Raw genomic sequence first — 57,671 nt, 5'->3', positions numbered from 1 at the left:
TCCGATAACGGGTCATCCGGGTCCAAGACAAATTGGTGCATCCCCGTGATAAATGCCCGCCCTTTGATACAGGGGACCACCCCTTGATAGGATGCGATGGGTTGGGTTCGGGACACCATCCCTTGCAACTGGGTGCCGATCATGCTCTCATGAATCAACTTTTCTCCCTGCTTGATTCGCTCCCTTTGAAACAAGGTCGCCAAAAGAGCGCATGTCCCCCCTTCCCCAGGTGAACGGAGAACCTGTCCGTTGGATTGGATCGTAACACTGTACAGATGGGCATCTTTCTCATGCGGCTCATCGGAAATCACGACTCCGCATATCCGGCTTGTTTCTTTTTGCAAAGGATGGCGAATGGTCATCTCGTCTTCAATCTGCGCTCGGATTCGCCGGCCCCACTCCTGAAGTGATGGTAACTGATTGATTTCAACCTTCACCCCAAGGTCCCGTGCCTTCACCAACGCATAAAAGGCCCCTCCATAGGCGATGTCCACGGTAACGGTGCGATGGTCCAAAGTTATGGGGACATCTGATGCCCATACAAAAGCGACATCATTTTCAAAGGATACGGATTCCACTTCCACTCCCCGGCAACGAGCATGAGCAACGATTTTCCCCATAGGACTATCGATCACGATCCGAGGGATTTCGCCTGTGACCGGAAAAAGCCCGGTCTCAAGCACGGTGGTAACCATAGCGATGATACCATGAACATCCGTGTCCTGCACCTCTTCATGATCGATGAAACAAACGCTGAAATCGGAATCCGCGCTTGTTGCCTGTTTGATAACACACCCCCGCATACCATGATGCCCCCGTGGTTCCATCAGGAGTAATTTCCGTGCGATATCGATGGTATCCCTATTAAACTCCTGGAATCCCCCTGTAATCAACCGGAGAGGCTCCCCCGCTGCATGGGCATCGATGGTGGTAAGAAGACGTTGGAATTGCATCGGTTTCACCCACTTCTCGTTTTAATCGATCCATTTGGTACGGGCCGTCCCCTCATTCATGATCGTCAGCGGGAGGGATGAGAAGATAGCCGCTTCCCAGTTCGTCCTCCGGATGGTGGAAAAACCGGTGAAACCCCATCACCCATGCCGAGCCGCTTATTTCCGAGACGATTGCAGGCAATCCTCCCACCGCCTTTTCTTTGAGGACTTTCCCTTTAAACAACGTCCCCACGATACTTTCATGAACAAAGGGCTCACCGAGGCCAATCTGCTTTTTTGCATACAGGACGGCCAATTTTGCCGAGGTTCCCGTACCACATGGGGAACGGTCGATCCCCCCAGGAGGTATAACGACGGTGTTTTTCACATCCGCATGGGGATGAGTCGGGTCCGTAAAAAATTCCACGTGGGTTAACCCTTTGATAAAAGGGGCCTCCGGATGAACCACATCCGTTATTTGGTTGATCGCTTTTCGGATGCGTACAGCTGTATCGATGATCTTGGAGGAATTAGAAGGAACCAGATCAAGATTCAACGCTGTCGCGTCCACAATGGCATAAAAATTGCCGCCGTAAGCGATATCGCATGAAAGAATCTCCGCCTTCTCCAACTCCACCTGCACGCTTTGGCTGTAAAATGCCGGTACGTTGCAAAAAGAGACTTCTTTGGCTTTTCCGTTTTCCACTTGAATGGTTGCCGTCACCAAACCGGCAGGGGTGTCCAACGTTAAAGTGGTAATCGGTTCCGTAACCTCGACCATGCCCATTTCGATCAACGCGGTGCAAAACCCAATCGTATCGTGCCCACACATGGGTAAGTACCCGCCGGTTTCAATGAAGATCACACCCACATCAGCATCCGGGTGACACGGTTCAACCAGGAGGGCGCCTGACATCACATCGTGCCCCCTCGGTTCAAACATGAGCAACTTTCGGATCCAATCGTACTCCTCTTTCATATGAAGCATTTTTTCGGACATGGTCCTTCCCTGCAATGAGGGCAGACCGCTGATCACCGTTCTTGTCGGGTTTCCTCCCGTATGGGTGTCAACGGTGGAAAACATTCGACTCGCTCTCATCAAACATGCGTCCTTTCTTTAAACCGATCGTATCGGAGCGGTTCGATCGGGATGGCTGTTTGTGATTCTTCTCTGAGCAGTTGGTCCATCACTTTTCCCGTAATCGCTGCCAAACTGATCCCGTCCCCTTCATGCCCGGCAGCAATATAAAAGCCCGGCACTTCATCCACATGGGAAACGATAGGGAGGTGATCTTTCGTCCACGGCCGAAGGCCTGCATAGGTACGGATCACCATCATATCCGCCATCTTGGGATAAAATCGGACTGCTCTTTTGGCCATGCAGCGGATCACATGAGTATCCACACGTGTGTCGAATCCGACAAACTGGCGGCTACTGCCGATTAAAAAATTTTGGCTTTCCGTGGGCTCAAATACGAGGGCTACTCCCCATCGTTCCGTCTCGGAATCCACTTTGCGTTGTCCGCCAAACTTTGAAATCAGGTAACCAAACTCCATCACCTTCCTCAACCCGACTGGAACCTGCCTGGAAGCCACAAGGATATGGCCCTTTCGTGGTTGGATCGAAACCTCCACCCCCACCATCTTTCCGATCATCGGAGCCCAGACACCAGCCGCATTGACCACTTTTTTCGCTGTAAAGTCCCCTTGAGAGGTGAAAATGCGAAATAGGCCCGTCTTTTCCCTTTTAATCCCTTTCACTTCCGTATGGACATGGATTTTCGCCCCGTACTTGCCTGCTTCGTGAAACAGGGCGTAGGTAAACTGATAGGGATTGACGGTCGAATCCGTTTCACATTCCAATCCGCCGTACAAGTTTTCTGCAAAATAGGAGGATTCTTGCCGGAGATCCCCCCGATCAAGCATACGAAAAGGTAAGCCCGCTTCCTTTTGGCGAGCAACCCATTGTTGGGCGGCGATCATTTCCTCCTCTGTCTCACAAACCAAAATGCTCCCGGGCGCCCGATATTCAAAGGGCATTTCCAGCTCTTTGTTTAATTCCTCCACTAGTTGTTGGCTTTTCAACGACATTTGACTGTCAAATCCGGGGTCTTTATCGATGGCGAGGATATTCCCGTCACATCTCGAAGAAGTTCCACATGCTAATTCCCCTTTTTCGACAACGGTCACCTCGAATCCCGACTTTGAAGCGTAATAGGCAATCGCACCGCCGATGATCCCCCCGCCAATCACCAGCACCTCGGAATGATGAACAACTCCCATGTTTGATCTCCCTTCAAAGAAGGTGATGGTGAAACCTGTTCCATCGCAAGATCTATGCCATGATCAACTAGAGAGGAAATCCATTTCAATATTCCCTATTTTCCAAATTAATGGTGTATAATTCTTTATGATGTGTCTATTTTCATAAACATGATTGTCAGGAGGGAGCTTCATGCATCACAAACTTCCCGCCGTCCATGACATGATCCAATCCGGATTTACCGTTATAGACAAGACCTCGATCAACGACTCCTCTTTATGGAATCGGCACTGCTTTACGGATACGGTCATTTTCCTACAGGGAGAGGAGGGATTGTTCTATCTTCATCCCTCGTGGATTTCTACGAAAGCGGACCTCTCCTTTCCGTCTCTACCTTGGTTAGAGAGCACCCGGGTCCATCGCGATCAACCGATGACCGAGATCATCCCCCTACTCTTGCAGTATGAGTTTGTCTTAGTCCACGATGACACGGAAAAAGAAATTGGCTATTTGCATGGGATGGACTTCTTCCGCCAACTCTATCAGTCTTATCGCTATTTGGAAGCTTACTTTGAAACGGTCATACAAACGATGGACGCCTCCGTGACGGTAATCGACGAACATGAACGGGTTGTCGTATGGACCAAAGGGGCTGAAGAGATCTTTTCTGTCAAGCATGAAGAAATATTCGGCAGCCCCATCACCAATTTTTTTGATCCCGGCATGTTGGAAATCTTAGAAACTCTGAAAGACGGAAAATCCCTGTATCGACATCAGCACCGTCCCCGTTCCGATTTATTCGTATTGATCAATACAAAACCCATCCGTTTAAATGGCGAGATTATCGGCGCTGTAGCTTCCGAAACGGATATAACCAGCCAGGTGCGACTCAACCAGGAACTGTTTAACGCCTCCTCCAAGATGCATCACCTGGAACGGGAGGTCGCAAAACTAAAGCCTTCCCCGGATCCGTTTGATGCCATTAAGGGAACCAGCCCCGCTATCCAAAAGGCAAAAGAGCGAGTTGAAAAAATCGGTTCCACCGGCGCGACCGTTTTAATCACGGGGGAAAGCGGGGTGGGAAAAGAATTGTTTGCCAAGGCTGTTCACGACGTAAGAGAGTCGCCGACATCCCCGTTCATCCCCATCAACTGCGGGGCCATTCCCCCTTCTTTATTTGAAAGTGAGTTGTTCGGTTATGAAAAAGGAGCCTTTTCCGGCGCTGACCAAAAAGGCAAAAAAGGTAAAATCGAACTGGCCCAAGGTGGAACCCTGTTTTTGGACGAGATCGGGGAGATGCCTTACGATATGCAGGTCAAATTGTTAAGAGTGCTTCAGGAAAAGAAATATTTCCGTGTGGGAGGCACCCGGCAAATTGACGCAGATTTCCGTGTCGTGGCAGCCACCAATAAACACCTAGAGTCTCTTGTGAAAGAAGGGAAGTTCAGAGAGGACTTATACTACCGACTCAATGTAATCACATTGAGAATCCCGCCCCTGAGGGAAAGGCGAGAAGATATCATCATGCTGATCCATTATTTCCTAAATGAATTTTCCCTTCGCCATAACCGGCCGCTCTACGGGATTTCCCCCCATATCATGCAAGAGCTTATCCAATATGAATGGCCGGGAAATATCCGGGAGCTACGGAATGTGATCGAGAGGCTGGTTATCTTTGCTACAGACGGCAATATCAAAAGAGAAGATCTCCCTTTCACTTCCCTCCCCCATGAAAGCGAAGAACCTTCCGTGTTTCTCTCCGAAAGCTCCATGACTCTTCGGGAAGAACTGGAGAGACACGAGAGAAAAGTGATTTTGAACACATTGAAACAGGAAAAGGGCAATAAACAATCCTCCGCCAAAAAATTGGGCATCTCACGGGCAACCCTGTATAACCGTATTCGCAAACTAGGGCTGCCTACCTCTTGAACCCTGATCCCTCCCCTTGGCTTGCTTCTTGCATCATGCTTGTAGAAAGAGCTTAGGAAGGGAGAGGTCATGGATGAATTACGATTCCATCATCGTTTGTCGATGTGAAGAAGTCACCTTAGGAAAAATCATGGAAACCCTTCATTCTCACCCATGTTCCTCGCGAGAATTGAAGCTACGTACTCGAGCGGGCATGGGTTTTTGCGGCGGGCGTACTTGCAGAACGCTGGTGGATGCTCTGGCACCGGAAAGCACCGGACAAAACACCCACCAACCTCCCCTAAAACACCAACCGCCTGTGCGTCCCGTCACGTTTGGTGATTGGGGGAATCCCGAGTGAAAGCCAGACGGATTTACCATCACCCCATACTGGGTTTTATCGGGGATAGAAAACCAGTCACCTTCACCTTTGATAACCAGCTGATCGAAGCCTACGAAGGGGAGACAATCGCCGCCTCCCTCCTGGCCCACGGGATTCGAACGCTCCGATTTCACGAGGAAAGCGGAGAACCGAAAGGGATTTACTGTAATATGGGCCACTGCTTCGAATGCCGTGTTCGCGTAAACGGTCAGGAAGGAATTCGTTCCTGCCTCACCCTTGTGGAAGAAGGGTTGGTGGTCCACTCCGGTCAGGCGTTACCCCTTCCTTTGCGGAAAGGGGAGCGAGAGGGATGACCGATGTATTGATTATCGGCGCCGGTCCAGCCGGTTTGACCGCCGCGATCGCCTGTGCGGAACATCGACTCAACGTGCGGGTTCTGGATGAATTCATCAAACCCGGTGGCCGCCTGCTTGGCCAGCTTCATGAAGAACCCGACGGCACCTGGTGGAACGGGATGAAAGAAGCCCAGCAATTATATGAAAAAGCAACCTCTCTGGGAGTTCGGTTCGATTGCAGTATCCCGGTAGCCCACTTGGAACGGATCAACGAAGGATGGAGGGTTCATACCCAAAAATACAGCATCGATGTCCCAAGGGTCCTTTTGGCAACAGGGGCAGCGGAATCTCCCGTCCCCATACCAGGATGGACGTTGCCGGGAGTGATGTCCATCGGGGCTGCCCAGGTGATGACCAATGTCCACCGGGTTCCAGTCGGAGAACGGGGATTGATTGTCGGCATCAATGTGCTATCCGTTGCCATCGCCAGGGAGTTGACATTGGCAGGCATCGGCCTCACCGGCATGTTTCTCCCGGGTATCAACCCCGCCGTCAAAGATGCCGGTAATCCGCGATTCATCATGCAATCGCTCCTCCGCGTTTCCCACTTATCTCCTTCCCGCTGGATCCGCTGGGGAAGGTACCTGATGAACAATGAACCCATGCAATCCCTGGGACTCCGTTTGTATCCAAAATCGGGCGTGAAGATGTGGGGAATCCCTATCCATCTTCGCAAAGCCGTTTTGGAAATCGTGGGAGACCAGCAGGTTCAAGGAGTCAACATTGCCGATGTATCGCCGGATGGTACCCCCATACCCGGTACGGAAAAAACCCTTCCTGTAGATTTTGTTTGTATCGCCGGAAGTCTTTATCCCCTGGTGGAGCTGGCTGCTGTAGCCGGTTGCCCCTTCCATTATGCTTCGGAGCTTGGAGGCCATGTTCCGGTTCACAACCGCAAGATGGAAACCCCGCTAAAGGGGTTGTATGTAGCGGGAAGTATCACTGGCGTTGAAGGGGCCAAAGTTGCAATGGCACAGGGAACGGTGGCGGGATTATCCATTGTTGATCAGGTCAACCCCCATGAAACGCTCGTCAAGGAGCAGCTGGAACGGTCTCTGCAACGAGTCGAAGAGGAGCGGGACCGGGCCCTGATTCAATTCCGCCCCCATATTAAAAAAGCACGACGTGGGTTGGAACATACCTGGAACAACACCCCTCTCCACATGTAAGGAGAGGGTATTTTTTATGATCGATTGCTGTCGGACTGAACCTCACCGCTCGATGTATAAGGATGGAGACAAGAAAGCGCTAATAATGTATAAGATTATAGAATATGTCTCGAATATTAGACATGAATCCCATGTACTGATTGACCAACGTGCCTGTGGAGAGAATGAAAAACCGGCTTATCTTGAGATAAGCCGGTGGAGTCTCTCTTTTCATGTATATTGGATGGCACAGGTTTTGATTTGGGTGTAAAAGTCCAAGGCCGCCTGCCCTTGTTCCCGTGTATGGGAACTAGAAGCCTTCAATCCTCCGAAGGGAGCTTGATATTCCACTCCGGCTGTCTCCTGATTGACCCGTACCATTCCTGCCTCCGCTTGCTCTAAAAATCGGTGTGCTTGGGACAAATCCCTTGTAAATAAGGAGGCGCTTAATCCGTAGACCGTTTGATTGCATAGTTCCACAGCCTCATCAAAATCCGCCGCTTCGAAGAGAACAGCCAACGGCCCGAATATTTCCTCCTGGGCCAACGGATGCTGGATATCGAAGCCTGAAACGGCAAGCGGATGAATGTAGAATCCCTCCTGATCGAGCCGGCTGTGGTTATCCCCCACGATCTGTCCCTGACGCCCGGCTATCTCGATGTAATGGGATACTTTTTCATACTGTTCTCGGGATGCGACCGGTCCCAGATACCCTGCAGGCTCCAGAGCTGGTGCCACGGTGATTCGTGAAATCTCTTCGCTGAGGGCTTTTTTCAAGGCAGCGGCTATTTCTTTTTCTACGAAAATTCGGCTCGTAGCGGTACATTTTTGCCCCGCAGAGCGGAACGCCCCACTTAAGAGAGCCGGAACGGTTTTTTCCAAATCGGCATCCTTGAGAACGACAGCAGCGTTTTTTCCGCCCATCTCTGTTTGATACTTGATGTTCCTTTTGGCACAAATGACCGCGATCTGACTGCCGGTCTCCGAAGATCCTGTAAAGCTGACCGCATCCAGTTTTACCTCTTCCAGCAGAGGGGCACCGATTTCCTTTCCTTTCCCGATCAGCAGATTGATCACACCCGGTGGAAGCTCAGTAGTTGCAAAAATTTCCGCTAACCGGGTGGCCGTGAGAGAAGCCGTTTCGGCAGGTTTCCAGATCACCGTATTTCCACAGATCAAAGCGGGAGCGATTTTCCAGATCGGGATCGCCACCGGAAAATTCCAAGGGGTAATTACAGCAACAACCCCCAAGGGAATCCGCTTGGTGTATTGATGAACATGGGAGATGGAAGCCGGAATGACCTCCCCAGTCGGACGAACTCCTTCTGCCGCATAATAGCGCAGAAGATGGATTCCCCTCGTCACTTCTCCCCGCATTTCCCCGATGGGCTTCCCCATTTCCGTGCTCGCCAGAACCGCCAGTTCCTCCCGCTTCTCCTCCAAGGCATTCGCCATTTGATACAGGATTTCTCCCCGTGCGGCACCGGTCATCCCAGACCATGGAACCGATGCTTGCCTCGCTGCTTTCTCCGCTTCGAATGCATGCGAAGAATCGGATAAATGAACCACGCCCACCTCTTCGGTCAGGTTGGAAGGGTTCATTACGGTTTGTTCCCGACCCTGGGGAGTGATCCACTCGCCGCCAATCCAGTTTTTACTTTCCAGCATGAGATTCCTCCCTTTTGCCAACCGCCCGTTCAAAGGCCGATTGGATTTCCTGGTACTTTTCTTCCGGCAAAGGCAACCGGGGAGGACGCGTCTCCCCGACCGGTTGTCCGGCCAATTTCATCATCCATTTGATCGCTTGGACGAGTTGTGGGCTAGCATCATAATGGAATAGCGGAAGCAGACGCCGGTAGAGCGGCAAAGCCTCGGCTATGTTTCCCTCTCGGGCCAGACGAAATAACTCCACACAGGGCCGGGGAAGCGCATTCGGAACTCCTGCGATCCAACCGGTCGCCCCTGCCACAGGCCCTTCCAAGGCGAGGTTATCGACTCCGATCATCACTTCTAAATCGGTCTGATCCAAGATGTCATGGACCCGGCGGATATCGCCGGAAAATTCTTTTACCGCCACCACATTCTCCAGTCGGGACAACTGGATCAATACATCCGGCGTTAGGTCCGTTGGATAGTCGTGGGGATTGTTGTAAGCGACGATCGGTAACCCAACGCTGGAGAGCGCTTCGTAATGGGCAATGATTTCCTTTTCCAGGGGGGCATAGTTGACCGGCGGAAGAGCCATGATCCCGGCAGCCCCCACCTCCTTGGCATGATGGGCCCAATCCGTCGCTTGCCGGGTGGAGGGGGCGCCTGAGCCAACTAGGACCGGGACTCTTCCTTTCGCCGCCGCCACGACGGTTTCCACCACTTTTCTCCGCTCTTCCCAGGTCAGCGTTGCATATTCCCCAAGGGAACCCGCAGGCACCAGACCTTGGACGCCCTCATCGATCAACCACTTGGAAATTTCATCAAGCCGTTGACTATCAACTTGCCCACTCTCCTTAAAGGGCGTTACAACAGCCACATATACTCCCTCAAATCTCGCCATCTCCCCATCTCCTTCCCTATATTCTACGGATTACCGAGCTTACCGGCATCCGGTTCAAAGACCCCACCCCCATCTATTAGCAAGACCGATGCCGAAAAGGTCTCCCCTTTCAAAAAACCAAAAAAAAGCGGCTGATTAACAGCCGCAATGGGAGAAGAGCTTTACATTTTACTTTGCCTCATCGATAGCCTGAATGAGTGTCGCTTCGACGTCCTTCGCAATCCCCTGAAGGCGGTCATCTTCCGTCATAGCCAGAAGAGCGGTTGGGCGGATCAGGCCGATATGCGTTCGCAGGGTCTCTTCACTACGATAAACAACGATTTTACAGGGAAGAAAGTAACCACCCTTCTGGTTATGGATCAACATTTTTTTCGCCACGTCGGGATTATCTACTTCGAGAACCCGGAAATCCTGTTCCAGAGCGATCCCGGCTTCCATCAGTTTGGTTGGGATATCCAATTTCCATAGAATGCTGAACTTGTAATCGGCCAGGGTCCTATCCAGGGATTTGATCGCCTCATCGACGGATTTGTTCGTCTCTACGGTGTACTCAAACATAGCCAAACGCCTCCTTTTCAAACCATTCACGCATCTATTGTACCTTAATTTCTTCGGAGAAAGGAATGAAACCGGACCCTCAGACCGACCCGTATAATAATGCCCATCTATCCTTATCCCCCAACTGGGCTCCAGGTAAACGGAAAAAACAAAACAAGCCCTGTGAAGGGCTTGACCCACTCAACCGGAGATCTGGGCGGACAGTTGCTGATAGTACGTTTCCATCCGCTCCCGATCCCGCTCCAGGATCGGCTTCAGGAACCGGCCAGTGTGGGAGCCGTCCGTTTCCACCACTTCTTCCGGGGTGCCGGTAGCAACGATCGTCCCCCCGCCGTTTCCCCCTTCAGGGCCGAGGTCGATCAAGTAGTCGGCGGTCTTGATAACATCTAGGTTGTGCTCGATCACCAAGACGGAATCTCCGTTATCCACCAGACGTTGCAACACCTTGAGGAGGCGGGAGATATCGTCCACATGCAGGCCTGTCGTCGGCTCGTCCAGGATATAAAGCGTCCGCCCCTTAGATCGCTTGTACAACTCCGAGGCTAATTTTACCCGCTGGGCCTCTCCTCCGGACAAGGTGGTGGCCGGCTGCCCCAGCTTGACGTACCCGAGCCCGACATCGTAGAGAGTCTGCAGCTTGCGTTGAATGCGGGGGATATTTTTGAAAAACTCCAGGGCTTCTTCCACTCGCATCTCCAAAACATCGGAGATGTTTTTCCCTTTGTACTTCACTTCCAAGGTATCCCGGTTATACCGTTTCCCTTTGCACTGCTCGCATGGGACATAGACATCCGGTAAAAAGTGCATCTCGATTTTGATAATCCCATCACCCCGGCAGGCTTCACAACGACCGCCTTTCACGTTAAAGGAGAAACGGCCTTTCTTGTACCCCCGTACTTTGGCCTCCTGGGTGGAGGCAAAAACGTCCCGGACATCATCAAACACACTGGTGTAGGTCGCAGGGTTGGAACGAGGAGTACGGCCAATCGGGGACTGGTCGATATTAATCACCTTGTCTAGATGGGACAGGCCACGGATCTCCTCGTGAGCCCCAGGGATCCACTTGGAGCGGTTCAGCTCCCGGGCCAGCGCCTTGAGCAGGATTTCATTAACCAGGGTGCTCTTGCCGGAACCAGATACGCCCGTCACGCAGGTGAAGACGCCCAGGGGAACCTTCACATCGACGTTTTGCAGGTTGTTCTCCCTGGCTCCCTTGATCTCGATCCACTTGCCGTTGGGCTCCCGGCGCTCCTCAGGAAGCGGGATAAACTTCTTGCCCGAAAGGTACTGGCCGGTCAGGGATTGGTCCATCTCCATCACTTCATCGGGTGACCCCTGAGCGATAATCTCTCCCCCATGGGCCCCCGCGCCCGGCCCGATATCGATGATATGGTCCGAGGCCAGCATCGTATCCTCGTCGTGCTCCACGACGATCAGCGTATTGCCGAGATCCCGCATCTGTTCCAGGGTACGGATCAACCGATTGTTGTCTCGTTGGTGAAGGCCGATGCTGGGCTCGTCCAGGATATAGAGGACGCCCATCAATTTCGATCCGATCTGAGTGGCGAGACGAATCCGTTGTGCTTCGCCTCCGGACAGGGTTCCCGCAGCGCGGTTCAAGGTCAGATAGTTAAGCCCCACATTGACCAAGAATCCGAGGCGGCTGTTGATCTCCTTCAAGATCTGCCGGGCGATGGCCATCTCTTTTTCGTTGAGCGTCAATCCCTCAAAGAAATCCATCGCCTCCCGGATGGATAGACCGGTGACATAAGCGATATTTTTGCCGCCAACGAAGACGGAAAGCGTTTCTTTTTTCAGACGTGCCCCGTCACAGGTGGGACAGGGCTTGTTACTCATGTAGTTTTCGATCTGCTCTCGGATGGTGTCAGACCCCGTCTCCCGGAAGCGACGTTCCAGGTTTTTCAGTACGCCCTCAAAACGGAGCTGAATCTGTTTCACCTGTCCCATATCGGTCTCGTAGCGAAAAGGGATCCGCTCCCCTGTCCCCTGCATGAGGATATCCATCGACTTTTTCGGGAGATCTTTCACAGGCACATCCATATCGATGCCATAGTAAAGACAAGCGGATTCCAGCAGTTGAGGATAGTAGGTGCTGGACTTTCCCACCCAGGGTTCAATCGCCCCTTCACGCAGGGTCTTGCTCTTATCGGGAATGACAAGGCCCCGATCCACTTCCATGCGGCTGCCCAGTCCGTCACAGGTGGGGCAGGCACCGAAGGGGCTGTTGAAGGAGAACATCCGCGGAGAGAGTTCATCCATGGAAAATCCACACTCAGGACAGGCCAGGTTTTGGCTGAACAACATCTCTTCCCCATCAATCACATCGACGATCACCTTGCCGCCGGAAAGGTGGAGAGCTGTCTCCAAGGAGTCGGTCAACCGGGTCTCGATCCCCGGTTTGACCACGACCCGATCCACCACCACTTCGATGGAATGCTTTTTGTTCTTCTCCAGCTTGATCTCCTCAGAGAGATCCATGATCTCTCCATCGACCCGGACCCGGACAAACCCTTGTTTGCCGATCTCCTCCAAGAGCTTGACGTGTTCCCCTTTTCTCCCGCTCACCATCGGGGCGAGGATTTGGATACGGCTCCGTTCCGACAATTCCAGAACGCGGTCTGCCATTTGTTGTACCGTCTGGGAGGCGATCTCGATCCCGTGTTCAGGACAAAAGGCACGCCCCACCCGAGCAAAGAGGAGCCGCAGGTAGTCGTAGATCTCCGTTACCGTCCCCACGGTGGACCGGGGGTTACGGCTGGTCGTCTTTTGATCGATGGAAATAGCCGGGGAGAGTCCATCGATGGAGTCGACATCCGGTTTGTCCATCTGTCCGAGGAACTGGCGAGCATAGGCGGAGAGGGACTCCACATAGCGACGCTGTCCCTCAGCATAGATGGTATCAAAGGCCAGCGAGGATTTTCCGGAGCCTGACAGCCCCGTCAGAACAACGAATTGGTCACGGGGAATCGTGACGTCCACCTCCTTCAGGTTGTGGACGCGCGCCCCGCGGATCACGATGTTTTCCTGGGTCAACGGTTAAGCCCCCTCCGCTTTCAACTCGAGGATCATATCACGCAGCTCGGCGGCCTTCTCGAAGTCCAGATCCTTGGCCGCCGCTTTCATTTCCTTCTCCATCCGCTCGATCATCCGCTGCCGGTCTTTCTTATTCATTGTAGCCGTGTCGGGTATCGCTTGATACGTCTCGGTGTCCTCAGCTACCTTCGTAGCTTCGATAACCGCCCGAACCGCTTTCTTGATTGTCTGCGGCCGAATACCGTGCTTCTCATTATGTGCCAGCTGCTTCTCGCGACGCCGGTCCGTCTCGTCGATGGCTTTCCGCATCGAATCGGTCATCTTGTCGGCGTACATGATAACCTCACCGTTCGCATTACGGGCGGCGCGACCGATGGTCTGGATCAAGGAACGCTCCGCACGCAGGAAACCTTCTTTGTCCGCATCCAGGATGGCGACGAGGGAGACTTCCGGCAGATCCAGCCCCTCCCGGAGCAGGTTGATCCCTACCAGAACGTCAAACTCACCCAAGCGCAAGTTCCGGAGGATCTGCATCCGCTCAATCGTCTTGATATCTGAGTGAAGGTACTGGACCTTGATCCCCACTTCCTTCAGGTAGTCAGTCAGGTCTTCGGCCATTTTTTTGGTGAGCGTGGTCACTAGTACCCGTTCGTTCCGTTCCAGCCGTTTGTTTACTTCGCTGATCAGGTCGTCGATCTGACCCCGGATCGGACGTACGTGGATGCGGGGGTCGAGAAGCCCTGTCGGGCGGATAATCTGCTCCACCACTTCTGGGGTATGCTCCAGCTCATAGGGACCGGGGGTGGCGGAAACATAGATCACCTGGTTCACCCGTTTTTCAAACTCGTCGAATTTCAAGGGCCGGTTGTCCATCGCCGACGGGAGACGAAAGCCGTGGTTGACCAGCATCTCTTTCCTGGCACGGTCCCCCTTGTACATGCCGCCGATCTGGGGAACGGTGACATGAGATTCATCGATGATCATCAGGAAATCCTCGGGAAAGTAATCAAGGAGAGTATAAGGAGCCTCCCCTGCTTTCTTCCCCACCAAGTGGCGCGAGTAGTTTTCAATACCGGAACAGAAGCCCACTTCCCGCATCATTTCCATATCATAGCGGGTTCGCTGTTCCAGACGCTGTGCCTCCAGCAGTTTATCCTGGGACTTTAGCTCCTCCAGCCGCTCTTCCAGTTCTTCTTCGATATCCTTCAATGCACGGCGCAGGACCACTTCTCGGGTGACATAGTGGGAGGCAGGGAAAATCGAGATATGTTCCCGGTCGCCCAGAATCTCCCCGGTCAGTACGTCAATTTCCCGGATCCGGTCGATCTCGTCCCCGAAAAACTCCACCCGCACCGCATGTTCACTCCGGGAAGCGGGAAAGACCTCCAGCACATCCCCTCTCACGCGGAACGTACCGCGAACAAAGTTCATGTCGTTGCGTTCATACTGGATATCCACCAGGTCCCGCAATACCGCGTTCCGGTCTCTCTCCATGCCGACACGCAAGGGAACGACCTGCTCCCGGTATTCTTCCGGCGAACCGAGGCCGTAGATACAGGAGACACTGGCTACGATAATGACATCTTTCCGCTCAAACAGAGCGGATGTTGCTGAGTGGCGCAACTTGTCGATTTCGTCATTGATCGAGGCGTCCTTCTCAATATACGTATCCGTCTGCGGTACGTAAGCCTCGGGCTGGTAGTAGTCATAGTAGCTGACGAAGTATTCCACAGCATTCTCCGGGAAGAATTCCTTCAGTTCCCCGCACAGCTGGGCCGCCAGGGTCTTGTTCGGAGCGATCACCAGGGTCGGTTTGCCCGCCCTAACGATGGTATGGGCAATGGTGAAGGTTTTTCCGGTCCCCGTCGCCCCCAGCAGGGTCTGGTGCTTTTTGCCCGACTGCACCCCCGCCACCAACTTCTCGATGGCCACCGGTTGGTCACCCTGGGGTTTATATTCCGATACCATGCGAAAGATCTCTTCGGCCATGGCCACATCACCTCGAATCTGTCATCCTTCCCATTATACCACAAGCAGAAAGAAAAACAGGAACATTCGTTCTCGATATATGGTTGATACGTGTCGTCGAAAGTCCGATTTCTGTCTCCGTTCCCCTTTCCCGCAACCACAAAAACGCCCCACCGTGGGATAAATCAATCCTTCTGCCTCCGCTTTTTGATCTCCCACCTAACCCTTAGTACCAACACAACGGCTAAGTTTATATACAGATAAGACAAGTACCATATATTATTGTCGTCTAATACTAAACCGGCAAAAAAAGATGTTGAGGCAAAAAATAATAGGACATTAATATATTTATCACGAAATTCCAAAAGGCCCTACAACCCCTTTTTCAGAGTAAAAACACCGGACATAGCCCGGTGTGCAAAACCACTAACCCTCACCTTTTCCCTTCTGAAGCCGATGAGAGATCCGAGGATAGGCGATCTGGGCGGCCCGGAGAAGGTGCCTCCACGATACCGAGGTGATCCGGGTCTCCTTCATAGACAGGGCGGTGGGCAAGCTTAGGATCGCCGTTTTCGTCGGTTAGTTCTAGCTTGCAAAATGCTGGGGAACGGGTCAGCGCTTCCCTTAACCCGGCAAGGTCGGAAACGGGTTCTCCGTTTACCCTATGTAAGATGTCCCCGGGGCAAATACCCATATCCTCTGCCGGACTGCCCGGCCAAACGGCCAGTACCCGGATTCCCCCGGACACCGCTGCAAAGAAAGACAGGCGCCGCCGCTCCCGGTACCGCCCCAGTTGGTAAATTCCCTCATGACCGGCGATGCAAAAAAGAGAGGCTACCCATAACATGGGGGGCCAGACTTTGGCGATCCCAGCTAACCCCGCGAGCAAAAAAGCATAGAGCAGAATCAAAGAGGAGGAGCGTCGCTTTTGCTGTTCCGGCGGGCGGGAAAGATTGATTCGGGCAAAGCTCGCTACCAACGGAAGCGGCAACCAGCCAGCAGGTGTCACCAATACCAGCGGAAGCGGCCAGATTTTTTGCAAGAGATAGCCTCCGACGGGCTGATTGTCACCGTCTCTCTCGACAACCGGTGTACTCCCCGCTTCCCCATCCAGACGAACCAGCGCCCATTCCAACCCATGAAGGCCGCTCACCAGGAACAGCCACTCTACGACGGAAAATTTCCAGAGTACAGCTGTCCACTCCCCCCCTATTCCCGTTTGCAACCCGGCTTCAGCCGCTCCCATGGAAATGAGGGCAAGCAGGCCGACTGCATAGGCGGGGCAAGCAAAGCGAAGGCGGATACAGGTGAGTAAGAGGAGGATCCCCCATACCCAGACAGCCTCCGCGGGACGAATACCTGCCGTGATGAAAGAAGCCGTCATGGAAAACACAACCCCTCCTCCCAATCCAACCAGCACCGTACGGAGAAAGAGGGGAGTCGGGGGATGGAGACGGCGTCCAAAACAACGCTGTTCCCGGATTCCTTTCCATGCATACTGCCAAGCTGCTAGGAGAAGAGCCGCTATCCACAACGGATGAATCCATATCTCCTGCCACGCTGTCCACCCTGTCTGTATCGGAAAAAAAACGGACTCCAAGTGAATCCCTCCTGTAGGCAAAACGGAAAACAATCCCATGACCGAGGGGTCGTGGGATTGTTTTCGATACGGGAAAGCGATTCCCTTCCCTTATTTCATTTTTTTCTTTAACGTTTCCACACCCACCCGGAGTTGCAGGTCAGAATCCGGCTTACGGAGCATCTTGATAAACTCCTCCTGCAGCTTCAATGCCGTCTTCTTATCGACTTCGCCGGTCATCTTCAACTTGTGGGTTTTTTGGAAGGCTTTCACAGCCGTCGCTGTCTGTTCACTGAAATAACCATCGGTTCGGTCGGGACGATACCCCAATCCTTCCAGCACCAATTGCAAATTCTTCACATGGTGAGAGGACTGATCCCGTTTCAGCAGTTTATCCGGTTGGGGTGGAGCCGCCCTGTAATAATCGGGAAGCTTCGCCTTTACATCAGGCTTGATCCCCTTTTTATGAATCCATTTCCCTTCGGGTGTCAGCCATTTGGCCATCGTCAGCTTCAGGTTGCTACCATCGGAAAAATCTTCTGCCGTCTGAACAGTCCCTTTGCCGAAAGTGGTCTGTCCAACCGTCGGATAGCCAGCGGATTTCATCGCTCCGGCTAGGATCTCCGAAGCGCTGGCGGATCCTTTGTCTGTTAGAACGATAATCGGGTATTTCTTTTTCTTCCCTTCTTCAGCACGGTACTCGACTTTATTGCCGGATTTATCCTCCGTCATCATCAGCATTTTCCCTTCGGGAAGGAGCTTCTCAAGGATTTCCAGCACGGAAGGCAGTAACCCGCCGGGGTTGCCCCGGACATCGATCACGAGCCCTTTCATACCCTTTTCTTCGAGCTTATCCAATTGTTTAGTAACTTCTTTGGAAGTATCTTCGGAAAACTGGGTGATCTCAATCTTTCCTATTTTGTCCTCTAACATCCGAGAGTGAACCGTCTCAATCGGGATCTCATCCCGCACGACAGTCACTTTCATCAGCTCGTCCTGACCCGGACGGAGGACTTCCAGCCGGGCCTTGGAGCCCTTCGGCCCCTTGATCTTGGCAACAGCCTCGTTCAGATCCATTCCTTCCAAGCTGATATCATTGACCTTGACGATCTGATCTTCCGGGCGCAGCCCCGCTTTTTCCGCGGGAGACCCTTTAAAAGGGGAAACGATTGTTACTCGCCCCTTTTTCATGGTCACTTCCGCACCGATTCCCTGGAAAGAGGACTCCATCGAGGAGTGGAACTGCTTGGCCGTCTTTTTGTCCATATAGGCGGAGTAGGGATCATCCAAGGATTCCACCATCCCCCGAATGGCCCCATCGATCAGTTTTTGGTCATCCACATCATGGATGTATCGAGACTTGATGGTCCCATATGCTTCTTTCAACTTGTTCAGGTTATCCTCTAGACCTTCCACGTCCTTGCCGGAAACGGGGGCTTTATTCCCCGACAGGAAGGAAGAGCCCGTTACCTGCGACAACAAACTGCCGTCGCCTGCCACCGCGGCCGTAGCAAGACTGGAAAACAGCACAGCGAAGACAAGGAGCAAGGCAACGGTACGCCCGCGAAAGTACATCCCAACACCACCTTTACCATCTCTTGGAGACATCCGGCAGGATGAAACCAAGGGGCCCCCAAATCCCGACGTCCAATAACCGTACCTTCCCGCCGGTTGGAGAGGGGTTGTTTCAATCATATGACAGGCAGGAAGGAGTTAGTATTCAGATCCACTCTAGCATATAAAGTGCGCCGTATACAAGAATGGGTCCGATGGTTGCGACTCCTGCAATCATGGGAAACCGGCCTTCCTAATAAGAAGGCCGGTCGACAGTCCCGGTTATTGATAGCCGAACGGCTAGCCGAGCGGCCGAGCCGCCCTTCTCTGTTTATTTTAAGTACGACATCGGATTCACCTGGTCTCCGTTCTTCAGCACTTCAAAATGTAAGTGCGGACCGGTCGACCACCCGTTATTTCCAATCTCCGCGATCACCTGTCCCTTGGAGACGGAATCTCCGCTCTGAACCCTGACACCCTGAGCATACATATGGGCATAGAGTGTGGACAGACCGTTACCGTGATCGATGATAACGATGTACCCATATCCTGTGGCAGGACGGGATTCAATCACCTTGCCGCCTGCGGCAGCATGGATCGGTGTCCCCAGGGAACCGGCAAAATCCACTCCGGTGTGCATTTTGTATCGTTTTCGTACCGGGTGAAAACGCATCCCGTAGGTGGAAGTGATCCGAGAACCCTTCACCGGCCATCCAAATTTGCCCCCGGTGTATGAATCGGACCCGTCGTCATCTTCTGTAGCCTGCTCACGTTGCCGCTTGCGAATCAGGTCCCGGATCCGCTTTTTCTCTTTCTCGTTGATCTCTTCTAGATTCTCTTGCTTAGAGCCCAGCTTTTTCACTTGTTTTTCGATTTTCTTATAATCACCGGTAAGGTCGGCGTGAAGCCCTTTGGCTTTCTCCGCTTTCTCCTTTCGCTCGGCGAGGAGGTCTTCCATTTGTTTCTTTTCCTTCACGAGTTCTCGACGGTCCGTCTTGTAACCGTTGATCAGCTCCTGATCCCGCTTGGCGACCAGACGTACAAATTCGAGGCGTTTCAGGAAGTCATCCAGGTTTTTTGCATTCATCAGCGACCGAACGTAAAACATCTTCCCCTGTCGATAAACGATACGAATCCGTTCGTTGTATACCTTTTTCTGTTCCTCGATCTGCTTTTCCTTCTCGGCGACCCGCTTCTTACTCTTCTCCAGTTTCTGCTCCGTCTCGTAGACATCCTGATTGAGTTCGTTTAGTTCTCGCTTCCGCTGTTCCAGTTCCTTAAGAACCGACTCCAGGTCTTTTTTCGTCTGTTTCTTTTCCTTTTCGATCCGTTGAATCTCTTTATCCCGATCTTTGATGTCTTCTTTCTTGTCATCGATGTTGTCGGCGAAGGAGATTCCCGGAGACAGGAGCGAACATGCCAACACGAAGCCCGTCAACCCCGCCACCAGCTGCTTTTTCACTGCATCTCCTCCCAAGTGGTCACGCCGCCACGCCATCCGGATCAGACCTTCAGGAAGCGGCTGATGGAAATCAAACTTCCCCACACCCCGATGATGACACCGAGGATGATGGTTATCCCGGCAACATAGAGGGCAAGCGGCCACATGGGTAACATCTTAAAAAAGCTGTAGGCCTTCCCTGCATCCAGGATGTTGAGCACGGCATTGTATCCGACGAGGCTGATGGCCACAGGCACGATCGCCCCCATTACACCGATCATCCCCCCTTCAATGAAGAAAGGCCAACGAATGAACCAGTTACTTGCCCCGACAAGGCGCATGATTTCGATCTCGCGGCGACGAGCGAAGATCGTCAATTTGATCGTGTTCGAAATCAGGAACGCGGCTAACACTGCCAAGCCAAACCCGAAAAGGAACACGGTGTTTCGGATCCAGGCCGACAGGTCGAGAAGGTTGTCGGTTACCCCTTCGCCGTAGTCCACACCGGATACTTGGTTAAATTTCTTGATTTTGTTGGCCAATGGCTCGGTCTGCTGCGGATCCTTAGCCTGAATCACCAACGCATCAGGCAAGGGGTTGCCCTCTTCCAACCCCTCCAAAAACCGCTTATCATCGCCCCACTGTTGCTTCAACTCCCGCAGGCCGTCTTCTTTTGGAACGATTTTCACCGATTTAATCGCGGGGTCTTTTTCCAATTGGGCTTTGGTTTGATCAATATCATCATCGGAGGCTGTTACCTCCATAAAAGCTCGGATGGAAACCTGCTTGTCCAATTCTCCCGCCATATAGCTGATATTAAAGGCGAAGACGAGAAAAATACCGAAGATCAGGAGCGTCACACCCACCGCACTGACGGCGGCGAATGTCATCCAGGTGTTTCGCTTCAGGCTTCGGAAAGACTCCCGAATATGCCGGAAAAACGTATCAATCTTCATAGCCGTATTCCCCCTGCTGTTCGTCACGGACGATGACGCCTTGCTCGACAGCGATCACCCGCTTGCGCATGGTGTTCACAATCTCTTTGTTGTGGGTGGCCATCACGACCGTGGTCCCACGGGAATTGATCTCTTCAAGCAAGTACATGATATCCCAGGAGTTCTCGGGGTCCAGGTTCCCGGTCGGTTCGTCCGCAATCAGGAAACCGGGGTTATTCACCATCGCCCGGGCGATGGAAACCCGTTGTTGTTCACCCCCGGATAACTGGGAGGGGAGGGCGTTCATTCGGTCGTAAAGCCCTACGAGTTCCAACATCTCCTGCACTCGCCGGCGAATCTTCCGATTAGGGGCTTCCACCGCTTCCATGGCAAAAGCCACATTCTCATAAGCAGTCATGTTGGGCAAAAGTTTGTAATCCTGGAACACGACCCCGATGTTCCGGCGCAGGTACGGGATCTTCCAATCCCGTACCCGCTTGACGTTTACACCGTTGATCAGGATGACGCCGTGGGAGGGTTTCTCCTCCCGATACATCAGCTTGATGAACGTACTTTTACCCGCACCACTGGGGCCCACGACATAGACGAATTCGCCCTGATCAATTTTCACATTGATCCCGTTCAGGGCTTTGACGCCGTTGCCGTACACTTTGTACACATCATGCATCTCGATCACACTATCACCTTCATCTGCCTGGGGTAGACCCTGGATTTTCAGAACAGAACGGTTTTTATGAAAGGAGGAAACAAACGCTCAGGAAAAATATTCAAAAATCAGTACCGATACCTCTCCCATTATATCATTGATCCGTCCTTTTCCCAGGGGGATCTTACCGATTATCGGACGGAAATAAAAACCTGATCATCATACTGATGCAACGACATCCCTAACGATTCACCCCACCCTGTTTATAGTAAACGATGAGGGGCCGGCTGAAAGTTTCATCTTTTTTGGCTTAGTACCGTTTTGATGAGCTAAAGTGTCTATTGGCGGTTTCTGGCCATGTATGGTGCGATATAAGCACACAAGTGAAAAGAATCCATTCCATTCGTACACAGGAATTAGCCATATCGAAAATGGCATTGATTACATGAACGAGGTTGGAAAAATTTTCATTAAAGGCCTTTGCTACATTATTGTGCCATCAACCCTCTCCTGACTTCAAAGCTTTCGTGCATTGAACAAGTAGATGGATGAGCCAATGCTCTGGATGAACATGACGATCATGACAAAGAAAACAAAATATTCTGGTTTAAGTACTTCTAAGATCGCAACCAAGATTACCCCTGCGGTAATTCCATAGGATAAAATTGTGTAGGAGAGAGCTTTTGATTTATAGATGAGCAAATGCCCACGCTCATCTTTTGATTCTTGTTTACTTTCAAACCTTCCCTTGTATAATTCACTCACAATAACTCCGGCCACCAATAATAAAATAGACCATTTAAGTATTTCCATCGTTTGTCTCCTCCTCATATTGAAAGACTGATGTGAGGGGTTTGTTAAAAGCATGGGAGATCTTGAATGCCAAGATTAAAGAGGGATTGTACTTATTCTTCTCGATCGCCACGATTGTTTGACGACTAACACCGACTTCATCCGCTAGTTTTTGTTGTGTCCATCTTTTTTCTGCCCTACAGATTGCGATTCGATTGGATAACATGAAATGCACCCCACATGCAACGTAACATATACACGACATAATGTAAAGTATACATGACAAAAATACATAAAATAACAGCAACCTTGGGATAGGAGTCCCCTTAGCAGGATGATCTAAAACGGCAATAGGTCCTCCAGATCCGAACCAGTTCCCCGGAAATGACTTAGGTAAGGAGAATGGTGAAATCCTCGTTCTAAAAGGGAAAGCGGCGAATAAGATGATCATCGGAAAGGAGGCAGAGTGCAAAAAAGCAAAACAGAAGGCTTTTGGAAAAACTGCAAAACCGGTATCCAGGAAAGGGGAGAATCGTGATGGCTTGGCAGATCGGTCCTCAATCACTCAGCCCCGGAGCCAGTGTCCGCTGGTGGTTTCATTGGTCGGGATATCCCGGTTTCGAAGTAATCGGGGTGAAACCCGCCACTCCCGGCAGCGAACTCCGGTATTCAGAACCCGGAGTCCAGATGAACAATGACGGCTCCACTACCTACTATATGACGGTAAAAAACGTAGGTCCTTTCTCCGTCCAATACTATTGGGTCGGAAATACGATATAACCAAAGCGGGAGGAGTGCGTAATGAAGGCGATCTGCGTATCTGATCAACAAGGCCGGATTCTCTCTGTCAACTTACTGAAAGAGATGGGAAAGGAACCGTCCGGGATGGCCGGGGCGGGAATCCTTCCCGATGACGATCAGAAAGTGAGCCATATCGATTTGCCGCCGGATCTGGAAAAACGTTCGTTATTGGATATACAACAAGAATTTCGGGTGGAATTCCGTGGGGAGAGCGCCCATTTGGTCAAAGCTGAAAACTTCACGGAGCCCTTCCGAGAAAAAAAGTGATAGATTCACCTGTCCTGTAGGCAAAAAGACCGGCAGATGCCGGTCTTTTAATTTTATCTGAAAAGACTTGTTCCCAATAAATGCATAACATATAATAAAAAATAAACCGATTTATATATACATGAATTTTAGAACTCCCACAAACCCGTAGAACTACCCGCTAGGGCGCCTTGAACAAATATGATTAAAATACCTATCAGGCATCCTTTGAAACAGGATGCCTGATAGGTATTTTTAAAAAAAGGGTGACCATCCATGTACTTGTTAAAATCAGAATTTATCCGGGCTTTTACTGCCAAGTCTTTTTATTTCTCCCTCGTTTTTGGCTTGATCCTGTGTTTCATCGGATTTATCGATTATGGATTGCCAGGCCCTTGGCTCATCCCTACCGTCTTACTCAATACGGACGCATACTCCGCTTTCGAATATGCATATGGAAATTCTATCTTTGCCCTTTTCGCCCCATTGCTAGCTACGCTTCCCTTCGCCGGCTCTCTCGCATCGGATCGTGAAAGCAATTATTTGAAATACGTGTTGTTGCGAACTTCAAAAAAGGTATACATCCAGTCTAAGACCATCGCCAATGCACTGGTTGGCGGAGGAACCATCGCCGGTGTGTTGCTTGTATCATTGCTGGCCTCGCTCGTGTTGTATCCCGTTACCCCGACAGTTCCGCCACCCGCAGTCGGTGCCTTTGCCGATCTGCGTGTGGACTTCCCGCTCCTCTATTGTTTAATCATTTGCGGGCTGGGTTTTCTGTTTGGAGCCACCTACGCTACCTTGGGACTAGCTTGTTCCACGTTTCTAAAAAAACGATACACCACCGTAATCGCCCCCTTTCTCCTCTATATCCTCCTTTTGTTTGTGGCGGATAATCTAGCGCAAATCACGGGGGTCGACTGGCTCACCTCGCTCCAGCCTATTGCCAGCTTGGTTCCCTTCAGCAGTACATCCAATACCGCTTGGCTGGTGCTGAGCCCCATGGTTGCTTTATTAGGCGTAAGCCTCCTCATTCTCCACAATTGGACACTAAAGGATCGGGATCATGCATCTTAACGGGAAATGGATGCGATTGATCCGTTTGGATGTCCGGCACACCTTTTTCCGGATGAAATGGCTATGGGCAATTCCCATCTACCTGGTGGTTATCTGGTTTGAATGGGATCGAACCTTCATCGTCCCCCATACTGGAACGATGTATCACGCAGGCGATATCCTCGTCAGGAGTCTGACTAATTTTTATGCGATCGTCTTTTGCTTTTCACCCCTCTTTCTTCATCTGGTCCACGATGGGATTCAGAACCCTGGTTGGTTGGGAAGCATCTTTCTCCGCTCCGGGGAGATAAGGATTTGGTGGCTGGCGAAAGCCGTCTCTGTCGTAACGACGGCTGCCTTGGTCACCTTGTCTGGGACTGTCAGCAGTACTCTTTTCGCCTGTGTCGCCCTGCCCTGCACCAATACCTGGGGGACGGCAACCCGATACCCGCCTGAAGGGGATATCTTCGGCTTCAACCCGGCGATCCTTCATTTATCTCCTTTGGAAGCCGCTCTTTTTGCCAACCTCTTGTTGTTATTGGGTTGGTTCGGGATCGGCCTGGTTTCCGTTCTCGTTTCTGTGGTCTATCAAAGCCGGGTGGCAGGGTTCACCGTGGCTTTTATCATCTTGATGAGCGGGCTGGCTGCTTTCCATGCCCCCTCCTCCCCTTGGCAACAGCTGTTCATCAACGTACATATGGACCTCAACACCCATCGTTTCGGCCAGGCCGCTTCCAAGTGGCCTTCCATGATGGAATCGATCCTTTACTGGGCGTTGTGGATCGGGATCGTCCTCTTTCTCGGATTGCATAAGCTGAGGCGAACCGATTGGTTCATGGGAGGATCCCGTTCATGAATCGCTTGCTTCCTTTTCATCTATGTACAATTTGGACCCAGCGACATCTCCTCCTGATGACGGCTTTTTTTATCGGCTTCGCTTTACTCAACCTGTTACACTTCTATTCGGAAAACCAAGTCACCCTCGGCCCTGATGCGATGACCCGGCTTTTGCCCTTCACCTTCGGCGGGCCTGGGATCGGCAACTACCTGTTGCTGGATTGGATTCGCTGGATTTTACCCTATGGGATCCTCCATCTGATCATCGGCCCCACTCCCTATGAAGGCCGTACGGGCTCCTTCACAATGTACCTGTTACGTGCCCGGTCAGGCCGCCGCTGGTGGCAGGCGAAGACCCTGGCCCTCTCCTTGTCCTGTGCCTTTTTTTTTCTGACGGGGGATGTTCTCTTGATCCTGATTGCCTCGATCATGGACCCATCCGCTTTCTCTTTGAGTCAGGCGATGATGGTCACCCTCGGCCAGCTATTCCTGTTGCAATGGAGTACGTCATGGGCTTGGACCCTGATCCACTCTCTGTTACCGCCCCAAAAATTTGTATACGGCTATCTCCTCATTTTGGTGGTGTTTCTGCTCTCGCTGTTGCCGAGCGCTGATTGGGCTCCCTGGTTGCCAGGAAACCAAGGGATCTGGATGCGACATGGGATCCATCATGCCCTCGCCATCCCCTTTGATTGGCTTTGGTCGTTGACCTACAACGCTCTATTGACTGGTATTGCATTCCTGATAGGATTGCAGCGTTTTTCCGTTATGGATTTGACTCAGCACTTGAAGGAGGCATGACAACGTGATGAGAGAGGTACCTGCTGCCATTGAAGTAAACCAAGTCACCAAAGTCTTCGATAAACAAACCATCCTGGATCACATTGACTTAACAGTCCCAAAAGGTGAGATTCATGGCTTGATCGGGCGCAATGGTTCCGGAAAAACCATGCTGCTCCAAGTCATCTGCGGCTTGATCAAGCCTACGGAAGGAGCGGTTACGGTGATGGGCGAGCCGCTCCAAAAAGGCTCCTTCCCTAAACAGCTGGGAGCCCTTATTGAACAACCCGGTTTTCTCCCTGGTTTCAGCGGCAAAAAAAACCTGGAACTGCTCGCTTCGATCCAAGGAACCATCGGTAACGACGAAATCGAGGCCACCCTTCGCTCCGTCGGCCTCGATCCAGCCCTGAAGGCTCCTGTCCGTAAATACTCCATGGGCATGCGCCAACGCCTCGGCATCGCCCAGGCCATCATGGAAAAACCCCGGGTCCTGCTGTTGGACGAGCCGACCAACGCCCTGGATGAGGAAGGACTGCGGGACGTGCACCAATTGCTCCTCAACTTGCGGGACCAAGGGGTCACCATTCTCATCGCGAGCCATAACCGGGAAGAGATCGACGGACTGTGTGACCACGTGCACCGTATGGAAAAAGGAAAGCTCACCTCATGAAAAAGAGACCGGCAGTCGCCGGTCTCCTTTTTTTGATCAAATTTGAGCCGTTTGGATCCAATGATAGGCTTTGTCGATGTCATCCTTTTTCTTAAGGATAGTCGCTTCCACCCGGACGCGGGCGGTGCCGCAGCCGGCACTGCGGGCATCGGTGACGTTTTCCACCTGCAATCGGTCGAAGACATCCCCTTGGATGGCCGGGTGAGCTTCCCGGTATTGCTCCAGGGTCAGGTCCAGGAGGGATTGGCCCCGGCTGAGGCAGTGGAGGACGAGACGACCTACCACTTCATGGGCCTCCCGGAAAGGTACGCCCTTGGTCACTAGGTAATCAGCGAGGTCCGTGGCGTTGGTGAAGCCTTTTTCCGCATTCTGCCGCATACGCTCCTCCTTCACCGTCATCCCTTCGATCATCGGTGCCGTCAGCGCCAAAGCGCCCGTGAGGGTATCGACGGTATCGAAGACCCCCTCCTTGTCTTCTTGCATGTCCTTGTTGTAGGTGAGGGGGAGGGCTTTCAGCGTGGTCATCAAGGAGACCCAGTGCCCCATCACCCGCCCGGTCTTGCCCCGGATCAACTCGGGCACGTCGGGGTTCTTCTTCTGGGGCATCATGCTGGAGCCGGTACAGAAGGCGTCATCCAGTTCCACATAACCGAACTCTTCACTGGACCAGAGGATCAGCTCCTCAGACAGGCGAGAAAGGTGAACCATGATCAAGGAGGCGGCGGATAGGAATTCCACCAGGTAATCCCGGTCGCTCACCGCATCCATGCTGTTGTCGTATAGACGATCGAAGCCCAGCTCTTCGGCCACTTGTTCCCGTTGAATGGGAAATGTGGTACCGGCGATGGCTCCAGCACCTAGGGGCATGGTGTTGACCCGTTTATAGCTGTCCATTAGCCGTTCCACATCCCGTCCGAACATATCCACATAGGCGAGGAGATGATGAGCAAAACGCACCGGTTGGGCACGCTGAAGATGCGTGTATCCAGGGAGGATGGCGTCGATGTGCTTTTCCGCTTTGGCCGTCAGGGCTTGGCGTAAGTCAGTCAGCCCTTTGACGAAATCGACGGTGCGTGCCCGGACATAGAGGTGCATATCCAGGGCTACCTGATCGTTTCGGCTCCGTCCGGTATGGAGCTTCCCCCCCACGGGGCCCACTTCCTCGATCAGCAACTTCTCAATGTTCATATGGATGTCTTCATGAGCGACGGAAAATTCCACGTCTCCTGCTCTTACCTTGTCCCGGATCTTTTCGAGCCCTTTGGCGATGGCTTCTACTTCCTCCGCTGGCAGGATACCGGACTCGCCCAGCATACGGACATGGGCGAGGCTCCCGCGGATATCCTCCTCGACCAGTCGTTGGTCAAAGGAAATGGATGCGGTGTATTCTTCAACGAGTTGGTTAGTTGGCTTGGTAAAGCGCCCGCCCCAAAGTTTCATCGAATGTCGCATCCTCCTTCTCGGCGTTCACCTTGGCATGGACTTCCGTCGGCAGGCCCCACAGCTGAATGAAGCCGACAGCCGCCTGGTGGTTGAAGGTATCGTCGGAGGTATAGGTAGCCAGTTCTTCGCTGTACAGGGAGTAAGCGGATTGGCGTCCCGTTACCACCGCTTGCCCTTTGAACAACGAAACCCGCACCGTGCCGGTTACCGTCGCCTGGGTCTGGTTGACGAAAGCGTCCAGGGCCGTTTTCAGGGGGGAGAACCAGAGGCCGTCATAGACCATTTGGGCCCACTTCTGTTCCACCGAAGGTTTGAACTGGGTCACTTCCCGGGTGTGGGTGAGGAATTCCAGTTCCTTGTGGGCGGTAATCAGGGTGATCGCCGCCGGGCATTCATATACTTCCCGGGACTTGATCCCCACCAGCCGGTTTTCCACATGGTCGATCCGTCCGACGCCATGCTTGCCAGCCAATTGATTCAGCTTGGAGAGCAACTGATAAAAGGGCAGTTTTTCCCCGTTTAAGGCGACAGGCGTTCCCTGTTCAAAGGTAATCTCCACTTCTTCGGGCTGATCCGGTGTTTCAGCGACCGGAACCGTCCATTCATAGGCTCCCGCAGGTGGGGCGGCCCATGGATCTTCCAACACGCCACACTCACAGCTTCTGCCCCATAAATTTTGGTCGATGCTGTAGGGGTTATCCAAAGCCACCGGTACCGGGATGCCGTGGTTCTGGGCATAAGCAATCTCCTCTTCCCGGCTCATTGCCCATTCCCGCACGGGGGCAATCACTTCCAACCCGGGGTTGAGCGCCTTGACCGCGAGCTCGAACCGAACCTGATCGTTCCCTTTACCCGTGCAGCCATGGGCGACCGCTACAGCTCCCTCCTGCTCCGCCACTTTGACCAACACCTGGGAGATCAATGGCCGCGACAGGGCGGAAACCAAAGGATACTTCCCTTCATAAAGGGCGTTGGCTTTCAGGGCCGGCAACAGGAAATGCTCAGCAAACCACTCCTTGGTGTCCACGACCAGGGACTTGACCGCCCCTACCTTCAGAGCCTTCTCTTTAACGAAATCGAGATCTTTTCCCTCGCCCACATCGAGGGCAACCGCCACCACATCGTATCCGTAATTGTCTTTCAGCCATTGAATCGCCACGGATGTATCCAACCCGCCCGAGTAGGCCAGGATCACTTTCCCCTTCGTCCCCATATCCGAACACCTCTTTATAAAAATTCATCGTTTCGTATTATTATACGGTCGGCTGAATAAAAAGTCCACCCCCGATTTCGGAAAAAGAGGTGGATCAGCGAAGATTTTTGGTGTCTCGGAAAGCCGTTGTTATGCCGGGACTTTTCGGCTCTCGGTAATGGTCTTCAGCCCCTTCAGACGGGAGAAGAGGGTGCGACGGAACTGCCAGGCAGTCATGCGGGATCGGAGGAAGCCCGTGCCTTCTGGTACGCCGATCTCGCAGTCGCAGCTGAGGAGAACAGCATTCCCTTCTTCCTCCAGATCCAAGAAGAGATCGACGATCGCATGGGTAAGGAAGAGGCGGACACCGAAGAGTTCAGGGTTACGGTAGGCAATGATTTCACCCCGGATTTCCCGGTCCGTCCTCCCGGAACGGAGCTTGAGAGTGAAAGGAGTGCCTTTTTTCTCATCACTCTCTGGGGAGGATTCCAGTGCTATCTCCTTCAGGCCGCCAATCCATTGCTTCAGTCCTTCTTCTGTCTCCAGGTACGCAAACAGCGTTTCCCTCGAGGTGGCAATTTTCAATTCCATGTTTATAGACATGCGATTTCCCTGCCTTTTGCCGGTATGATCCTACCAAGAATATCGCCTTATTATTAACGCATTCGGCTTGACTTGTAAACTCCCTCTTCTTAACAGAAAACGAAATTTACAGAAACGCGATTTCTACCCTTCCTTTGCCATAGTAGACTTCCACCTTAGCCAAGGCCCCATTGACAAGGGTCAGCTGGGGAGGGAGATGACCGAGATCGGTATCGAAGACGACAGGGATCTGAAGCGGCGAGAATACGGCTTCCAAGGCGTCGATGTAGGGTAAATCCCGGGTGCCTTCAGTATGTGCCAGGCGACCAAAGAGCAGGCCGCGGGTGTTCTGGAACCAACCGTTTTCCCGCATCTGCCACAGGGCACGATACATCTCCGAAGCGGAGAGTTGGGCGCACTCCAAATACCAGACCAATCCTTCTTCCTGTTCCGAGCCCATTCAGCCACGGGAGCGTAACACGTCCCGGCTAACATCCGCAGGGTATCGAGACAACCGCCCAGCAGGCGACCGGAAAAGCGAGCTTCCTTTCCATTCAGTACCTTCCACTCCGTCGAAGTGTCCAGTACCATACAGGCATCGGATCGGCGGTAACATCCTATACGCCTCCTTCTAGCATAAAAACTCTAAAAACAGTAGACGCGGCCCGGACGCATGGTTTTCTGTCGGAACGGGTAGATTGTGAGGGTCGGGGGGCATCGCCCCGAGTCTGACTGACAGCGAGGTGGAAAACCATCGAACCCGTCTATGCCAACCAATCCCGTACCGTCAAAACCGCCCACGTCCTCCCTCCGGATACAAACCACCACGGAACGATGTTCGGCGGGAAAGTGAGCGCCTATATCGATGAGGTTGCCGCCATTGCCGCCGCTCGCCACTGCAAACAAGCTGTAGTGACCGCTTCCATGGACTCTATCGATTTTCTGATCCCCATTAAAATGGGGGATGCCATTACCGTAGAAGGCGTCGTCACCTGGTGTGGACGAACCTCCATGGAGGTGTTTGTCAAAGTGACCTCAGAAAACCTCTCCAGCGGCAAGAGAGAACTGGCCACCGTGTCTTTCCTCACCATGGTCGCGCTGGATGAAGAGAGAAAACCCAGTCCGATCCCCCAGGTGATCCCTGAAACCGAGGAGGAAAAATACCTACACGAGACCGCCTTGGAACGACGAGAGGAGCGGACCGAACGAAAAAAACAACTATCCGCCCTGCAACGAGCCAACCGCTACCTCCCCGAAAACTGGAGATTGTAAAAAAACCGCCGGATCATCCGGCGATTTTTCTGTTTTCATTTAATAGCTAATCAAAGACGCCATCAGGAGGCCCGTCGCGATGCTGAGGAATGCGGCGAAGATACCGACGGAGACGTTTCCTTTCGGAATCTCAGCTACCACCTTGAAGGGCGTAAGCAGTTCGAAAAGATAAAAAACCGCTACTTGGAAGATCGCCCCGATCAGGCCCCACACCACCAGATCCACCAGACCGGCAGAGTGGAAGACGGCGGACGCGAGGACCAGACTGAGTCCGAGGATCTTACCGCCCAGATCGTAGGAGGCCGCTTTGGCCGCAGCTACCTTTCGGGGATCGTCGGTGTCCGCCCCCTCTTTGATCAGCTGGTACTCTCGGTAAGGAGTGGTAAAGAGGAAAAGCAAGATGCCGACAATCATCAACGGGATGGTCACCCCGAGATAGGCAAGAAAATTCACGATATAAGGCCACTGTTCCAATATGGATCCTCCTTTTTGCTTTACAAGCATACACAAAACATCCGGCACCCATTGCTTCACAATGCGCTACTCATCCAGAAAGGCCGGAAGATAGTAAGCCAAATTCCCTGTTATCGGACCGTCCAGGCGGGCTAAAATGGCGGAGGGTCTCCCTCCAATCAAGAAGGAACCCCACAGACGGCGGCCGCGGAAAGAACCGGTTAGCGTCTCCGCCTCTACTTCCTCCATCTCTACCCGTTCCTGATAAATCATCGGCTGATCCCAGTAAGCTTTTTCTCCATCCCGACACCGGATGATGCCGTCGGCGTCACAAAGAAGGACGGCTCCACCCTCCCGACCGAAGATCGGCTTTACCACATGGGGAGAACGGCCGAGAAAACGGTTTTCCAGGTAGGTAGGCAACATATACCGGCCGATGGTTTCCCGCTCTTCTCGTGTAAAAAAGATTTCTTCTTCGTACAAGCTCCAGATCAGGGCCTGGAGAGCTTTGGTTTGGGCCAGGAAAGCCGATGGAGGGTTGATGAGGTGGAGTTTCCCCTGGGCAACCAAGTCAAGAACGCGAGCACCGGTGGGATATCCGTCCCTATCGGTCTCTTCCGCCAACACTTCCAGGGCATGAAGCCGGTATAGCACATCGACGGGGCGCATCCCCCCCTCGTAGGGAGCTATAAGTCTCTCTCCCTCCACCCGCAGGGACTCCAGGGGAACGAAACGGGCGTCCAAGCCGGATTGTTCCATCAGATAGCGAGTCGTGCCCGCATCCTCTTCGTGCCAACCGAGGGCGCTAAACACCACCTCGCCGACGGACTCCCCATTTTCCCTCCACGGTTGGAGATAACGCTGAAAAGCCTCCTGGATGTCGACAGCCTTTCCCTCGTTCGGATCTCTCTGTCCGTAAGCCTCACATACCTGTCCGTTAACGTAAAAGGCTTCCACCACCCCGGTGGGCGTGTCACTATTGAATTCCAGCATCTTCAATCCATCGGGGGTGAGGGCGAAGTCGAAACGACCCACGACAGTAGGGACGGATGGATTCGCTTCCAGGCGAACCGCCCCCCAGGCCGCCTTCGGGATGCCCAATTCCTCCATCAGAGACGCGTCCCCCCGGCGAACAACTCCAATGACACGGCTAAAAATCCGACCGAGCGCTTCCGTGGCTTCAGCCATTTGTCGGTGGAGGTAGGGTGAGAGCGGGAGAGACGAGGCGAGCGCGTATTCCCGACCATAACACCAATCCCAGGTGAAGATTCCCTCCTTGCGAACCGGGCCGTAAATCAATTGCCGTCTTTCTTCATAAGGCCTATCTTCAAAACGGGTCATCCCCCGCTGAACCACCCTCCGGATCGGCTGCCAGAACTGCCGATGCCCCCTTTGGAGCCGGAAGAGATGCCGGAAATCTTCTTATAAATCTTTTTCCCTCCTTTATAGTAATAGCTGCTTCCTGTTTGTCCACTGCCATCGTCACAGTAGCCGTCTTGATCCTCATCCACACAGGTCTCCTCGTCGCAATAACCGTCCTCATCCTGGTCGTTGCAATCCTCCGCGGCACGGTCGTTTGAACATCCCGGTACGGCGGTCAAGGCTGCCGCCGCGAAAAGCGCCGTCAACCGCTTGGTTCGACTGACCGTTTCTTCCTGTCTCTTTTCCATCGGAAGCCCCCTTCTTCATTGCGTGGGTTGGGCGTAGAGGACGAAAACCCGCCGGTTCTCATCGATTTCCGCCGATAACTTCTTCCATTCGCGTTCTTGGAGATAAAAACAATCACACTGGAGATAAAGACGGAGGTCTGCCGAGCAGTCGAAATGGAGAATCTCCACCACCCGGTAATAGACAGCCCCTTCCACATACTCCCGCACTTCCAGACGCAACCCCTCCCAGACAGGGCGGGTGAGGCGCTCCCGGCTAATCACTTCCTCCTCCTCTGCCTCTTTCACGAATAGAATACATTCCGTTGGGGAGACAGCCGTCGCTACCTTTTCAAATACACGATCCTCTTTGACAAACCAGTCACAGACCAGGCGATTGGAGATTTCCTCGCTATCGATATCGTCATAGATGAAAAGGAGCGGGAATGACCGGGATGAGTCGTGAAGGCGATATTCCAGACGAGTCACAGGGAACCTCCTTTCACACCTGCCACCAGATTACCCGTCCTCCCCCCGCCTGTAAAGGTAAAGAGCATGAAAAAACTTGGCCTGGTTACGTTATCAGAGGAATTGGTGGTATCATTTTACAGGTAAATGATTAGAAAGAAATATATTTCCATTTGATAGACGAAAAACCCGGTTCCCTGCGCAGGGAACCGGGTTTAATTTTTGTACATGTCCCCCAACAGGAGAAGCTAAGCGTTCGTTCCAACCTTCAGTCACCTAACAACATCACCAACAATGCCTTCTGGGCGTGAAGCCGGTTTTCCGCCTGCCGGAAGACAGCGGATTGGGGGCCGTCGATCACTTCGGCGGCTACCTCCAGACCGCGGTAGGCAGGGAGACAGTGAAGGAAGAGGGCATCCGACTTCGCCTTCGCCATCATGATTGGGTCGACTTGGTAGCCGACAAAGTCCTTCATCCGTTTCTCCTTCTCTTCTTCCTGGCCCATGCTTGCCCAAACATCCGTGTAGACAGCGTCAGCTCCCGCCACCGCCTCAGCCGGATCATGAGTCCATGTGACCATTCCCCCCGTTTTTTGGGCGATCAATTCCGCTTGTTGAACAATCGACTCATCCGGTTCATAGCCGGGAGGGAATGCGGCAGCTACATGCATCCCAGTGAGAGCTCCCGCCTCCAATAGGGAGTGAAGCACATTGTTTCCATCCCCGACATAAGCCAACTTCAGACCGGCTAGCTTCCCTTTCGTCTCTTTGAGCGTCAACAGGTCGGCCAAAGCCTGACAAGGGTGGTGGAGGTCCGTTAGACCGTTGATAACGGGAATCGAAGCATAAGAAGCTAATTCCTTCACATCACTGTGCCAGTGGGTACGAATCAAGATCGCGTCCACAAACCCGGACAGAATCTGGGCTGTATCCGCCGTCGACTCTCCTCGGCCCAATTGCAGCTCCTGCCGGTTGAGGGCAAGGGGATGCCCACCGAGTTGGGCCATCCCCGCTTCAAAGGAGACCCGAGTGCGGGTAGACGGTTTATCAAAGATCATCGCCAGTGTCTTCCCGGAGAGGGGGTGCCAAGCTTCTCCCTTCTTTAGCTTCTCTTTTCCTTCCAGAGCGAGTGCAAGCAGCGATTCCACCTCGCCGGGGGTATAATCCGATAATGCCAGACAATCCCGCCCCTTCAGGGACGGAGGAGCCGCCATAACCATTTGGGTGGTCTTCATCCGATCATCGTCTCCTTTTTCCCTGTTGTCTCAAGGGGGGCGACTGTCCAAAAAGCGGAATCCCGCCACCCCTGGGTTTGAAGCAGCCACCGGAATGTATCCGGAGAAGTGAAACAAGGCACCTGCCACTCCAGCGCCATCTGCCGTAGCCGGAAGCCCTCCCGGGTGTTGTCTTCACCCCGTGTCGGCAGGTTTAGGACCGCTTTCGGCCTGTCGCTGGAGAGCCAATCGGCACAATTTTCTATCGTGAGGATATGGGCTTCTAGACCGAACTGTTCTCGGATAAAGCGGGCAGTCCCAGGGGTGGCGAAGAGTTCCACACCTTGGCGGGCCAGGTCGGGTACCCAATCTCCCAGCTCTTTTTTTAGCCCATCAGCGACAGAGAGGAGAAGATCGCTCCCCGCTTCCATGTTGGGGAGCGGGGCACCTATCGTCCAGGGCAGGACTTTGGCGATCGCCTCTTCCAACGTGTCACCGAGACCCAGCACTTCACCGGTGGATTTCATCTCCGGACCCAATGCCGGATCGACTCCGGGCAGCTTCGGTCCAGAAAAGACGGACCCTTTCACCGCCCACCGTTCGGGGGACTCTAACCGACCGAGGGGAGCCAAAGAGGCGAGGGGTTCACCTAGCTGAACACGGGTCGCCCAGTCCACCATCGGCACCCCGGCCACCTTGCTGATGACGGGAACGGTCCGGGAAGCACGGGGGTTCACTTCCAACACATACACCTGGGATGGAGTGACAACGAACTGGATGTTCATGAGACCCGCGTGGGGTAGAGCCTGGGTGATCCTCCGGGTGTAGTCGACCACTGTCGCCTTCTGCTCCTCCGACAAATCGGGTGCCGCTAGGATCGCTAGGCTGTCCCCGGAATGTACCCCCGCTCGTTCTACATGCTGGGTGAGCACAGGAATGACGAAATCTTTCCCGTCGGTGACCGCGTCCACCTCCACCTCGATCCCTTCCATAAACCGATCCAACAGGAGCGGGTATGCCTCCTCCGGCAAGCCGCATTCTCCGGAGCGACCCATGACAGAAGCCAGTTCAGCGGCGTCTCTAACCACCTGCATACCCTGTCCGCCGATTACATAGGAGGGGCGGAGAAGGATCGGATAACCCAGGTCTTTTGCAAGGGCGTGAACCTCTGCCGGTGTCGCCGCCGTCCGCCCGGGAATGTGGGGGATATCCAGATCCCGAAGCAACTCGTAAAACCTCTCCCTGTCCTCCACCCGGTCGATGGCCTCAGCGGATGTGCCCAGCACAGGGACTCCCGCTTCCTCCAAGCCCCGAATGAGTCGGATGGCCGTCTGGCCTCCATACTGAACCAGTACGCCATCCACCTGTTCTTTCTCCACCACATGGAGAACATCTTCCACAGTCAGAGGCTCGAAGTATAGGCGGTCGGCCGTCGCATAGTCGGTACTTACCGTCTCCGGGTTATTGTTGATGACGACAGATAAGATCCCTTGCTTTTTCAAGGATTTAGCTGCGTGTACCGAGCAGTAGTCAAACTCAATCCCCTGTCCGATTCGGATCGGACCGGACCCCACTACCAGCACCCGTCTCGTCGCACCGGAAGGCTGCACTTCATCCTCTCCCTGCCAGGAGGAATAATAGTACGGGGTGTCCGCGGTAAATTCCCCGGCACAGGTGTCCACCCACTTATAGGAAGGAGACCAGCCCTTTTCTTTCCAGCGAGCACGTATGTCCGCTTCCGGGACTTTATATATATGGGCAAGCGTTGCATCAGCCACCCCTTTTTCCTTAGCTTGCTTCAAGAGGGCAATCGGGACGGTTTCCCAAGTGTAAGAGGCCAAATCCGTTTCCAGGCATACCATCCCCCGCACTTTCTCCAGGTAGTAGAGGGTGATCCCAGTCAAACGCTGCACTTCCTCCAGATGCCATCCCCGACGAAAGGCTTCCCCCAGGGCAAACAATCGCCGGTCGTCGGGTTTAGCTAGACGAGTCCGGAGAGCCTCATCCGTCAGCTCCCGATCTGAAGCTGAGAGGAGGGAGAAGCGGCCCATATCCAGGGAACGGATCGCCTTGTAAAGGGCCGTCTCCAAATTGCGGCCAAGAGCCATCACCTCCCCGGTCGCTTTCATCCGCGTGCCGAGCCGCCGATCCCCCTCCGGGAACTTGTCAAAAGGCCAGCGGGGAATTTTCACCACCACATAATCCAACGCCGGTTCGAAGCTGGCAAACGTATGGCCGGTCACCGGGTTCAGACACGCATCCAACCGGTATCCGATAGAGAGTTTCGCAGCCAAACGGGCGATTGGATATCCCGTCGCCTTGGAGGCGAGGGCGCTGGAACGGCTGACCCGGGGGTTCACTTCGATGATGGCATATTCTCCCGTCTCCGGATGAAGGGCAAATTGGATATTGCAACCTCCCACCACTTTCAAGGACCGGATGACTTTGCAGGCAGAGCTCCGCAACAACTGGTACTGGCGGTCGGTCAGAGTCTGAGAGGGAGCGGTGACGACACTATCCCCGGTATGAGTGCCGACAGGATCGATATTCTCCATGTTGCACACGGCGATGCAAGTGCCCGCCGCATCCCTCATCATCTCGTATTCAATCTCTTTCCAGCCGAGGATACTCTGCTCGATTAGCACCTGTCTAATCGGGCTGGCCGCAAGCCCCTGGCGGGCGATACGGGCCAATTCCTCGGGACATTCCGCCGTTCCTCCGCCGAAACCGCCCAAGGTGTAAGCGGGCCGGACGACGACGGGATAACCGATTGTCTCAGCGTAGACGAGAGCTTCCTGGACAGCGGAGATGGTCTTTCCTCGGGGAACCGGTTCACCGATGGATTCCATCATGGTCTTGAAGGCTTCCCGATCTTCTGCGTTCATGATGGTCTCCACCGGGGGCCCCAATAGCTCGACCCCAAATTCCTCCAGCACGCCCAGCTCCACCAGCTTTACCGCCAGGTTGAGACCGGTTTGGCCGCCCATGGTAGCCAGCAGTCCGTCGGGTCTCTCCCGGCGAATGATCTCGGTTAGGACCTCGGTTGTGAGGGGCTCCATGTATAGAACATCCGCCACTTCCCGGTCCGTCATGATCGTGGCCGGATTGTTGTTCGCCAGAATGACCCGGATCCCTTCTTCTTTCAGAGCAAGGCAGGCCTGGGTACCGGCGTAATCGAACTCTGCTGCCTGACCGATCACAATCGGCCCGGACCCGATGACCAGAACACTTTGCATCTTTTTTTGTCGCGGGTCACCCATACACCTTCACCTCCTTCGCCGCGTTCACCCGGTCGATGAACCGTTGGAACAGACCTGCCGCATCCTCCGGCCCAGGATGCGCCTCGGGATGGAATTGAGCCGTGAATATCGGATACTGCCGATGAGCGAGCCCTTCGACGGATCCGTCGTTAACATGGGAGTGGGTCAGCTCCCATACAGCCAGATCAAGGCTGTCAGAGCAGACGGCATATCCATGGTTCTGGGAAGTCATCCATACCTCTTCGGTCGCCAGCTCCTTCACCGGATGATTGCTCCCCCGATGGCCGAAAGGCAACCGTTGCGTATCGGCGCCGAAAGCGAGGGCAAGAATCTGATGACCGAGACAAATGCCCAACGTGGGAATCTTTTGCACCAGAGGAACCCACCCGCTTACCCAGGGAAGCATGGCCTTCGGATCTCCCGGCCCATTCGAAAAGAGAAGACCGTCGGGGTCTAGAGATTCAATCTTCTGAGGAGGCCAAAACCAGGGAACCACCGTCACCTGGCATCCCCCTTCGATAAGCGATTGAAGAATGGATCGCTTATAACCGAAGTCAATCAGGACGATATGAGAGGCGTCCGAAACTTTCGCCGGATGAAAGACCGGTGTCCGAACGCTGACGGAATCGACCCATTCTGCGGAGAGAGGGTCGGGCCATCCAGTGACGGTGGGGCGTGGGTTGGAGGAGAACATCCCCCTCATCGCCCCCTGACTGCGAATCTTCCTTACGACTGCCCGTGTATCGACGCCGGAGAGCCCTGGAACCCCGTGTCGGTCCAACCAAACAGCGAGTCCGTTCTCCCCTCCACCAAAGAGTTCACTCACCACCACCCCAGTGCATGTCGGAGCATCGCTTTCACTCTCCCCCATCACCGTTCCGTAGTTGCCGATCAAGGGGTAAGTGAACGTGACGATCTGTCCGGCATAGGAAGGGTCGGTCATAACTTCTTGGTAACCCGTCATGCCGGTGGTGAAGACCACCTCCCCCAGCGTCTCCTTCGGGCTTCCGATCCACTGTCCAGAGAATGTCTCCCCATCTTCAAATACGAGATACGCATCCATCTGCGGTCTCCTCCTCCAGTTCAACCAAACCTTCCACGATCATCTCGACCGCGATGTCTGTCTGTTCTTTCGTCACGATCAACGGGGGCAACAAGCGCAGAACCTCTGGCCCCGCCGGCAGAGCCAGTAGTCCTTTGTGGGCAAGATGGCTGACCAGCGGTGCCGCCGGACAATCCAATTCAACTCCCCACATCAAGCCTTTTCCCCGCACTTCTTTCACAAGGGAGTGGGAAAGGAGGGTTTCCTTCAGACGATTGCCGAGATAGGCCCCTGTCTCCTGGGATTTTTCCAGGAGGGAAGTTTCCGTTAACTCCTTCAATACGGCATGGACAACCGCCATCGCCAGGGGGCTGCCGCCGAAGGTGCTGGCGTGGCTACCTGGTCCGAAGAATTCTTTCAGCCCTCTACGTCCCAGCATCACCCCGACGGGAAACCCGTTGCCGAGCCCTTTCGCACAGGTGATCACATCAGGCAGAATGCCCGCGTCCCGACAGGCGAACAAGTTGCCTGTCCGCCCCATTCCTGTCTGCACCTCGTCCACCATCAGGAGGATCTCCCGCTCCCGGCAAAAGGCCTCCAGTTCTTTGAGAAAACCGGTATCGGCAGGACGGATCCCCCCTTCTCCCTGCACGATTTCCAGGAGAACAGCGACCGTATTTTCACCGGCTACCATCCGAACCGAGTCCATGTCGTTGTACTGAGCGTAGACAAACCCTTCCGGCAAGGGAGCACACCCCTGTTGCACCTTTTCCTGTCCGGTAGCTGTCAGGGTGGCCAGGGTTCGCCCGTGGAAGGAGGAACGGAAGGTAATGACTTCCGGCCTCTCTGTCCCTCTGTGTTCATGTCCGTAGCGTCGCGCCAATTTGATAGCTGCCTCGTTGGCCTCGGCACCGCTGTTGGCGAAAAAGGCGTAATCCAAATGGGAGGCTTCCTTCAAGAGGTTAGCCACTGCCTCCTGCCCCGGAATGGAAAAGAGATTGGAGACGTGCCACAGCAGCGAGGCCTGATTTTCGAGGGCCTCCCTCACCCGAGGGTGACCATGTCCCAAATTGCAGACCCCGAGACCTGAAGTGAAGTCGAGGTAACGCTTCCCCCCCTCATCCCAAAGCCATACCCCTTCGCCTCTGACCGGCCGGATCTCATTGCGCAGATACGTCGGAAAAAGCGCCATCGCACATCCCCTCCTCCGTCACAATTCGGGTGCCGCCTGACAGGAAGCCGTTCTCCATCGACAGACAACCGGGTGAACAACCATCGAGGATGACCACTTCCTTCACCTGCGACAATCCCGCTACCGCGGCTTCCACTTTGGGAATCATTCCGCCATGAATTTCGCCCTTCGCCACCATTTTTTCGATCTGCCCCGGCGTGATCGATTTCAGAACCCGTTCATCACCAGTACGGATTCCTGGCACATCCGTCACCAACACCAGGTACTCCGCTCCAATCGCCCCAGCGATGGCTCCCGCGGCGGTATCAGCGTTTACATTGTAACGACATCCGGCTCCGTCGGTGCCGAGTGAGGCGATGACAGGGAGCCACCCTCCCTCCAACAACGTTCGCAACACAGCCGGGCGTACGGTTTCCACTTCACCGACCCAACCGAGAGCCGGATCCTTCTGACTCACCCGGATCAGCCCCCCGTCGACGCCGGAAAGGCCGACCGCAGATGCCCCCGCCTGTTCCAAGCGGCTGACCAGGCTTTTGTTGACGGTTCCCGCCAATACCATCTCAACCACTTCCAACCCCGTGTCATCCGTGACACGAAGTCCGTTTACGAATGATGGGGAAAAGCCCATCCGCCCCTGCCACCGGTTGATCGCCGGGCCCCCGCCATGAACGATCACCGACCTCCATCCCCGGCTGACAAGATTGGCACAATCCCGGAAAAAGGAGGAGCTGAGCCGCTCCTGCACACTTCCCCCAATTTTGATGACCACTTTTTTCATCGACTCATCCTCCTCCCTCTCCCGGCTTTTTTATCAAGTCCGGTAGCTAGCATTGATCCGGACATAATCATAAGTAAGGTCGCATCCCCAGGCACAGGCCTGTTCCACCCCTTCATGGAGGTGAACACCGATCTCCACGGTCGGTTGCTCCAGAGCCCGCCGTGCGGCGCCTTCATCGAAGATCGCCGGTCGCCCCCCTTCGACGACGGTAACCCCGCCGAGTTCCACGGTCACACCTGCAGGATCGAGCTGAGCGCCGCTGTAGCCCACCGCACACAAGATCCGCCCCCAGTTGGGATCCGCCCCGTATACCGCCGTTTTAACGAGACTAGAACCGACTACGGCTTTAGCCGCCTGGCGCGCCCCTTCTAAAGTGGTCGCTCCAGTCACTCGAACTTCCACCAGCCGGGTCGCGCCTTCCCCGTCCCGAGCGATCATTTTGGCTAATTCACGGGAAACAAATGCGAAGGCTTCCCGGAAAGCAGCCCAGTCGGGGTGGTTTTCCGTCAGAGGTCTGTGCCCCGCCAGGCCACTCGCCATCGCTGTTACCATATCATTCGTGCTGGAATCCCCATCGACGGTGATCATGTTATAACTCTCGTCGGTCACTTCCCGTAATAAGCCATGCAGGGGAGCGGGTTCAATCACTGCATCGGTGGTCATGAAGGCAAGCATCGTCGCCATATTGGGATGAACCATCCCGGAACCCTTTGCAACCCCACTGATACGGACTTCCCGCCCTTCCACGTGGAGACGCACTTCTGCCGCCTTGATTCCGGTATCCGTCGTTAGAATGGAACGGCAAAAATCTTCATGTCCTACCACTGCCAGTGAACTGGCAAGACCGGGAACAGCCCCGATGATCTTTCCAATCGGCAACCGCTCCCCGATCACTCCCGTGGAGGCAACCCCGATCAAATGCTCGGGAACGTCCAGCGCATGGGCCGCCGCTTTTCTCATCCGGTAGGCATCCGCCAACCCTTCGTCACCGGTACAGGCATTGGCGTTTCCGCTGTTGACGAGGAGAGCCTGCATACGACTTTCCACCGCCATCCCTTCCCGGGTCACGGTCAAGGGGGCCGCCTGGAAGGCATTCATGGTATAGACCGCGGCAGCGGCAGCGGGAACTTCACAACGAATCAAGCCCAAATCCTTTCGCTTCCGTTTGATCCCCGCATGCATTCCTGCGGCAGTGAAGCCCAGAGGTGAGGTGATCCTCGGTTCAGAAACCGTAGTAAACCCTGCCGTCGTCTCCCGGCTTTCCGTCAATTGGATGGTCTCCATCATCGCTTACTCCTTTCCTCTCCCAAGGACGGTTTCTCTCTATGATCGATCACGGATATACCGGGTGCAGCTGGAGTCCCGCCGTTTCGGGCCACCCCATCATCAGATTGAGATTTTGAACTGCCTGACCCGCTGCCCCTTTCATCAAGTTGTCAATCGCGGCTGCGGCGACGATCATACCCGTTCTGCTGTCTACCTGAGCCTGGATATCGCAAAAGTTGCTTCCTTGTACCTGCTTGGTCCGGGGCCATTCCCCTTCGGAACGCAATCGGACGAAAGGATGACCCGCATAAGTATCCGCCAGCATCTCCCTTAACTTCTTCGTGGTCCACCCCGAAGCTGCCGGTGCATATACGAATGTAAGGATACCCCGATTCATAGGAACAATCTGGGGAGTGAAGGTGATCGGTATCGGTTGCCCGCCGATCTCTCCTGCATATCGCTCGATCTCCGGCGTGTGCTGGTGGGAGCCCACTTTATAGGGAAAGAGATTTTCATTCACTTCGCAAAAGAGACTGCCGGGCTTTAAGGCCCGGCCCGCACCGGACATTCCCGATTTGGCATCGATCACCAGAGGACCTTGTACTGCCGCACCCGTTCGCAGAAGGGGAAGGAGAATCAATAAAGCGGCAGTCGGATAGCAGCCTGGATTGGCGATGACCCTCGCTTGACGGATTTGATCACCCATCCACTCGCTTAACCCGTAGACGGCCTGATTGCACCATTTTTCCGGTGCGGGTTCTTTTCCGTACCACTCCTTGTACTCTCCCGCCCGTAAACGGAAGTCTCCCGCAAGATCGACCACAGACACTCCCTGTTCCGCCAATTCGGGAAGAAAGCGACTGCTCACACCGGCTGGTGCAGCGAAAAAAGCTGCCTCCGCTCGCTCCGCAATCCTACCAGCATCCCACTCTTCCAAATCGATAGCCAGGTGAGAGAGGTGAGGAAAGGCCGCACTCAGTTCCTCTCCCGCCCTGGAAGATGATATAAGGGCTCCAATCTCTACATGGGGATGTTGCTCCAGGATTCGGATCAACTCGGCGCTACCGTATCCTGTCGAACCGATCACGGCCACTTTCATTGCACTGCCTCCATCCATCGAAAATCGTTTCGTATCATTATACACTCGAGTTAATATTTATTCAATGCCGTTTATAAAAAAAAACCGGGAAGAGGCCAAGTACTCCCCTTCTCCCGGTCTTCCAGCCCTACTTTTTCTTGGCCAACCAGGCGGCCAGCTTGTCACGTTCAGCATTACCCACCTGATTCTGCGCGGGCATCTGTCCCTTTCCTCTTTGGATGATAGCAGCGATTTCCTTCTTGGAATATTGAGCCCCTACCTTGTCCAAAGCTGGCCCAACGCTCCCTTCCATCTTTTCTCCGTGGCAACTCATACAGTTGCTAGCATAGATCTCCTTCGGCGATGCCGTTTCGGAAGCACCTCCGTCGGATCCTCCCTGTTGCTGTCCACAGGCGCTCAAGGCGACCATGACGACCGCCCCACCCAATACAGATCTCCACACGGATTTGTTTATCAAGATTTCCCCCCCTGTCTTATTTGCCTTATATCTCCAAAGCTATCATACAAGATAGGATATTTCCCGAACCGATAATAACGTTAACATTCCACGAAAAATCGCCGGATATGTGTCGACTCCGGCGATCAAGCGGGCTCTCAAGATATTTACGAGGGTTTCTTTTTACCCGCTCGCCCCTTGTTTCTCCGTGACAGCGGGTGGGGTTGTTCTTGTTCCTGTTTCTGTTCCGGTTCTGTTTCCTTCTCAGGCTCCGGTTCCGCTTCCTTCTGGCGCTCCCGTTTCGATTCCTTTAGAGTCGCCTCTCGGTGTTCGTCAGACTTGGGGTCATAGGGAGCTTTAAAAGCCCGTTCCAACTCATCGACTTCACCACTTCGCTTACGGGTCTGAAGGACGAGGAATAACACCAGTACGATAAGGAGAACGACAAGACCGATCCATAGGAACGGGGGAACCATCTCAAACACTTTCACCTTTATCCCTCCATTAAGCCTACCCTCTCCCAGGAACCAGAGGCACCTTAGAGGCCTTTTATTAATATAGCATAAAACACCTGATGACAAGGCCTTCTCCCTATCTGGTGTAGAAAAAACCGAAAGATCCTGTCGAAAGACCCTTGTCTTCTGTCACCCTTCGAAAAATTTCCCGGGAAACGACACCATCTCCCTCCTTCTTACAGAGGGAAGTCGCGTTACCGATTTTTAAACTGCGGCTTTCTTTTCTCCAGGAATGCGTCCATCCCTTCCATCCGGTCTTCCGTGTCGAAAACGACACCAAAATAGGAAGATTCCAAGGCAAGACCTGTCGCCAGGTCTGTCTCCGCCCCGCGGTTAATCGCTTGTTTCGTGTAGTTCATGGCCACTGGCGCTTTTTCCGCCAGCGCAGAAGCCAGCTTTTTAGCTTCAGCCAGCAATTGATCCGCTGGCACCACTTTCTGAACCAAGCCCATGCGAAGGGCCTCCTCCGCCCCGATCATCTCCCCGGTCAGACAGAGATATTTGGCCATGCTCTTCCCCAACAGTCTTGCCAGCCGCTGTGTGCCCCCATAACCCGGAAGGACACCCAGGTTGATTTCCGGCTGGCCAAAACGAGCCTTTTCTGAAGCTATCAAGATATCCCCACTCATAGCCAGCTCACAGCCTCCCCCAAGGGCAAAGCCATTCACAGCCATGATCACCGGCTTTGGGCTGTTCTCCAGTCGGGAGAAGAGAGCTTGTCCTCGTGCAGCCAGCCGTTCCGCCTCGTTGGATGAAGGAACCTGCCGCAATTCTTTGATATCCGCCCCGGCGACAAACGCTTTTTCCCCAGCACCGGTCAGGACCAGAGCCCGGATGTCTTCCTCATTCTCCACCCAGTCAACAACTTCCGTCAATTCCTCTAATGTCTCTCTATTCAACGCGTTCATCACTTCCGGACGCTGGATCGTCAAAAGCGCCCAACCTTCTCCTTTTTCGACGGCGATATGTTTCCACTGCATCGCTGTCACCTCCGGATGACGGGCTGAATTCTCTCCACAAGAATGCCCGGATTTATACGAGTCAGATCGTTATCAGTTTCGACAAAATCCTAACCATTCCTTTTTTCAACCAAAGGCCTCTTCAAAAACCGCCCCCTCCCAAGCTCGACCATAGCCTCGGGGATTCTTTTACTATTGAATAATAGTCTTCAGCAGAAAAAAGAGCCCCCTGAGGGGCCGCTCACTCCAGGATCAACTGTCTTTGGTTTCATTCCGCCGTGTCATCTGCTGCCAGACGGATCCACCGGCCTCTTCCCCCCGCTCAATCCGTTCCAGCGCCATCCTCGCCTGCATCGCCACTTCGAATTCCGGATCATTTTGGGCTTCCTGCAAAGCTGGCACGGCAGATTCATCCCCTGTTTCATAGAGAAACATAGCCGCCCGCCAGCGAACCAATTTACTTTTATCCTTTAACGCTTCGATCATGGGGCTGATTGCTGCTGGATCCCCAAGGTCAGACAGACAGTCCCCCGCAGTGCGCCGGACGGTAACCGAAGGATCCTTTAAAGCCTTCAGCAGGTAGGGAAGCACTTCTTTTTCCTCGATCGCTCCCAGATAAGCAGCCGCTAAGCGACGGATAGAGGACTTGGGATCGGCAAGGGCCTTGTCAAGAACCGGCAGATCATCCAAGGTAGGGTTCATCTGTTCCAGCGCCGCGTATCGTTTTTTCCAGTCCGGTTCCTCCAGCATGTCAAGGGTTACCTTATACGATCGCTTTCGTTCCGGAACGGGCTCCCCCTGCCCTTGCTGGAGAGCCTGGCGCACCAGTTGGTTCAGCCGCTCATTAGGATAGGCGGCTGCTACCTCTTGAACCACTTCCTCCCCCACTTCCTCCAGATCGCCGTAACGGACACCCTGATCCTCCCATTTCCGCTCCAGAACCATATTGGCTGATGCTTCCTGGGCTTTCATCACCGCCTGGGCAAAACGGGGCGGCAGGGCGAAACGTTTTTCTTCTCCTGCAGCAGCAAGTTTCACCTGGATGGGTAGCCCGCGGAAGGTCTGAAGGAACACCTTCACTTCACCGAAAGCCTCCTCGGAGGGAGAGACTTGGGAGCCAGGCTTTTCCGACCCTCCCTCTTCCCCAAATACTTCCCGCACCTGAGGCAGGATCCGCTGCCACTCCACTTTGGCGTTCCGCTCGACGGCGAGGAAATCCGCCACCTGAAAAATGCTCTTCACCCCTTCAATCGCGAGGATTTTCCGTACGTAATCCGGAGCGTCGGAACAGTTGTCCGGGGTATAAGTGGCCCCTTTGGAGACACTTGTATCCAAGTTGATTTTCATCGAGTTGGGGCTGGGCGTCGGTTCAATCGATACAATTTTCACAGCTTATCCCTCCTATAACATTACAAAGTACCGGGCAACCATTGTCGCCCTCTCTCTATCTCTCACGGCGAAGGCGTGTCTGGTCACGAGCTATTATCATGAGCTACCCTAGGAAATCCTTAAAGGCACTTGCTTGTGTCATAAAGATACCAAAAACAGCTGGTCCTTGCCTCCCCCTGCGGAGCAGAACATAGGCTTTTTCCCTGCCTTGCTGTAAAATAGAGGCGTTCCTTCTCCTGAGGCTGCAGCAACCAGGCTTAAAGTAGCCTCTGATTGGGTAAAACGAACCTTAATGGTATCCGACAATCTGGGAGGAATAACTATGCCAGAGAAGATGGAAGAGAAAATCACAGCCTTGTTGGAGGAGAGCGGCCTTTCCGAGATGCAAGAAGAGATCCTGTCCACCCTCGTCCCCTGTGTCGTGATCAAACCTGGGGAAGAAGATGAAGACCTCCCTGTGGGCTCCTCCAAGTTCGGCGGTCTGCCGGACCTGCCCGCCAATGAACCTTATCCTGAAGCACCCGGAACGCACCTCAGCTTTCTCGCTCAGTATAACCTGAAGGAACTAGCTTCCATAGGAGAATTCCCTTTCCTTCCTGAGTCAGGAATGCTCTATTTTTTCCTCGCTGTGGACGAAATCCCCCCTGATTCTCCTCTGAACCCCGGCAGCTGGCTCGTCTTCTATCGGAGCACAGAAGCAAAAGGCCTCGTGCCCGCCCTGTTGCCCGAGGATATGCCCCGGGAGCTACTTCTTCCGGAACGGGGCATTACGTTTGTCAAGGAGAAACAGCTTCCCGATGTAGAGGCGACGGAAGACATGGAAGATATGGAAGATATGTATTTTCACCTGATGGACCAATTGTATGAGCTGGAAAACCGAGAAGGAGGTTATCACCAGGCATTCGGGCAGCCCCTGGAACTCTCCGGAGACGTTTTTAAGGAGTGCGCCTTGCGTTCCGGTCTCCCTGGAGAGTGGACGCTTCTGCTTCAGGTGGATTCCGACCCTGAGACCTTGGAAATGGCTTGGGGAAACCTCGGGATGCTCTATTTCTGTATCACAGAAGAAGATTTAGCCGCCCTCCGTTTCGAACGAACGTGGTTGGTGACCCAAGCCCATTGACGGCAAGTCTTCATCCAGCCCAGATTGTTGACAAAGCCTTCCTGTTAATAAACCAACCGCCCCTTCACCCGGGTCTTCACCCCTCCCCTGGGAAAGAAGACGAAGATCTTCCGTGTTCCTTGGCCCACATCGGCCAAGCTGGTAGAAAAGGATGTTGGCTTCGAGACACGGAACGACTCCCGGTGAAGGAGATGATACCGGTCGTCGTACACCTCTAACACCATCTCCGCCCGCTCTCCCCCTGGGTGGAGGAAACCTTCGACCCGAGCCTTTTTTCTATGGTCAAATGCGAAGGAATGCCCTTGGTTGAGAGCTTCGCTCTCCCCCTCCACGTGCCATGCATTGGCCTCGAACTGCCAGCACCGTGGCACGGAGGGGCAGGAACGCTCAGCAGTAATATAGACTGATTGTGACTGGGAAACTCCAGGCGGGAAAAACACAAGAAAGATGATCAGGATCATGGTTACATAGAACAAACGAGGTACCGGCATAAACCATCCCCCTCCCTCGGGTCAGCAGTCAGGCCGGAATCATCAATTCCCTCCTAGTTTCACCGATTTCCCTGTTTTCTTCCCTATCCCACAAATAAAAAAGCAACCGGTTGTAGCCGGTTGCTTTTTTTCTTTAAGACACATCGATCGTTTTCCGTAGGTATGCCTCGATAAAACTATCGATCTCACCATCGACAACAGCTTGGACGTTGCCAACCTCTACCTGGGTTCGGTGATCTTTGACCAAACTGTAGGGATGGAAAACATAGGAGCGGATCTGGCTCCCCCATCCGATCTCAGCCTGTTCTCCCTTGATCTCCGCTAGTTCCTTCTGTTTCTCTTCCAGTTGTTTTTCCAAAAGACGAGCCTTCAGGATTTTCATCGCCCGTTCCCGGTTCTTGATCTGGGAGCGTTCCGACTGACAGGTGACGACGACATTGGTCGGAAGGTGGGTAATCCGGACCGCCGAATCCGTGGTATTGACGTGCTGGCCACCAGCGCCGCTGGATCGATAGGTGTCGATCTTCAGATCTTCCGTCCGGATGTCCACTTCGACGTCATCCTCGATCTCGGGAAGGACATTGGCAGAGACGAAGGAGGTATGACGGCGTCCAGAAGCATCAAAAGGAGAAATCCGCACCAGGCGGTGAACCCCCTTCTCCGTCTTCAGGTATCCGTAGGCATTGTGCCCCTTAATGAGCAAGGTCACACTCTTCACACCGGCTTCCTCACCAGGAAGGTAATCCAGAGTCTCCACTTTAAATCCGCGCCTCTCGGCCCAGCGAGTGTACATGCGGAGAAGGATCTGAGCCCAATCCTGGGATTCAGTTCCCCCGGCGCCCGGGTGGAGTTCCAAAATGGCATTGTTTTTATCGTAGGGTTCGGAAAGAAGCAGCGTGAGCTCGAAATCATCCAGCTTCTTGCGAAGCTCCTTCGCTGTCTCTTCCGCTTCGGGGAGGAGAGATTCGTCCTCTTCTTCGGCAATGAGTTCCGCCATCACCGACAGTTCCTCACAACCTTCTTCCAGCTCCTTGATGCCATCGATAAGCCCTTTCAAACGATTGGACTCGTCAATGACTTTCTGGGCCCGGTTCTGATCGTTCCAGAAATTAGGATCGGTCATCTCCCGATCCAGTTCTTCTACGCGTTTCTCCTTTTCAGGGAGGTCAAAGAGACCCCCTGATGTCCGCCAACCGCTTGGCTGTATTATTCAACTCGTGTCGAAGTTCACTCAGGATCATATACCAACCACTCCTTGTACTTCATCATTACGATGGTATCAAAAATAAAAGCGAACCGCCAGAGGCCCCCTGTGGAGACTTCCGGCGGATGGCCGATATCAACCGGTTTGGGCTGCCCGACTACAGCAATGTTTATATTTTTTCCCGCTTCCACAGGGGCAGGGTTCATTACGCCCGACTTTCTCCGTCCGTCGAGTCGGCTGCCGCTTGGGAGGCTCTTCTCCTTCGTGGATAGACCCCCCGGAGGAAGCCGTTTGGTTGGTGGCCACTTCCTCCCGCTCGATCTCCTCGTCCTCACTGAATTCGGATTTCATCACATAACGGACGACTTCTTCCTGGATCTCCTGCACAAGCTGCTGGAACATCTCATATCCTTCGAACTGATACTCCCGAAGGGGGTCCGTCTGACCGTAGGCCCGGAGATGAATCCCTTGACGCAATTGATCCATCGCGTCGATGTGATCCATCCACTTCCGGTCGACGGTGCGGAGAATGACCACTTTGGAGAATTCCTGCAAGCGTTCGGCACCTGCTTCCTCCTCCCGGTGTTCATACTCCTTGGCGAAGTCGGTATAGATCTGTTCGACCAACTCGTCTCTCTCCAGATCCTTCCACTGATCCGTATCCACTTTTTTCCCTTCGGGAAGGAGCGAGTTTTGGACAAACTCAGCCACCGGCTCCAGATCCCACTCCTCGGGTAGGTCCTCGTCAGCCGTGTGGGTTTCGACGACACGGCGAATCAGCTCCTTACCCATCTCCAGGACAATGCCCCTGAGTTCCCGGTTATCCCCAGAAAGGACCTGCCGCCGCTGTTTGTAGATGATTTCCCTTTGCTGATTGAGAACATCGTCATATTTCAACACCCATCGCCGGGCATCGAAATTGTTTCCTTCCACCCGTTTCTGGGCATTAGCCACTGCCTTGGTAAACATCCGCCCCTCAATGGGCGTCTCTTCATCCAAACCGAGCGAATCCATCATTCCCTGGATACGATCAGAACCAAAACGGCGCATCAGCTCATCCTCGAAAGAGAGGTAGAACTGAGAGGAACCGGGATCACCCTGACGTCCGGAGCGGCCTCGCAACTGGTTGTCGATCCGGCGACTCTCATGGCGTTCTGTCCCGATCACATGCAGGCCGCCCAGCTCATCCACGCCATCGCCCAGCACGATGTCCGTGCCGCGTCCGGCCATGTTGGTTGCGATGGTGACCGCTCCCCGTTGGCCCGCCTGGGAAATGATTTCTGCTTCCTTGGCGTGGTTTTTAGCATTAAGCACTTGATGCGGGATCCCACGCTTCTTTAACATCTTGGAGAGAAGTTCCGATTTCTCGATGGAGACGGTACCGACCAAGATCGGCTGGCCAGTGGCGTGGCGGTTGACGATCTCCTCCACCACCGATTTCAGTTTGCCCTGCTCCGTTTTGTAGAGGACATCCGAATGATCCTGGCGAACCATGGGTTTATTGGTAGGGATCGTAACGACGTCCATCCCGTAAATCTTGCGGAATTCCTCCTCCTCGGTCTTAGCGGTACCAGTCATACCTGCCCGTTTATTATAAAGGCGGAAATAATTTTGCAGGGTGACCGTAGCCAGGGTCATCGACTCCCGTTGCACCTGGAGTCCTTCCTTGGCCTCGATCGCCTGGTGCAACCCGTCACTATACCGTCGACCGTGCATCAGACGACCGGTGAAGTCATCCACGATCACGACCCCATCTTCATTCACCACGTAATCGTAGTCCCGCTTCATAATGACGTGGGCCTTAAGTGCCTGCTGGATGTGGTGATTTACGGTGATGTTCTTGGCGTCAAAGAGGTTTTCCACACCCATAAAGGATTCGGCCTTGTCGACGCCCTTCTCCGTGAGAGAAACACTCTTTGTCTTAATGTCCACGGAATAATCCTCTTCCAGTCGGAGACGGCGAATCAATTTATCGGCGGCGTAATAGAGGTCCGTCGCCTTGTTGGCCTGGCCGCTGATGATCAGAGGGGTACGCGCCTCGTCGATGAGGATACTGTCCACTTCGTCGATGAGGGCGTAATTCAACTTCCGCTGGGCGATCTGCTCCGGATAAAGAACCATGTTGTCACGGAGGTAATCAAACCCGAATTCATTGTTCGTCCCGAATGTGATGTCCGCCTGGTATGCTTCCCGCTTCTCCTTCGGCCCCATCCCAGGCAGGTTGAGGCCGACGGTCAATCCCAGGAATTCGAAAATTTGACCCATCCACTCCCGGTCCCGGCGGGCCAAGTAATCGTTGACCGTGACCACGTGTACCCCATCGCCGGAAAGGGCGTTTAAATAGGCGGGCAGGGTGGAAACAAGCGTTTTCCCTTCCCCGGTCTTCATTTCAGCGATATCCCCGTTGTGAAGGACGATTCCGCCTACGAGCTGGACATAGAAATGACGCATGCCTAATACACGCTTTGCCGCCTCCCGGACCACGGCAAATGCTTCAGGTAAGATATCGTCAAGGGTTTCCCCTTTCGCGATCCGTCCTTTAAATTCCGCAGTCTTACCTCGAAGTTCCTCCTCCGAGAGGGCAGATATCTCCGATTCCAACCCTTCTATCCGATCTGCAATCCGGTAGCAGCGCTTCAGTTCCCGTTCATTGGAGTCGGGGATCACTTTACGCAACAGTTTCAGCATCAGCCGTCATCCTTTCATGAGGCTCAAGATACGCTTTTTCGTACCTGTATTTTTTACTTAAACGGGTATCAAAACCGGTTGGTGTCCAAATGGAAGATCCTATCTATTAGTTTAACAAAAACGGGCAAGGATTTTCACGTTTTCACAAAAGGTTAAAACCTCCCCCGCCAAAAAGGCAGCGACCAAAGGTCGCTGCCGAGGGTTTCTGACTTTAGGAGGTCTTCCATCTGTTTCGATGGTTCATTCCGGCTCGATCAGACCATAGCGCCCATCTTTGCGTTTATAAACCACATTGACCTGGTCGGTAATTGCATTGGAAAAGACGAAAAAGTTATGTCCCAGCATATCCATCTGCAAGATCGCTTCTTCCATATCCATGGGCTTCAGGTTAAATCGCTTATTGCGAACGACCTCGAATTCATCATCTTCCTCATCCAGAATTGCTGTTTGCGTTTCAGGGGTCTCTCCGTTTTCTAGAAAACGAAGGCTTCCGTCTTGACGGAACTTGCGGTTGACTTTTGTCTTGTATTTGCGGATCTGACGTTCCAGCTTCTCCACCACTTTGTCGATGGAGGCGTACATGTTCTCCGAGGCTTCTTCTGCCCGAACCAGTACACCTGGGAAAGGCACGGTTACCTCCACTTTGTGCTCATCCTTAAACACACTCATGGAAACGAAAGCTTCTGTCGTGTGGGTGGAGTAGAAGTACTTCTCCATTCGGCTGAGCTTTTTTTCGACATAGTCACGGAGAGCATCAGTCAACTCAATGTTGTTCCCGCGAATATTATATCGCATCAAGCGAATCCCCCTTTTCGCCTTCTATGAGTATGTATTACCCTTTTATCAGGAACATTCCTGCCTATTTTCGTCGATTTTTTGACAGAAATTTATGCCAAAACCCATCATTTCGACAAAATTCTCCAGGATTGGAATGAATATATTTAAAAACCCCCTGATTTTTACCAGGGGGGTTGAAATCGATTTTGGTTTAGAGGGCCTTCACGACATTAGCAGCTTGAGGTCCACGCGGTCCTTCCACGATTTCAAATTCGACGCTTTGACCTTCGTCCAGCGTTTTAAAGCCTTCTTCTTGGATGGCGGAGTAGTGTACAAATACGTCTTCGCCACCTTCACGTTCGATGAAACCATAACCTTTTTCCGCGTTGAACCACTTGACTTTGCCCAGCATAATAACAATCCCTTCGTAATGTGATGCACATGAAAATGACCATTCAGCCCTCTTCCATGCACTTACACTATAGCACTGTAAATTAGGCAAAGTCAAGGAAATTTAACTGGACATTGGAGATTCTTTCAGAGTACTTTGCCCAAAAATGCCCGGGTCCGCTCTTCTCTCGGTTGGGTAAAGAGTTCCGACGGGGGGCCTTCCTCGATGATTCCCCCTCCATCCATAAAGATGACCCGGTCGCACACCTCTCGAGCAAAACCCATTTCATGGGTGACGACTACCATGGTCATGCCTTCACCGGCCAGTTCTTTCATCACCGCCAGCACCTCCCCGATCATTTCCGGATCGAGAGCGGAGGTAGGCTCGTCGAAGAGCATCACCTTAGGATCCATTGCTAGGGCGCGAGCAATTGCCACCCGTTGCATCTGTCCCCCCGAGAGTTGTTCCGGCCACACTTCTGCCTTATCCCCGAGGCCCACTTTCTCCAGCAAAGTGTGGGCTTTTTCCTTCGCTCGCTTCTGATCCCATCCTCGCACCTGGACAGGGGCGAGGGTGATATTTTCAATCACACGTCTGTGGGGGAAAAGGTTGAACTGTTGAAATACCATGCCCATTTCCGTACGCACCTTGTTGATATCCGTTTTGGGATCGGTCAAATCATGGCCGTCAATGATCACTTTCCCCTTCGTCACCGGCTCCAGCAGGTTCATACAACGGAGCAGGGTACTTTTTCCCGACCCGCTGGGACCGATAACCGAAACCACTTCTTTTTCCTTGATATGAAGATCGATTCCTTTCAACACTTCCGTATCACCAAATTGTTTATGAAGCCCCTCGATCCGAATCATGCGGTTCACCTCTCAACGTCGGTTCGGTATCGTTTTTCCAGCAAGTAAACCACCCTAGACAGGAGGTAAGTAAGAAGGAAATAAAGGATTCCAGCTGTAATATAAGGTGTCCACCGAACCCAGGTATTCTTGGCCGTAGCGAATGCGGCATAGGTCAGGTCGTTGACAGCGATGATGGCAACAAGGGAAGAGTCCTTCAACAAAGCGATGAATTCGTTGCCCAAAGGCGGCAGCATCCGCTTAAACGCCTGGGGCAAAATCACGAGACGCATCGCTTGCCAGTGGGACATCCCAAGGGATCGAGCCGCTTCCATCTGTCCCTTCTCGATGGATTGGATCCCACCACGAAAAATTTCCGAAATATAAGCACCGGCGTTGAGAGAGAGTGCAACAAATCCGGAAAAAAGGGCGTCCGGCGGGACAAGATGTAATCCATCTTCCCAAATGGTGGGGATAACGGCAAAGTGTATGAAGAGAATCTGTAACAAGAGAGGAGTCCCTCGGAAGATATCCACATACACCTTGGCCGGCCATTGGATCCACCTCTTCCGGGACAACCTCATCAACCCCACACTCAAACCGATCAACAGGCCGATCAACACAGCGACAGTAGTAAGGAGTGCCGTATTGATGACCCCTTGAATAAAATAATTACGGTATTCCACAATAACGGACCAATCCATGAGGCCACTCCTTTATTCTTCGATTTTGATCATTTACGAAATAAGTCCTAATAATAAAACCAACGACTTATACACAGAGTTATCCACAATATCCACAAAGGAAATAGAGGACAGCCCATATCTCCTTACCGGCGAATAGGGAGTGCGGTTGCACTCCCCCATCGCATCGAACCGTTTTACTCTTTTCCGAAGTACTTGTTGCGGATTTTCTCCAAGGTGCCATCTTTCTTGATCTTCTTCAGACCGGAATTGATTTTCCCAAGCAATTCTTTGTTTCCTTTTTTGACGATGATCCCGTAGTGCTCAGGTTCAAAGGATTGATCCTCCACCGTCTTAAATTGCCCTTTCAGCTTCCGTTTAACATAATCCTGGACAACCCCGTTATCAGCAACTACAGCGTCAACTCGACCATTTGCCAGATCATCGATCGCTCCTGGGGTGTCATCGTAGCCTTTCAAACCCGGATAGGTGGTGCCGAAGGCTTTTTTAACCACTTCTGCACCGGTGGTGGCGGATTGGACACCGATTTTCTTTCCTTTGAGGTCCTTCAGGGACTTGACCTTGGAATCCTTCGGCACGAGGATCAGTTGTTTGGCTTCGAAGTAGGGATCGGAGAAGTCAAATTGTTTCTTCCGTTCATCGGTGATAGTCATCGCCGAGATACCGACGTCCATCTTACCCCGTTTGATCGCCTCGAAGAGAGGGTCCCATCCTGTGTGCTTGACACTCACTTTCATCCCTTCAGCCTTAGCGATCGCCTCAATGACTTCGATGTCAAACCCGGTGATTTTTCCGTTCCCCTCTTGCTTCTCGAAAGGGGGGTAGGCCGCGTCCGTCGCTACCTTGATTACATCGTTGCCGGATGCCCCGCTCTCCGGCTGTCCACAACCGGCTAGAACCGTCAAAGCCAACAGTACGGAAAAAAGTATGCCCCATTTCTTTCTCATCATAATTGCCTCCCTTTTTACTGACTATTCTGCATCATTCGCTCCGAGATGTTTTCATCAAGCCTGTACGGGGATTTCCTGAATTAGTATAAATATATGGACATAAATATTCAATCTGTATTTTTTGGCAACACCCCGTTCACCCGGTTTTAACTGAAATTATGAAATGTTCAGTTCCCATTTCTTCTTTCCCGAACGAAATTCCTGCTTTCATTTCAATAAATTTAATTCCTCTTTTTTCCTTAACAATTAAACCCTGTGTTGAAAAAGTGCCCCCTGAATGACATAAAAAGACCGCCGAGTTTTCGGCGGCCGATCTTTACACCCCGTTTGGACCATTCGATCAGTTGACGGCTTCTTTGAGTTGCTTACCTGGTTTGAAGGCGGGTACTTTGCTTGCCTGGATCTGGATCGATTCCCCCGTCTGGGGATTGCGACCCGTGCGGGCGGCCCGCTCCCTTACTTCGAAGTTTCCAAACCCGATCAGAGAGACTTTTTCACCCTTCTGCAAAGATTCGGAGATGGTGGAAATTACCGCCTCCACTAATTGGGTCGTTTCCTTCTTGGTTTTCCCGGTCGCTTCTGAGACGCGATCGATCAATTCCGTCTTATTCAAAGGTCATTCCACTCCTTTTCAGGATGGTAGTTTAGGAGAACTCTATCCCTTTTCTTTCCCAAAATGAGCGCCAATATACCCTTTTCCTTATAGGAAACTTTTTGGTGATCTCTCTCTTGTTCTTTTCGTGGGGACAGGATAAGCCCGTACAGTCCATGGTTTCCGTCCATCGCTACTCTACCGGAGAATTTCAGTCAATAGGATGGGCTCCTCTGTAATCATTCAGCGAGCCAGGGTAACCGAGTAAACAGCCTTGGCTCCCTCTTTCTTCAAGACGGAAGCACACTCCGACAGGGTGGCTCCTGTCGTGTAAACATCATCAACCAATAGGAACACCCGACCGGACAGCGATCCCTCCGGGACGGGTGAAAGAAGATGGAAAGCCCCTTCCATCGCCTTAAGACGTTCTCTGCGTCCGCTGCGGCTTTGAGGGGCGGTGGGGACGGTTCGTTCCAATACATGGGCCAAAGGGAGGTGGAGGTGTTTCGCTACGCCTCTGGCAAGAAGTTCGGCTTGATTAAATCCCCGCTCCCGTAGTCGCTCCAGGTGGAGGGGGACATAGGTAATCCTATCCACCCGCCAGGACAATTCTGCCAGAGAGTGTGCCATCAATTCCGCCAACGGTCCTGCCAGGCTTTCTTTTCCCCGGTATTTAAAGAGGTGGATCAACTCCCGCGTGTAGGGGGTGTAGGCTAGAGCACTTCGGTTCCCCTGAAGGGCGTACCCAGCGCCCCAACAGCCCGGGCAGGGACCCCTGTCCTCCAACTCCAGGGGGCGGCCACACCGGGCACAAACCGGTTCTCGGATTCGAGAAAGGCGGCTTTCACAGGAAAAACAGATGCGTTCCCATACTTCCGCCCAAGCAGCTGCACGATGGGGAGAATCACAGAGTAGACACCGGGGGGAAGGGAAGAACGTCTCCCACCATCTCCTCACCAAGCCCCCTCACCCGGTTGATCCTTCAGATAGCCTTGTTCACCAGCCAATCGGTTGAGGGAGCGGATTTGCCGGACCGCTGTCTCCTGAGCCTCTGTCCGCATCCGTGCCAAGAAGCAGACTTCCCCCTCCATATAGTCGGAAGAGCGACCGACCCTACCGGCAATCTGGACGAGAGACGCTGTGTCGAAGACAGGGTGGTCCGCCCCCAGCACCCCCACATGACAGCGGGAAACCGTAATACCTCGTTCCAATATGGTAGTGGT

At 53.3% G+C, this 57,671-nt stretch carries 57 protein-coding genes (2 of these 57 only partly in view); 12 read left to right on the top strand and 45 right to left on the bottom strand.

Features of this window, described 5'->3' with window-relative positions:
- The 3 genes in view from ACFOUO_RS11640 to ACFOUO_RS11630 are tightly spaced (at most 52 nt apart) and all read right to left on the bottom strand, a layout consistent with a single transcriptional unit that may run on beyond the window.
- Window positions 1–953 carry the 5' portion of a proline racemase family protein gene (locus tag ACFOUO_RS11640; RefSeq protein WP_380705285.1) on the bottom strand. 19 nt of this gene lie to the left of the window's left edge, so 953 of the gene's 972 nt are visible here — the first part of the coding sequence; its start codon is at window positions 951–953; the stop codon falls past the left edge of the window.
- 52 nt (window positions 954–1,005) lie between these two features.
- On the bottom strand, window positions 1,006–2,031 hold the full coding sequence (locus tag ACFOUO_RS11635) for a proline racemase family protein (protein ID WP_380705284.1): 1,026 nt from the start codon (window positions 2,029–2,031) through the stop codon (window positions 1,006–1,008).
- On the bottom strand, window positions 2,031–3,215 hold the full coding sequence (locus tag ACFOUO_RS11630) for an NAD(P)/FAD-dependent oxidoreductase (protein ID WP_380705283.1): 1,185 nt from the start codon (window positions 3,213–3,215) through the stop codon (window positions 2,031–2,033). The genes ACFOUO_RS11635 and ACFOUO_RS11630 overlap by 1 nt, the downstream gene beginning before the upstream one ends.
- 172 nt (window positions 3,216–3,387) lie before the next feature.
- Here ACFOUO_RS11630 and ACFOUO_RS11625 point away from each other — a divergent pair, with 172 nt between their 5' ends.
- From ACFOUO_RS11625 to ACFOUO_RS11610, 4 genes are all read left to right on the top strand, one after another.
- Window positions 3,388–5,124 carry a sigma-54 interaction domain-containing protein gene (locus ACFOUO_RS11625; protein WP_380705282.1) on the top strand — a complete coding sequence of 579 codons (1,737 nt, stop codon included), beginning with the start codon at window positions 3,388–3,390 and terminating at the stop codon, window positions 5,122–5,124.
- 73 nt (window positions 5,125–5,197) lie between these two features.
- Window positions 5,198–5,464: a (2Fe-2S)-binding protein gene (locus tag ACFOUO_RS11620; RefSeq protein WP_380705281.1), complete on the top strand. Its 267-nt coding sequence runs from the start codon at window positions 5,198–5,200 to the stop codon at window positions 5,462–5,464.
- On the top strand, window positions 5,461–5,799 hold the full coding sequence (locus tag ACFOUO_RS11615; RefSeq protein WP_380705280.1) for a (2Fe-2S)-binding protein: 339 nt from the start codon (window positions 5,461–5,463) through the stop codon (window positions 5,797–5,799). The genes ACFOUO_RS11620 and ACFOUO_RS11615 overlap by 4 nt, the downstream gene beginning before the upstream one ends.
- Window positions 5,796–7,010, top strand: coding sequence for an NAD(P)/FAD-dependent oxidoreductase (locus tag ACFOUO_RS11610; RefSeq protein WP_380705279.1), 1,215 nt, complete (start codon window positions 5,796–5,798; stop codon window positions 7,008–7,010). The genes ACFOUO_RS11615 and ACFOUO_RS11610 overlap by 4 nt, the downstream gene beginning before the upstream one ends.
- A gap of 210 nt (window positions 7,011–7,220) precedes the next feature.
- Here ACFOUO_RS11610 and ACFOUO_RS11605 read toward each other — a convergent pair whose 3' ends face one another.
- The 12 genes from ACFOUO_RS11605 to ACFOUO_RS11550 all read right to left on the bottom strand — a co-directional run bounded on the left by ACFOUO_RS11605 (window position 7,221) and on the right by ACFOUO_RS11550 (window position 22,314).
- Window positions 7,221–8,654 carry an aldehyde dehydrogenase family protein gene (locus ACFOUO_RS11605; RefSeq protein ID WP_380705565.1) on the bottom strand — a complete coding sequence of 478 codons (1,434 nt, stop codon included), beginning with the start codon at window positions 8,652–8,654 and terminating at the stop codon, window positions 7,221–7,223.
- On the bottom strand, window positions 8,644–9,540 hold the full coding sequence (locus tag ACFOUO_RS11600) for a dihydrodipicolinate synthase family protein (protein WP_380705278.1): 897 nt from the start codon (window positions 9,538–9,540) through the stop codon (window positions 8,644–8,646). The genes ACFOUO_RS11605 and ACFOUO_RS11600 overlap by 11 nt, the downstream gene beginning before the upstream one ends.
- A gap of 168 nt (window positions 9,541–9,708) precedes the next feature.
- Window positions 9,709–10,098, bottom strand: coding sequence for a DUF302 domain-containing protein (locus ACFOUO_RS11595; RefSeq protein WP_380705277.1), 390 nt, complete (start codon window positions 10,096–10,098; stop codon window positions 9,709–9,711).
- A gap of 180 nt (window positions 10,099–10,278) precedes the next feature.
- Window positions 10,279–13,152 carry an excinuclease ABC subunit UvrA gene (gene uvrA / locus ACFOUO_RS11590; RefSeq protein WP_380705276.1) on the bottom strand — a complete coding sequence of 958 codons (2,874 nt, stop codon included), beginning with the start codon at window positions 13,150–13,152 and terminating at the stop codon, window positions 10,279–10,281.
- 3 nt (window positions 13,153–13,155) lie between these two features.
- Window positions 13,156–15,141, bottom strand: a complete 1,986-nt coding sequence (uvrB, locus tag ACFOUO_RS11585; protein ID WP_380705275.1) for an excinuclease ABC subunit UvrB — start codon at window positions 15,139–15,141, stop codon at window positions 13,156–13,158.
- A 412-nt stretch (window positions 15,142–15,553) separates the two neighbouring features.
- On the bottom strand, window positions 15,554–16,720 hold the full coding sequence (locus tag ACFOUO_RS11580) for a PDZ domain-containing protein (protein ID WP_380705274.1): 1,167 nt from the start codon (window positions 16,718–16,720) through the stop codon (window positions 15,554–15,556).
- A gap of 90 nt (window positions 16,721–16,810) precedes the next feature.
- A complete protein-coding gene (locus ACFOUO_RS11575) occupies window positions 16,811–18,274 on the bottom strand; it encodes a S41 family peptidase (protein ID WP_380705273.1) in 1,464 nt (487 codons plus the stop codon).
- A gap of 310 nt (window positions 18,275–18,584) precedes the next feature.
- Window positions 18,585–19,715 (bottom strand): murein hydrolase activator EnvC family protein, encoded by a 1,131-nt coding sequence (locus tag ACFOUO_RS11570; RefSeq protein WP_380705272.1) that lies wholly within the window; start codon window positions 19,713–19,715, stop codon window positions 18,585–18,587.
- 41 nt (window positions 19,716–19,756) lie between these two features.
- On the bottom strand, window positions 19,757–20,650 hold the full coding sequence (ftsX, locus tag ACFOUO_RS11565) for a permease-like cell division protein FtsX (RefSeq protein WP_380705271.1): 894 nt from the start codon (window positions 20,648–20,650) through the stop codon (window positions 19,757–19,759).
- Window positions 20,640–21,326, bottom strand: a complete 687-nt coding sequence (gene ftsE, locus ACFOUO_RS11560) for a cell division ATP-binding protein FtsE (RefSeq protein ID WP_380705270.1) — start codon at window positions 21,324–21,326, stop codon at window positions 20,640–20,642. The genes ftsX and ftsE overlap by 11 nt, the downstream gene beginning before the upstream one ends.
- Window positions 21,327–21,812: 486 nt before the next feature.
- A complete protein-coding gene (locus ACFOUO_RS11555) occupies window positions 21,813–22,109 on the bottom strand; it encodes a hypothetical protein (protein ID WP_380705269.1) in 297 nt (98 codons plus the stop codon).
- Entirely contained in the window at window positions 22,096–22,314 is a 219-nt protein-coding gene (locus tag ACFOUO_RS11550; protein WP_380705268.1) for a helix-turn-helix transcriptional regulator, read from the bottom strand. Before ACFOUO_RS11550 ends, ACFOUO_RS11555 begins: the two co-directional genes overlap by 14 nt.
- Window positions 22,315–22,625: 311 nt before the next feature.
- Here ACFOUO_RS11550 and ACFOUO_RS11545 point away from each other — a divergent pair, with 311 nt between their 5' ends.
- From ACFOUO_RS11545 to ACFOUO_RS11520, 6 genes are all read left to right on the top strand, one after another.
- Window positions 22,626–22,868: a hypothetical protein gene (locus tag ACFOUO_RS11545; RefSeq protein WP_380705267.1), complete on the top strand. Its 243-nt coding sequence runs from the start codon at window positions 22,626–22,628 to the stop codon at window positions 22,866–22,868.
- Between the two features lie 21 nt (window positions 22,869–22,889).
- Complete coding sequence (locus tag ACFOUO_RS11540) at window positions 22,890–23,156, top strand: hypothetical protein (RefSeq protein WP_380705266.1); 267 nt, start codon at window positions 22,890–22,892, stop codon at window positions 23,154–23,156.
- Between the two features lie 255 nt (window positions 23,157–23,411).
- The gene (locus ACFOUO_RS11535) at window positions 23,412–24,212 is read left to right on the top strand and encodes a hypothetical protein (protein WP_380705265.1); all 801 of its coding nucleotides are present in this window, start codon (window positions 23,412–23,414) and stop codon (window positions 24,210–24,212) included.
- Window positions 24,202–25,047, top strand: a complete 846-nt coding sequence (locus ACFOUO_RS11530; protein ID WP_380705264.1) for a hypothetical protein — start codon at window positions 24,202–24,204, stop codon at window positions 25,045–25,047. The genes ACFOUO_RS11535 and ACFOUO_RS11530 overlap by 11 nt, the downstream gene beginning before the upstream one ends.
- Window positions 25,044–25,829 carry a hypothetical protein gene (locus tag ACFOUO_RS11525; RefSeq protein ID WP_380705263.1) on the top strand — a complete coding sequence of 262 codons (786 nt, stop codon included), beginning with the start codon at window positions 25,044–25,046 and terminating at the stop codon, window positions 25,827–25,829. The genes ACFOUO_RS11530 and ACFOUO_RS11525 overlap by 4 nt, the downstream gene beginning before the upstream one ends.
- A 7-nt stretch (window positions 25,830–25,836) precedes the next feature.
- The gene (locus ACFOUO_RS11520) at window positions 25,837–26,478 is read left to right on the top strand and encodes an ABC transporter ATP-binding protein (protein WP_380705564.1); all 642 of its coding nucleotides are present in this window, start codon (window positions 25,837–25,839) and stop codon (window positions 26,476–26,478) included.
- A gap of 36 nt (window positions 26,479–26,514) precedes the next feature.
- On the opposite strand, the gene argH is transcribed toward ACFOUO_RS11520, so the two are convergent.
- The 4 genes from argH to ACFOUO_RS11500 all read right to left on the bottom strand — a co-directional run bounded on the left by argH (window position 26,515) and on the right by ACFOUO_RS11500 (window position 30,131).
- Entirely contained in the window at window positions 26,515–27,918 is a 1,404-nt protein-coding gene (gene argH, locus ACFOUO_RS11515) for an argininosuccinate lyase (protein WP_380705262.1), read from the bottom strand.
- Window positions 27,881–29,134 (bottom strand): argininosuccinate synthase, encoded by a 1,254-nt coding sequence (locus tag ACFOUO_RS11510; protein ID WP_380705261.1) that lies wholly within the window; start codon window positions 29,132–29,134, stop codon window positions 27,881–27,883. Before ACFOUO_RS11510 ends, argH begins: the two co-directional genes overlap by 38 nt.
- Before the next feature lie 129 nt (window positions 29,135–29,263).
- Window positions 29,264–29,716, bottom strand: coding sequence for an SRPBCC family protein (locus tag ACFOUO_RS11505; RefSeq protein ID WP_380705260.1), 453 nt, complete (start codon window positions 29,714–29,716; stop codon window positions 29,264–29,266).
- Window positions 29,717–29,822: 106 nt separating this feature from the next.
- Window positions 29,823–30,131: a hypothetical protein gene (locus tag ACFOUO_RS11500; protein WP_380705259.1), complete on the bottom strand. Its 309-nt coding sequence runs from the start codon at window positions 30,129–30,131 to the stop codon at window positions 29,823–29,825.
- Window positions 30,132–30,427: 296 nt separating this feature from the next.
- On the opposite strand from ACFOUO_RS11500, the gene ACFOUO_RS11495 reads away from it, so the two are divergent.
- Window positions 30,428–30,967, top strand: a complete 540-nt coding sequence (locus ACFOUO_RS11495) for an acyl-CoA thioesterase (protein ID WP_380705563.1) — start codon at window positions 30,428–30,430, stop codon at window positions 30,965–30,967.
- Window positions 30,968–31,006: 39 nt separating this feature from the next.
- Here ACFOUO_RS11495 and ACFOUO_RS11490 read toward each other — a convergent pair whose 3' ends face one another.
- The 15 genes from ACFOUO_RS11490 to ACFOUO_RS11420 all read right to left on the bottom strand — a co-directional run bounded on the left by ACFOUO_RS11490 (window position 31,007) and on the right by ACFOUO_RS11420 (window position 46,683).
- Window positions 31,007–31,444, bottom strand: a complete 438-nt coding sequence (locus ACFOUO_RS11490; protein WP_380705562.1) for a DUF350 domain-containing protein — start codon at window positions 31,442–31,444, stop codon at window positions 31,007–31,009.
- A 63-nt stretch (window positions 31,445–31,507) separates the two neighbouring features.
- Window positions 31,508–32,761, bottom strand: coding sequence for a glutathionylspermidine synthase family protein (locus ACFOUO_RS11485; RefSeq protein WP_380705258.1), 1,254 nt, complete (start codon window positions 32,759–32,761; stop codon window positions 31,508–31,510).
- Window positions 32,758–33,090 (bottom strand): hypothetical protein, encoded by a 333-nt coding sequence (locus ACFOUO_RS11480; protein WP_380705257.1) that lies wholly within the window; start codon window positions 33,088–33,090, stop codon window positions 32,758–32,760. The genes ACFOUO_RS11485 and ACFOUO_RS11480 overlap by 4 nt, the downstream gene beginning before the upstream one ends.
- Before the next feature lie 15 nt (window positions 33,091–33,105).
- Window positions 33,106–33,555: a hypothetical protein gene (locus tag ACFOUO_RS11475; protein ID WP_380705256.1), complete on the bottom strand. Its 450-nt coding sequence runs from the start codon at window positions 33,553–33,555 to the stop codon at window positions 33,106–33,108.
- Window positions 33,556–33,802: 247 nt separating this feature from the next.
- Entirely contained in the window at window positions 33,803–34,753 is a 951-nt protein-coding gene (argF, locus tag ACFOUO_RS11470; protein ID WP_380705561.1) for an ornithine carbamoyltransferase, read from the bottom strand.
- 11 nt (window positions 34,754–34,764) lie between these two features.
- A complete protein-coding gene (gene carB / locus ACFOUO_RS11465; protein WP_380705255.1) occupies window positions 34,765–38,007 on the bottom strand; it encodes a carbamoyl-phosphate synthase (glutamine-hydrolyzing) large subunit in 3,243 nt (1,080 codons plus the stop codon).
- Window positions 38,000–39,070, bottom strand: a complete 1,071-nt coding sequence (locus ACFOUO_RS11460) for a carbamoyl phosphate synthase small subunit (RefSeq protein WP_380705254.1) — start codon at window positions 39,068–39,070, stop codon at window positions 38,000–38,002. The genes carB and ACFOUO_RS11460 overlap by 8 nt, the downstream gene beginning before the upstream one ends.
- The gene (locus ACFOUO_RS11455; protein ID WP_380705253.1) at window positions 39,048–40,241 is read right to left on the bottom strand and encodes an aspartate aminotransferase family protein; all 1,194 of its coding nucleotides are present in this window, start codon (window positions 40,239–40,241) and stop codon (window positions 39,048–39,050) included. Before ACFOUO_RS11455 ends, ACFOUO_RS11460 begins: the two co-directional genes overlap by 23 nt.
- On the bottom strand, window positions 40,210–41,019 hold the full coding sequence (gene argB, locus ACFOUO_RS11450) for an acetylglutamate kinase (protein ID WP_380705252.1): 810 nt from the start codon (window positions 41,017–41,019) through the stop codon (window positions 40,210–40,212). Before argB ends, ACFOUO_RS11455 begins: the two co-directional genes overlap by 32 nt.
- A 33-nt stretch (window positions 41,020–41,052) precedes the next feature.
- Window positions 41,053–42,303, bottom strand: coding sequence for a bifunctional glutamate N-acetyltransferase/amino-acid acetyltransferase ArgJ (argJ, locus tag ACFOUO_RS11445; protein ID WP_380705560.1), 1,251 nt, complete (start codon window positions 42,301–42,303; stop codon window positions 41,053–41,055).
- Window positions 42,304–42,352: 49 nt separating this feature from the next.
- The gene (argC, locus tag ACFOUO_RS11440; protein WP_380705251.1) at window positions 42,353–43,384 is read right to left on the bottom strand and encodes an N-acetyl-gamma-glutamyl-phosphate reductase; all 1,032 of its coding nucleotides are present in this window, start codon (window positions 43,382–43,384) and stop codon (window positions 42,353–42,355) included.
- 127 nt (window positions 43,385–43,511) lie between these two features.
- A complete protein-coding gene (locus ACFOUO_RS11435) occupies window positions 43,512–43,841 on the bottom strand; it encodes a c-type cytochrome (protein WP_380705250.1) in 330 nt (109 codons plus the stop codon).
- Between the two features lie 146 nt (window positions 43,842–43,987).
- Window positions 43,988–44,311 (bottom strand): hypothetical protein, encoded by a 324-nt coding sequence (locus ACFOUO_RS11430; protein ID WP_380705249.1) that lies wholly within the window; start codon window positions 44,309–44,311, stop codon window positions 43,988–43,990.
- Window positions 44,312–44,529: 218 nt separating this feature from the next.
- Window positions 44,530–45,315: an enoyl-CoA hydratase-related protein gene (locus tag ACFOUO_RS11425; protein WP_380705248.1), complete on the bottom strand. Its 786-nt coding sequence runs from the start codon at window positions 45,313–45,315 to the stop codon at window positions 44,530–44,532.
- A gap of 231 nt (window positions 45,316–45,546) precedes the next feature.
- Window positions 45,547–46,683, bottom strand: coding sequence for a conserved virulence factor C family protein (locus tag ACFOUO_RS11420; RefSeq protein WP_380705247.1), 1,137 nt, complete (start codon window positions 46,681–46,683; stop codon window positions 45,547–45,549).
- 322 nt (window positions 46,684–47,005) lie between these two features.
- Here ACFOUO_RS11420 and ACFOUO_RS11415 point away from each other — a divergent pair, with 322 nt between their 5' ends.
- Window positions 47,006–47,803 carry a YwqG family protein gene (locus tag ACFOUO_RS11415; RefSeq protein WP_380705246.1) on the top strand — a complete coding sequence of 266 codons (798 nt, stop codon included), beginning with the start codon at window positions 47,006–47,008 and terminating at the stop codon, window positions 47,801–47,803.
- Window positions 47,804–47,847: 44 nt separating this feature from the next.
- Here ACFOUO_RS11415 and ACFOUO_RS11410 read toward each other — a convergent pair whose 3' ends face one another.
- The 11 genes from ACFOUO_RS11410 to ACFOUO_RS11360 all read right to left on the bottom strand — a co-directional run.
- Window positions 47,848–48,294 (bottom strand): hypothetical protein, encoded by a 447-nt coding sequence (locus ACFOUO_RS11410; RefSeq protein ID WP_380705245.1) that lies wholly within the window; start codon window positions 48,292–48,294, stop codon window positions 47,848–47,850.
- Between the two features lie 133 nt (window positions 48,295–48,427).
- Window positions 48,428–49,535 (bottom strand): peptide chain release factor 2 gene (prfB, locus tag ACFOUO_RS11405; protein WP_380705244.1). Its coding sequence is split into 2 segments (ribosomal slippage): window positions 48,428–49,462 and window positions 49,464–49,535, totalling 1,107 coding nucleotides; the frame shifts between segments, so codons are not numbered across the junction.
- Between the two features lie 98 nt (window positions 49,536–49,633).
- Window positions 49,634–52,186: a preprotein translocase subunit SecA gene (secA, locus tag ACFOUO_RS11400; protein WP_380705243.1), complete on the bottom strand. Its 2,553-nt coding sequence runs from the start codon at window positions 52,184–52,186 to the stop codon at window positions 49,634–49,636.
- A gap of 240 nt (window positions 52,187–52,426) precedes the next feature.
- The gene (gene hpf / locus ACFOUO_RS11395; RefSeq protein WP_380705242.1) at window positions 52,427–52,981 is read right to left on the bottom strand and encodes a ribosome hibernation-promoting factor, HPF/YfiA family; all 555 of its coding nucleotides are present in this window, start codon (window positions 52,979–52,981) and stop codon (window positions 52,427–52,429) included.
- Between the two features lie 193 nt (window positions 52,982–53,174).
- Window positions 53,175–53,375, bottom strand: a complete 201-nt coding sequence (locus ACFOUO_RS11390; RefSeq protein WP_380705241.1) for a cold shock domain-containing protein — start codon at window positions 53,373–53,375, stop codon at window positions 53,175–53,177.
- 125 nt (window positions 53,376–53,500) lie between these two features.
- A complete protein-coding gene (locus ACFOUO_RS11385) occupies window positions 53,501–54,223 on the bottom strand; it encodes an amino acid ABC transporter ATP-binding protein (protein WP_380705240.1) in 723 nt (240 codons plus the stop codon).
- A gap of 5 nt (window positions 54,224–54,228) precedes the next feature.
- Window positions 54,229–54,906, bottom strand: coding sequence for an amino acid ABC transporter permease (locus ACFOUO_RS11380; protein ID WP_380705239.1), 678 nt, complete (start codon window positions 54,904–54,906; stop codon window positions 54,229–54,231).
- Window positions 54,907–55,082: 176 nt separating this feature from the next.
- Window positions 55,083–55,853 carry a basic amino acid ABC transporter substrate-binding protein gene (locus ACFOUO_RS11375; RefSeq protein ID WP_380705238.1) on the bottom strand — a complete coding sequence of 257 codons (771 nt, stop codon included), beginning with the start codon at window positions 55,851–55,853 and terminating at the stop codon, window positions 55,083–55,085.
- A 343-nt stretch (window positions 55,854–56,196) separates the two neighbouring features.
- On the bottom strand, window positions 56,197–56,469 hold the full coding sequence (locus ACFOUO_RS11370) for an HU family DNA-binding protein (RefSeq protein WP_380705237.1): 273 nt from the start codon (window positions 56,467–56,469) through the stop codon (window positions 56,197–56,199).
- 222 nt (window positions 56,470–56,691) lie between these two features.
- Window positions 56,692–57,405, bottom strand: a complete 714-nt coding sequence (locus ACFOUO_RS11365; protein WP_380705236.1) for a ComF family protein — start codon at window positions 57,403–57,405, stop codon at window positions 56,692–56,694.
- Window positions 57,402–57,671, bottom strand: partial view of a helicase-related protein gene (locus ACFOUO_RS11360; protein WP_380705235.1) — the 3' portion only. It continues 1,410 nt past the right edge of the window; 270 of the gene's 1,680 nt are visible here — the last part of the coding sequence; the start codon falls outside the window, past its right edge; its stop codon occupies window positions 57,402–57,404. The genes ACFOUO_RS11365 and ACFOUO_RS11360 overlap by 4 nt, the downstream gene beginning before the upstream one ends.

Source organism: Salinithrix halophila, assembly GCF_042650125.1.
GTDB classification, from domain to species: Bacteria; Bacillota; Bacilli; order Thermoactinomycetales; family DSM-45169; genus Salinithrix; species Salinithrix halophila.
The sequence above is the reverse complement of the archived record's forward strand: the minus strand, read 5'-3'. Positions and strand labels throughout refer to the sequence as shown.

Bases quoted from the DNA above. Each gene is read 5' to 3' on its own strand.
- ACFOUO_RS11600 (WP_380705278.1), bottom strand. From the start codon at position 9,540: ATGGCGAGATTTGAGGGAGTATATGTGGCTGTTGTAACGCCCTTTAAG.
- argC (WP_380705251.1), bottom strand. From the start codon at position 43,384: ATGAAAGTGGCCGTGATCGGTTCGACAGGATACGGTAGCGCCGAGTTG.
- ACFOUO_RS11415 (WP_380705246.1), top strand. From the start codon at position 47,006: ATGCCAGAGAAGATGGAAGAGAAAATCACAGCCTTGTTGGAGGAGAGC.
- ACFOUO_RS11520 (WP_380705564.1), top strand. From the start codon at position 25,837: ATGAGAGAGGTACCTGCTGCCATTGAAGTAAACCAAGTCACCAAAGTC.
- ACFOUO_RS11545 (WP_380705267.1), top strand. From the start codon at position 22,626: ATGGCTTGGCAGATCGGTCCTCAATCACTCAGCCCCGGAGCCAGTGTC.
- ACFOUO_RS11525 (WP_380705263.1), top strand. From the start codon at position 25,044: ATGAATCGCTTGCTTCCTTTTCATCTATGTACAATTTGGACCCAGCGA.
- ACFOUO_RS11455 (WP_380705253.1), bottom strand. From the start codon at position 40,241: ATGGCGCTTTTTCCGACGTATCTGCGCAATGAGATCCGGCCGGTCAGA.
- ACFOUO_RS11375 (WP_380705238.1), bottom strand. From the start codon at position 55,853: ATGAGAAAGAAATGGGGCATACTTTTTTCCGTACTGTTGGCTTTGACG.
- ACFOUO_RS11505 (WP_380705260.1), bottom strand. From the start codon at position 29,716: ATGTCTATAAACATGGAATTGAAAATTGCCACCTCGAGGGAAACGCTG.
- ACFOUO_RS11460 (WP_380705254.1), bottom strand. From the start codon at position 39,070: ATGGATGCGTATCTCGTATTTGAAGATGGGGAGACATTCTCTGGACAG.
- ACFOUO_RS11530 (WP_380705264.1), top strand. From the start codon at position 24,202: ATGCATCTTAACGGGAAATGGATGCGATTGATCCGTTTGGATGTCCGG.
- ACFOUO_RS11480 (WP_380705257.1), bottom strand. From the start codon at position 33,090: ATGGAAAAGAGACAGGAAGAAACGGTCAGTCGAACCAAGCGGTTGACG.
- carB (WP_380705255.1), bottom strand. From the start codon at position 38,007: ATGGGTGACCCGCGACAAAAAAAGATGCAAAGTGTTCTGGTCATCGGG.
- argF (WP_380705561.1), bottom strand. From the start codon at position 34,753: ATGGTTATGGCGGCTCCTCCGTCCCTGAAGGGGCGGGATTGTCTGGCA.
- ACFOUO_RS11425 (WP_380705248.1), bottom strand. From the start codon at position 45,315: ATGCAGTGGAAACATATCGCCGTCGAAAAAGGAGAAGGTTGGGCGCTT.
- ACFOUO_RS11540 (WP_380705266.1), top strand. From the start codon at position 22,890: ATGAAGGCGATCTGCGTATCTGATCAACAAGGCCGGATTCTCTCTGTC.
- ACFOUO_RS11595 (WP_380705277.1), bottom strand. From the start codon at position 10,098: ATGTTTGAGTACACCGTAGAGACGAACAAATCCGTCGATGAGGCGATC.
- ACFOUO_RS11485 (WP_380705258.1), bottom strand. From the start codon at position 32,761: ATGACCCGTTTTGAAGATAGGCCTTATGAAGAAAGACGGCAATTGATT.
- ACFOUO_RS11380 (WP_380705239.1), bottom strand. From the start codon at position 54,906: ATGGATTGGTCCGTTATTGTGGAATACCGTAATTATTTTATTCAAGGG.
- uvrB (WP_380705275.1), bottom strand. From the start codon at position 15,141: ATGGCCGAAGAGATCTTTCGCATGGTATCGGAATATAAACCCCAGGGT.
- secA (WP_380705243.1), bottom strand. From the start codon at position 52,186: ATGCTGAAACTGTTGCGTAAAGTGATCCCCGACTCCAATGAACGGGAA.
- ACFOUO_RS11385 (WP_380705240.1), bottom strand. From the start codon at position 54,223: ATGATTCGGATCGAGGGGCTTCATAAACAATTTGGTGATACGGAAGTG.
- ACFOUO_RS11410 (WP_380705245.1), bottom strand. From the start codon at position 48,294: ATGCCGGTACCTCGTTTGTTCTATGTAACCATGATCCTGATCATCTTT.
- ACFOUO_RS11610 (WP_380705279.1), top strand. From the start codon at position 5,796: ATGACCGATGTATTGATTATCGGCGCCGGTCCAGCCGGTTTGACCGCC.
- ACFOUO_RS11620 (WP_380705281.1), top strand. From the start codon at position 5,198: ATGAATTACGATTCCATCATCGTTTGTCGATGTGAAGAAGTCACCTTA.
- ACFOUO_RS11635 (WP_380705284.1), bottom strand. From the start codon at position 2,031: ATGAGAGCGAGTCGAATGTTTTCCACCGTTGACACCCATACGGGAGGA.
- ACFOUO_RS11535 (WP_380705265.1), top strand. From the start codon at position 23,412: ATGTACTTGTTAAAATCAGAATTTATCCGGGCTTTTACTGCCAAGTCT.
- argB (WP_380705252.1), bottom strand. From the start codon at position 41,019: ATGAAAAAAGTGGTCATCAAAATTGGGGGAAGTGTGCAGGAGCGGCTC.
- ACFOUO_RS11630 (WP_380705283.1), bottom strand. From the start codon at position 3,215: ATGGGAGTTGTTCATCATTCCGAGGTGCTGGTGATTGGCGGGGGGATC.
- ACFOUO_RS11575 (WP_380705273.1), bottom strand. From the start codon at position 18,274: ATGTACTTTCGCGGGCGTACCGTTGCCTTGCTCCTTGTCTTCGCTGTG.
- hpf (WP_380705242.1), bottom strand. From the start codon at position 52,981: ATGCGATATAATATTCGCGGGAACAACATTGAGTTGACTGATGCTCTC.
- ACFOUO_RS11625 (WP_380705282.1), top strand. From the start codon at position 3,388: ATGCATCACAAACTTCCCGCCGTCCATGACATGATCCAATCCGGATTT.
- ACFOUO_RS11510 (WP_380705261.1), bottom strand. From the start codon at position 29,134: ATGGGGACGAAGGGGAAAGTGATCCTGGCCTACTCGGGCGGGTTGGAT.
- ftsX (WP_380705271.1), bottom strand. From the start codon at position 20,650: ATGAAGATTGATACGTTTTTCCGGCATATTCGGGAGTCTTTCCGAAGC.
- ACFOUO_RS11550 (WP_380705268.1), bottom strand. From the start codon at position 22,314: ATGTTATCCAATCGAATCGCAATCTGTAGGGCAGAAAAAAGATGGACA.
- argH (WP_380705262.1), bottom strand. From the start codon at position 27,918: ATGAAACTTTGGGGCGGGCGCTTTACCAAGCCAACTAACCAACTCGTT.
- ACFOUO_RS11390 (WP_380705241.1), bottom strand. From the start codon at position 53,375: ATGCTGGGCAAAGTCAAGTGGTTCAACGCGGAAAAAGGTTATGGTTTC.
- argJ (WP_380705560.1), bottom strand. From the start codon at position 42,303: ATGGAGACCATCCAATTGACGGAAAGCCGGGAGACGACGGCAGGGTTT.
- ACFOUO_RS11555 (WP_380705269.1), bottom strand. From the start codon at position 22,109: ATGGAAATACTTAAATGGTCTATTTTATTATTGGTGGCCGGAGTTATT.